The sequence below is a fragment of the Actinophytocola sediminis genome (genome assembly GCF_054779715.1).
This window is the reverse complement of record NZ_BAAGXS010000082.1, coordinates 114,404-156,088: the sequence shown is the minus strand read 5'-3', so window position 1 is coordinate 156,088 and position 41,685 is coordinate 114,404. Positions and strand designations below refer to the sequence as shown.

Here is a 41,685-nt window from a genome sequence, read left to right as displayed (position 1 = left end):
CGCGGAGCTGCCCGACCCGTCCCCGCCCCACGACGGCCCGCCGCCGCCCAACCGCTGGGCCGACCGCGACCCGGCCGCCGCCGCCCGGCTGGTCGCGGTGCGCGCGACGCTGACCACGATCGCCGAGGCCAACCGGCTGCCGATCGAGAACCTGCTCCAGCCCGACCTGGTGCGCCGCACCTGCTGGCGCCCACCGGACCAGCTGAGCGCGGACTCCGTCGCCGACGCGCTGCGCTCGGGTGGGGCCCGCGAGTGGCAGATCTCGCTCACCGCCGACGCGCTGTCCACCGCGCTCAACGGCACCGGCTGAGCGCTCACATGTCCGGTCGGGTCATGATCGGCACGTCGGGCTGGGTCTACCCGCCGTGGCGCGGCGAGTTCTACCCGCCGGGGCTGGCCCAGCGGCGCGAACTGGAGCACCTGTCCGGCCGACTCAACTCGGTGGAGCTCAACGGCAGCTTCTACTCGCTCCAGCGCCCGGCGAGCTACCAGTCCTGGCACGCGCAGACCCCGGACGGTTTCGTGTTCGCGGTCAAGGGCAGCCGCTTCATCACCCACCTCAAGCGGCTGCGCGACACCGAGGTCCCCCTGGCCAACTTCCTCGCCTCGGGCGTGCTTGCCCTTGGCGACAAGCTGGGCCCGATCCTCTGGCAACTCCCGCCGAACCTGCCGTATGACCCCGACGCCATCGCCGACTTCTGCGCCGCGCTCCCCCGCACCACCACCGAAGCCGCCGAACTGGCCACCCACCACGACGAACGCGTCGACGGCCGAGCCCTGACCACCGCGCCGGTACACGCCCCGCTGCGGCACGCGCTGGAAGTCCGCCACCCCAGCTTCACCGACCCGACGCTGCCCGACCTGCTGCGCGCCCACGACGTGGCCCTGGTCATCGCCGACGCCGCCGCCGACTGGCCAGCCCTCGACCACGTGACGAGCGACTTCGTCTACGCCCGGCTACACGGCAGCACCGAGCTGTACACCAGCGGCTACCCCGACCAGGACCTCGACGACTGGGCCACCCGCATCCGCACCTGGACCGCCGACGGCCTGGACGTCCACGTCTACTTCGACAACGACGCCAAGGTCCGCGCACCGGTCGACGCCGCGGCCCTCACCCAACGCCTCGACCTCCCGTGGCCGCCCTGACCCGTCGACGATCGGGTTGTCATGGGAGCGTGCCGAAGTCAGGCGGTGATGAGGTCGCGCGCCTTCATCACGACCGGCGAGGGCCCGCCGTCGTAGTCGTAGTTGCTCAGGATCACCGTCACCCACTCGCTGTCGGGATACAGCTGGAAGTCGGTCGACGTGCCGGGGGCGCCGCCACCGTGGCCCGTCACCCACTGGTTGTTGACCAGCAGCGTCATGGGGCCGTAGCACTGAAAACCGACGTGCGGAACCCCGGACGTCTGGCCAGGCGGCGCAAGTGGCACCTTGCCGCTCAACGTGATGCCGGTGAAGGCGCGGTTGAGCAGTTTCGAACCCCGCAGCGCATGGGCGAACCGCGCCATGTCGGCGCACGTCGTGAAGGCGTCGCCGGCGGGAGTGCCGACATACAGCCGTTGGTCGATGGTGTCGACACGTTCGCCGGATGGCTGTTTCGCGTAGGGGTGAGCGATGCGGGGGTCGGTGTGCCACTGTGGCCTGGTGTGGAAGTCCGTGGCGGTCATGCCGGCCGGACGAAGCACGTGCTCACGAACGTAGTCGTAGTAGGACTTTCCGGACACCTGCGCCACGATCACGCCGAGCACGTGATAGGCGGCGTTGCTGTACCGGGACCCGGCTCCTGGCACGAACTCCAGCGAGCTGCGCCGGATGTAGTCCGTCGTGCCGTTCATCACCTGGTCGACGTCGGTCCAGGTAAGCGCTTCCTCCATGTACCCGGGCATCGTGAAGGTGTCGCCGAGGCCGGATGTGTGGGTGAGGAGGTGGTGGACTGTCACGGTGTCGGCGATCTCGGCGGGGAAACCACTCACATACGTGCCCAGCGTGCTGGTGTACGCGATCTTGCCGGCCTGCACGAGTTGGGCGATGGCAACCGCCGTGAAGAGCTTGGTCACCGAGGCCATGGCGAACAGGGTGTCCGGGCCGTTGGGAGCGGCGTCGTTGGCCCGACCGTAGGACCTGGCCAGCACCGGGCGTCCGCGATGGACCAGCAGCAGACTGCCGGAGAACGCGTCCATGGCCGCCTGTTCCCTGACGAACTGGTCGAACGCGCGCACGTCAACGCGTGTCGGGGTGGCGTCGGCGGCGAAGGCACCGGGGGCTGCGCCGGCCACAGCACCGGTGGCGAGCACCGCGCCGGAGGTGCCGAGCAGGCCCAGCACGGATCGTCGTGTCGTGGTCATGGCCGAAGGTCTACCGATCATGGCCGATCGCGGACCGATGGCCGCCCCATACGTGATCCATATGTCGCGCGCAGGACACTGGCCGGGTGCGGGTGCTGCTGGTCGAGGACGAGCAACCGTTGGCCAAGTACGTCGCGGCCGGCCTGCGAAAGCACGGATTCGCCGTCGACGTCGCGTTCGACGGGCGCACCGCGCTGGACAAGTGCGCGGTCACGCCCTACGACGTCGTCGTCCTGGACCGCGATCTGCCCGTGGTGCACGGGGACACGGTGTGCCGCGAACTCACCCAGCACGGCGCGGCGCGGATCCTGATGCTCACCGCGTCCGGCACGGTCGAGGACCGGGTCGAGGGACTCACCCTGGGCGCTGACGACTACCTCGGCAAGCCGTTCGCGTTCTCCGAGCTTGTCGCCAGGGTGCGGGCGCTGTCCCGCCGCAGCGCACCCGCGACGCCGCCGGTCCTACGCGCCGGTGACGTGGTGCTCGACCCCGCGCGGCGCACCACGGAGCGCGCGGGCCGGCTCCTTCACCTGACGCCCAAGGAGTTCGGCGTGCTCGAGCGGCTGCTCGCCGCCGACGGCGCGGTGGTGAGCGCGGAAACGTTGCTGGACAAGGTGTGGGACGAGCACGCCGACCCGTTCACCAACGCGGTCCGGATCACCGTCGGCACGTTGCGGCGCAAGCTCGGCGCCCCGCCGCTCATCGAGACCGTGCCGAGTGCCGGCTACCGGACCGTCACATGACCGCCCGCGGCCGGCTCACGATCCTGTACGCCGCGCTGGTTCTCGCCGCCGGCATCCTCCTGACCGCGCTCACCTACCTGCTGATGCGCCGGACCGGCGGCCATCAGATATCGGTCATCACGCTCAACCCGCCGCCGGGGCTGGAGGAGACACCGCCATTGCCGCCATCGATCAAGGCGGTCACCCTCACCGACTTCATCACCCAGGCCGGGATCGCGCTCGTGGTGGTGACAGTGCTCGCCGCGGTCCTGGGGTGGCTGGTGGCCGGGCGGGTACTGCGGCCCATCCGCACGATCTCCGCCACCGCACAACGCCTCTCGGTGGAGAACCTGTCCGAGCGGGTGCCGGTCACCACGCCCGCCGATGAGCTCGCCACCCTGGCCAGCACCATCAACGGAATGCTGGACCGCATCCAGGAGGGCGTCACTGAACGCGACCGGGTGCTCGCGAGCCAGCGCATGTTCACCGCCAACGCCGCCCACGAGCTGCGCACCCCGCTGACCACCATGCGCACCGCCATCGACGTCACCCTCGACAGTCAACCTGGTACCGCGGAACTGCTGGCCATGACCGGCGACGTCCGGACCGCCGTCCAGCAGAGCCAACGCACCCTCGACGGGCTCCTGACACTGGCCCGCAGCCAGGCGGGCGCCGACCGCCGGCACCGCGTCGACCTCGCCGAGATCGTGGCGAACAGCCTCGACGGCGTGGACCTCACCGTGCGAGCCGACCTGCGACCCGCGCCGGTCAGCGGTGAACCGGTTCTGCTGGAACGTATGTGCGGCAACCTGGTCGACAACGCCGTGCGCCACAACCGTGCCGGCGGCCAGGTCGAGGTCGCTACCGGCGGCACGGACGGGCGGGTGTTCCTGCGCATCGGGAACAGCGGCGCGCCGATCGAGCCGGAGACCCTCGACCAGCTGCGGGAACCGTTCGTCCGCGGCGACGGCGCCCGGATCCACACTGACCGCGGCATCGGCCTTGGCCTGTCCATTGTGGACGCGATTGTCACCGCGCACCGAGGTGAGATCACCATCGCCGCTCGCCCGGCCGGCGGGCTGGACGTCGCCATCCACTTTCCGGCACCTTGAATGAGCTGAGCTACTCCAGAAACCTCAGCGGCGCGATGAAGGCGTCCTTCATCGCACTGAAAGTCGTCGCCGAGTCCGCTTCACGATCATGGGGGCGGGCGCCTCCTACTCACATGAACCCAGCCATCGCGATCATCATCGTTCTCGTCTGCGCCGAGTTGGCGGCGTTGGCGTTACGGCTGCGTTCGCGGAACCGGCGTGACCGGCAACGGCACGAACTCATGGCCAGGTTGGCATCCCGACGTCCGCACGACATGGTGGTAGAACTGGACGATCCCGGTGGGGACGGCACACGGTTGCGGTTGCGGATCGCCACCGATCAGCCCGGTCTGGAGCATCATGGTTGATCCCGAACCCGTCCGTCGTCGGCCCGTCCACGACGCGCCGGCCGGCCCGGCGCCTGCTCCGGTCTGGGCAGCGGAGTACGAGCGCTTCTACCGTGAGACGGTCAAGCGACTGGTCGGCTTCCTCGTACTACAAGGTGCGCAGGTGACCGACGCGGCCGATGTCGCCCAGGAAACGCTCTGCAAGGCCTTCCAAAGGTGGCCCAACCTCGACAACCCCAGAGCCTGGTCGTTCACGGTCGCCTCCCGCTCCCTGATCCGCAGGCTGGTCGACAACGAAGACCTCATTGATCCCACGGACCTGGCGGAGCCGACCCCGTCCACGCCGACGCCGCTGCTGCGCGCCAACCCGACCGACGCCTGGCACGTCCGCCATGACCTGATCACCGCGCTGTCCGAGCTTCCCTTTCGACAACGTCAGGTGATGGCCTGGCGCTTGTCCGGCTACACGCCCGAGGAGATCGCCACCGAACTCCAACTGACCAGCGACGCCGTCCGGAGCAGTCTCTACCTCGCGCGCCGCGCACTCGCCGCACGACTGCGAGGAGGTGCGGAGGCGACATGAACGACGACCCGACGCCCGACCCGCACACCGGCCTCGACCAGTGGCTGGACCACGGCATGAACGCGCTCAATGAGGCGCTGAACGACATGCTGGACACCGACGCCGGCCTCCGCGACGCTCAGTTGCCCGCGCGCCACCAGTCAGTGGAAACCACCCTGGACGCGATCCTGGACGTCGACGCCGGGCTGCACGCCATCCTGCCCCGCGTTCACCCTCATCCCACAGAAACCGCCGGCGACGACCGCCCGCTACGGGCCTACGCACGACGACTGGCAAACCTCCCGCTGCGGGAACGTCTCGAACTACGCCGCCAAATTCATCTCGACCACCTCCGCACCGTCCAACACATCGCCAACGCACGCCTCACCGCAGGCGCCCTCATTCGCGTGCTCGTCGATTTCAGCCCTGCCGGCACACCAAACGGCGCCCGCGACCTCGACCACGCCCGCTACCAGGCCCAAGCCCTCGCCCGCAGCCTCGACGCCGTCACCCGCGACCACGCCCGCCTCCCCAACCGCGTCCGCAACCACGCTCGCTTCCGCGACCGCGCCCTCGCCCTCGCCCTCGCTCTCGCCCACGCCCAAGACCGGGCCGAAGGCCTCGTCCTCGCCCTCAACCGCGCCGAATACCTCAACCACGAACTCGCCCTCAATCACGCCGAGGACCTCGACCACGAACTCAACCGCGCTGTCGCCCTTGCCCTCAACCGCGCCCTCAACCGCGCCCTCGACCGCGATCTCGACCGCGCCCTCTTCCTCGCCCGCGCCGAAGTCCTCGTCGAGGACATCGCGGCGGTGAACGCCGCAGTCACGGACTTCACCGCCGCAGACCTCACCGATGTCGACCTGCGAGGCATCAGCCTGCACGGCATCCAATGGTCCACCGAGACCACCCACTGGCCGCACAAGTGGCGGGACGCGATCCGGGAGGCCTCAGTACAGATCGATCCGAGGGGACGCCCCGACGTCTACGAGATCCGCGACGAGCCCCGGGTGCCGATCACGTTCGACGCCGAACACCGCTGACATCGCCGCAGACAGGAGTCCGAAACGCTTCAACCCCAACGAAGCGAACGGATCAGCCGGATCCCCGGCCGGACGTCACCCGGACGCCCGGCGCGGCGGCGACCAGACCCGCCACCGCCGCTTTGCTCACCGGCAGCACCGCCGAGGGCCACTTGCTGTCCCGCAACGCCCGCAGATCCCCTCGAACCTGCACGCAATCGCCATCTGAACCCGAGAAACTTGAACTACGCCACGTCATCGACTGCCTCCAGGAGTTTCCGCATTCCAGCAAAGCTTTCCGCGCGGGAAAGGGCAACCCTGTCAAGCAGCTCGAGCTTCTTCGTGTAGCGCTCCGCCTGCTCCTCAACGAGATAGACCCCTCCTCCCAGCACTTCGACGTTGACCACCGGAGTCGCGCTCGGGAATGTCATGTGCAGCCAACTGTGCGACAGCAAGCCGACCGGCAGGTGCTGACGCACGACCCGCACACTGACTCCCCGTTCCCGAGCCGCCACAAGGTGACTGAGCTGCTGACGATGAGCCGCTGGTCCACCGAACGGGACACGCAGGGCGGTCTCGCAGATATAGGCCGTGTAGTCGACCGTGCCGAGGATCTTCTGCCGGCACCGGCGCGCCTCCCAACGCAACCGCGAGTCCTCCTCCGGGATGCCGTCGGAACGCATGAGCGCCATCGCGTAGGCCTCGACCTGTAGAAGACCCGGGACGAGCGCAACTGACCAGTTGGTGAGGCTGTCGGCCTCCTTGGCATAACCGGCCAGCACGCCAACCTCCTCCGGCACACCCGGCAGCGGGCTATCCCACCAGCCAGAACAGTTCACGGACTTCGCGTCCTCGATGATCTCCAGGCGTTCGCTCGCCGACAGCCCGTAGGCGGTGACGATCGTCGCCACTTCCTCGGACAAGATGGGCCGCCGCCCGTTCTCGATCCGCGACATGGTGGCCAGCGACCACCCGAGCAACTCCGCCGCCTTCTCCAGGGAGTACGGGGTCCGGCCGGTACGGACCGCCCGCAGCCTCGCCCCGATCCTCCGGTCCCAGGGCTGCGGCCCACGACGTTCACCAACCACGGCTTCCTCCAACACAACTGGCACGAATGGAATGCGGCGGGGACCACACCGGCCATCATCCCGGTAGGCCCGCAGACCCACTCGCAGACCTTCTGAGCTGCGCTTTCGGTAATTTCTCGACATGTCATCGGGCGTTCAACGGCCGAACAGTGGCAGGCGGCGACCGCTCAACCGATTAGCATTCCCGCATGCCTTCACGACGCCCGCGGGTGGCCGGTCGCACACGGCATCCGGTCAAGATCGGAAAACAGTCCCCTTGGCGACGAATTTCCGTGTTCCTGCGTAAACCTTTGACGATCATTGGGACGCTAGCGCTCGCAGCGGCAACAGCGATAGTTGTCAACGTCGCGCCGCAATGGTTCAGCCAGGTCGCGAACACCGATGAGCAGATCGATGAGCTGCGCCGCGACGCGGAGATACGAACATCGGTCTCCAAGATCTGGCTCGGTGACGAGGGCCGAACCATGGCAACACCGCCAGACAGGTCTCCACGCGGTGATCTGTTACGCGCGTTGGGACAGCCGGGCGCCGCCGCCGACGAGCAGGTACTCAACGATATCGAGCAGCTCGGCGGAATCCGTGCGGAGAACCTCACCCTACGCATGGTTCTCGAAGGTCGACGTAACCAGGCGATTCGCATCACCAATATCGCACCACGGATCATCAAGCGCGCCGACCCGTTGGCCGGAACGCTTTTCTACATGCCCAGCCAGGGTGGCGACGAAAGCCTGCGCATGCTTGCCGACCTGGATGAGAGCCATCCCACGGCACGAGAGGCAACGCTGGACGACACCACCCTTGAATGGATAGCCGGAAGTCCGTACTTCGATGCGAACACGATCTCACTACAGTACGCCGAACAACACGTTGTTGTCCTTCGAAACAGGTCAAAGAACAATCATGTTCAGTTCGTGGTCGAAGTGACCTATCTGATCGGCGGCACGGAGAAAACGCTGACCATCGATGACGATGGAAAACCGTTCGAAGTTACCGCGATGCCCGCGGAACCAAACCCAGGACAGTACTTGTACGAGCAAATGTACATCCTGCAGGGTGATTTTTCCCTGTGCAGAGCAGTTGATGACGACCTGTTCTCGGAGGCAAACAACAGCCCCTGCTGACTTCGCTGCCCCCTCAGCGGGCGAGCGGCAGGTGCACGGTCACCGTCAGGCCGCCGCCGGGGACCGCCTCGGCGCTCACCATTCCCCGGTGTGCCAGTACGACCGCGCGCACGATCGACAGGCCGAGCCCGGTGCCGGAATGCGCGGTTCGGTCCACCCCGCCCCGCCGGAACGACTCGAACAGCTCGTCCACCCGCTCCGGATCGACCGCCGTCCCCGACGACGCGACCCGCAGGAACGCCCACTCCGGCCCGACTCCGGTCCACACCTCGATCCAGCCGCCGTCGACGTTGTGCCGCACCGCGTTCTCCAGCAGGTTCCCCGCCACCCGCTCCAGCAGCGCCGGGTCCCCGATCACCGGCGCCGGCAGGTCGTTGACCGTGGTCGACAGCCCTCGCCTGGCCGCGTCGGCATCGAGCGGCACCCACGCCGAGGCGACCACGTTCGCCAGGTCGACCGGCGCGATCACCGCCAGGCCCATGCCGTCGGTCCTGGCCAGCACCAGCAGCCCGTCCACCAGCTGTCCGGCCCGCAGCGTCGCGTCACGCACCACGCCGGCCATCCGGCGCAGTTCCTCGTCGTCGGCGTTCGGGTCGGACAGGGTCACGTCGAGTTCGGTACGAATAACCGAAAGGGGGGTTCGTAACTCGTGTGAGGCATTCGCGACGAACTGGCGTTGGGCGGCGAACGTGGCCTGCAGGCGGTCGAGCATCGCGTCGAAGGTGTCCGCCAGCTCGGCCACCTCGTCGCGCGGGCCGCGCAGCGCGATGCGCTCGCCGAGCGACTCGGCCGACAGCCTGCGGGCGGTGCCGGTGACATCGCGCAGCGGCTTGAGCATCCGGCCGGTGAACGTCCACGCCAGCAACGCGGTCGCCACGAGCACGCACACGAACGCCACCGCACCGGCCACCAGCACCCGGAACCTCGCGTAGTCGCGCAGCGCCTCGGCCAGCTTCTCCGCCTTCACCGGCACGCCGTCGACCATCACGGTCGTGCCCGGCGGCAACGACGGCACGGTGACCGCGCCACCGGCCAGCATCCACGCCAACCACAACAACAGCACGGCGACCACGGCGACCAGCGCGGTCGCGAGCAGCGTGATCCTGGTGCGCAGGCCAGGACCGCGCCTGGCCACCGTCACCCGGCGGCCGCGGCGGGCACCCGGTAGCCGGATCCCACGACCGTGTCGATGACCCCCGGCTCACCGAGCTTCTTGCGCAGCGTCATCACCGTCACCCGAACGGTGGTGGTGAACGGGTCGGCGTGCTCGTCCCAGACCCGCTCCAACAGCTCCTCGCTGCTCACCACGGACCCGGACGCCGCGAGCAGCACCTCCAGCACGCCGAACTCCTTGCGGGTCAGCTCGACCGGCGCGCCGGACCTGGTCACCGTGCGGCGCGCGGGGTCGAGCTCCAGGTCACCCGCGCGCAGCACCGGCGGCGTGACCGGGGTGGACCGCCTGGCCAGCGCCCGGACCCTGGCCACCAGCTCGTCGAACGCGAACGGTTTGGCCAGGTAGTCGTCGGCGCCGAGGGACAGGCCCTCGACCCGGTCGGCCACCGAGCCGGATGCGGTCAGCATGATCACCCTGGTCAGCTGACCGGACTCGACGATCTCGCGGCACAGCTCGTCGCCGGACATGCCGGGCAGGTCACGGTCGAGCACCACCACGTCGTACCGGGTGACGGTGGCCTTCTCGTGGCCCTCGTCACCGTCCAACGCGACGTCCACGGCCATGCCCTCACGACGCAGGCCCCGCGCGACCGCCTCAGCCAGGGGCTCTTCGTCCTCAACGATCAGAATCCGCACCGCACCAAGATGCCACGGCCCACGTTCAGCCGCCGTCAGCCGCCTGCGTGGCCGGCGCATTCCGAGCCGCGGTGAGGTCACCCAACAGGTCGACCGTCCATTCGGTGACGTTGCGCGCCACCTGTTGGGCGGTCAGGCCCAGCCGGACGAGCACCTCGGCGCGCGTCCCCTGACCGTGGAAGTCCTGCGGGATACCCAGGTCACGCAGCGGCACCTCCACGTCGGCGTCGCGCAGGGCCGCGGCCAGCGACCAGCCGAAGCCGCCGTGCCGGCCGCCGTCCTCGACGGTGACCACCAGGCGGTGCTCGGCGGCCAGCGCGATCAGCTCGTCGGGGACCGGGGTGACCCAGCGCGGGTCGACCACGGTGACCCCGATGCCCTGGTCGGCCAGCCGATCGGCGGCGGCCAGGCCCAGCTCGGCGAACGCGCCGACGGTGACCAGCAGCACGTGCTGGCTCTCCTCGTCGGCGGGCCGGCGCAGCACGTCGACCACGCCCCGGCGCTCCAGCGCGGCGATGTCGGCCCCGACGGCGGCCTTCGGGAAGCGCAGCACGGTCGGCCCGTCGTCGACCGCGACGGCCTCGCTCAGCTCCTCGGACAGCGTGCCGGCGTCGCGTGGCGCGGCGATCCGGATGCCCGGCACGGCGCCCAGGATCGACAGGTCCCACATGCCGTGGTGGCTCGCGCCGTCCGGTCCGGTGATGCCGGCGCGGTCGAGCACGACGGTGACCGGCAGGCGGTGCAGCGCGACGTCCATCAGCAGCTGGTCGAACGCGCGGTTGAGGAACGTGGAGTAGATCGCGACCACGGGGTGCAGCCCGGCCATCGCCATGCCGGCCGCGGAGGTGATCGCGTGCTGCTCGGCTATGCCGACGTCGAACCAGCGGTCCGGGTAGGCGGCGGCGAAGGGCTCAAGGCCGGCCGAGCGCAGCATCGCCGCGGTGATCGCCACGATGTCGGTGCGGTCCTCGCCGATGCGCACCATCTCCTTGCCGAACACCGAGGTCCAGCTGGCGCTCTTGGCGGTGGTCAGCTTGCCGGTGACCGGGTCGATCGGGTCGGTCTGGTGCATCTGGTCGACTTCGTCGTTCTCGGCCAGCGGGAAGCCGCGGCCCTTTCGGGTGACCGCGTGCAGGATGACCGGGCCGCCGAACTCCTTGGCCCGGCGCAGCGCGGCGTCCAGGGCGGCGAAGTCGTGCCCGTCGACCGGGCCGAGGTACTTCAGGCCGAGGTCCTCGAACATCATCTGCGGGCTGAGCGCGTCCTTGATGCCGCGCTTGGCGGCGTGCAGGGCGGCGTAGATCGGCTTGCCGACGACCGGGGTGCCCTGCAGGACCCGCTTGCCGCCCTCCAGGGCGCGCTCGTAGCCGGGGGTGAGGCGCAGCGAGGTGAGGTGCTCGGCCAGGCCGCCGATGGTCGGCGAGTAGGAGCGGCCGTTGTCGTTGACCACGATGACCATCGGCCGGTGCTTGCCGGCGGCGATGTTGTTGAGCGCCTCCCAGCACATGCCGCCGGTGAGCGCGCCGTCGCCGACGACCGCGATCACGTGCCGGCGCTCGCCGCGCAGGTCGTAGGCCTTGGCCAGGCCGTCGGCGTAGGACAGCGCGGTGGAGGCGTGGCTGTTCTCGACGAGGTCGTGCTCGCTCTCGGCCTGGCTCGGGTAGCCCGAAAGTCCACCCGCTTGGCGGAGGTTGTCGAACTCCTGCTGACGCCCAGTGACCACTTTGTGCACATAGGCCTGATGGCCGACGTCAAAGATCACCGAATCGTGTGGCGAGTCGAACACACGGTGGATCGCCATGGTCAACTCGACGACTCCGAGGTTCGGTCCGAGGTGACCGCCTGTAGCGGTGACCTTGTCGACCAGGAACTGGCGGATCTCGCTCGCGAGCTTCTTCAGATCCTCGGCGGACATCCGCTTGAGATCGGCGGGTCCGTGCAGGGACTGGAGCAGACTCCGCTGGTCGGTCACCGCTGGTCACCTCGAATTCTGGTTACGTTCGGCTGTCTGGCGGTTCCGGCCAGTCTACGAGCGTCGATTACGGCCGGTGCCGCCCCTAGACTCGCGCCCGTGCCCGTTGCCTTCGACACATCCGGTATGGAGCAGTACGACGAGCGGACGTGGTTCGATCCGCGCACCGGTGACCAGGTGAGTCTGACGTATATCGGGATGGTGCCCGACCTGCCGGCCGCGCTGGACGAGGTGCCGCTGCTGCGTCACCGGCTGGCGGTGGAGACCGCCGAGGTCGGTGCGCTCATCGAGGCGCACGTGGTGTCGGTCGACTCGGTGCCGACCCTGTTCCAGTTGCTCAAGGTGCCGATTCCCGACCAGGAGACCGGCCAGGCGTTCATCGCCGCGTTCACCGTGCCGAAGGCGACCTGCAGTGTGGTGCTGCGGATCCAGTGCGCCGAGGACGGCGGCCGGGCCGGGTCGCGGGAGGCAGCGGTGTTCGGGCAGGTCGGGACGGATGTCCGGCCGCATCCGTACGCGCCGGAGGTGAGCGGGCGGCTGCCGTGGCTGGTGGCCGACGACGCGCAGTGGGACGGGCAGTTCCCCGATCATCCGTTGAGCCGGGCGCGGGCGTGGGCCCACCGGATGATCGCGACGGCGCGGGTGGACCCGGAGTTCGCGCGGCTGCCACCGTTCCGGCCGGCGAAGCCGGGGGCGTCCGAGACGTTCCCGAGGCTGGTGCCGGTGCCGGGTGGGGGGTCGTCGTGGACGGCGCCGCCGGCCGAGCAGGCGCCCCGGCCGAGCCCTCGGCCGCGGCCGGCGGGGGAGCCGAGGTTGCGGGCGGTGCCGCCGTTGGACCCGCAGGTGGAGGAGCCGTTGGACGGGACGGCTGGTCCGCCACCGCCGATCTGGCGGGTGCCCTCGGCCGAGCCGGTGGAGGCGCCTGGCCGGCATCAGGCTTCGGCGGCGGACGGTCCCCCGGTGACGCGGGCCGAGCCGGTCGTCGGCGACCTGGGGGTGATCGGTGCGAGTCCGGAGCCCGCTGACGAGCAGCCCGCGGAGGCGACGGCGCCCGATCCGGCGCTCCCCCCGGACCTGCCGGCCGACCGCACAAGCCCCCCACCAACAGCCACCCCCACTGGCCCGTCACCCGCCCCCACCGCAGCGAAGGGCCCCTTGCCCGCGCCGAACGCAGCGAAGGGCTCCTTCGCTGCACCGGACGCAGTGAAGGGACCCTTCGCTGCGTTCGACGACTCCGAACCGGGGCGCCCGGAGTCGACCGGCGCGGTGCCGGAGCCCCAGTTCGTTACGCAGGCCGAGGTGCGGCCGGTGCCCCCGGAGATCGCGCAGGCCGAGCCCTATCTCCACCCCGCGGACCTGGCGCCCGCCTTCGCCCCGCCGACCGACCCCGGACCGATCCCGACGTACACCTGGTCGCCCACCGCGAGCCGTGAACCCGAATTCGGCGCACCGGCGCGCCCAGAGCCGCCGCTCACGGACCCGACCGACGTCCACACGACGAGCCCCGAGCCGGTTCCCGCCGCGCCAGTCGTCCCCGAACGACCCGCGCTCGCGGAAACCGACCCCGGCCCATTCGGCACCGGGCAAAGCACCGCGGACTCCGGGCCCGCGCTAGGGGAACGACCACTCCCCACATTCGCCGAGCCAGGTCCCACACCCACCGACCCACCCGACGCCCAACCGCTCCCCACCCACACCGGCCCGACCACCGCGAACCCCGAGCCGGTTCCCGCCACGCCAGCCACCCCCGAACGCCCCCCGCACACGTTCGCGGAAACCAACCCCGACCCATTCCGCACCGGGCCAAGCACCGCGGACACCGCGCCCGCGCAACCACTCGACCCCCAGCCATTCACCACACCCGCCGGGCCAGGCACTCCACCCGTCGAGCCCCCGCTCGCGGAACCGACCGCCCAACCACTCCCCACCTTCGCCGAGCCACCCTCGTTCGCGGAACCGTCCGACGCGGGACTCCCCTCCCACGCCGAACCGACCGACGCCCAACCGATCCCCGCCCACGCCGGACCGGCGGCGAACCCCGAACCACCGCTCACCCCGACACCAACCGAACCCCCCGTCGACGCGCGCCCGTTCACCACCCACAGCGCCGCCGATCTCGAACCCACGTTCGCCGCACCGACCGACGCCGGGCCCCCCACCGCGGATCGCGACCCGGCCGCCGAGCACGCCACGGCGACCCCCGAACCCACGTTCGCCGAACCGATCGACCCTCGGCCAACTCCCGCACCCGAACCGGCGACCGACCCGGCCAGCGCCTACCTCCAACCCGCGTTCGCCGAAACAGCCGCCGTCAACCGCCAGGAACCCCACCTCAACGGCGCCGAACTGGCGCCAGCGGCCCCACCCCTGCCACCCGGCATCGCGACCTTCCCCCTCCGCGGCCTCACCGACCAACCTCCCGCCACCGCGGCGCCAATCGCCGGGACACCGCCGGCCTCCCCCGGCGATGCCCTGCACACCGTGCTCGTCGGCCTGCCGGTCGGCGACTACCTGGCGCTCTGGCTGGGCAGCGAGATCACCTACTGGCGGCTGACCGAGCCGGACCTGGCCCGCGAGCGCCTCGGTGTCGGGCTCGGGTCCCGCTCCGAGATCGACAACCTGCGTTTCCGCGAGACGGCGATGCTCAGCCAGGACAGGCACACGCTCTTCCTGGCCGATCGCTTCCGCGACCGCGACGGCCAACTCGGCGGCACCACCACCAAACTCGTGCCGGCCACCGAGGAGGAGGCGTTCGCCGCCGTGCAGGACACCGACACCTCGGAGCTGTACCGGTGGCTCGGCGAGATCGTGCTGGCCGCCGCGGAACGCGACGAGTTCGTCGCGATCGAGACCGGCGGCTGGCACGTGCCCCGGCAGCCGATGGTGCAGTGCATGCTGCGCACCAACGACGGCGAGGAGTGGCACTCCGTTGTGGAAGCTTCACCCGTTCCAGTTGGCGCCCCCGTATGGCGTGACCAACAACCGGTCGATGGCGACACACAGTCACTGGTTTCGCCGGCGACCGAACAGACGTTGCGGGCCGCTGGGCTGCTGACCAGGTTCGCTGTGGCGACGTGGCCGTCGCATCCGCTGCGGCTGTGTCTGTCGTTCGGCCCGAACCCCACGCTCGGTGAGATTTCGACCCGGTAAAGTCAGCTCGCACAGGGTGAGCATTTGAGGGTGGGGGATCTTGCCGTGACCGAGCCGCAGCCGGTGATGGACCAGGCCGAGCAGGACCGGCTGGTCCGCCAGATCGGACGAGCACTACTGACCGTCGCCGGACAGGACTGGACCCAGCTACGCGCCGAGTATCGCGCGGCCGGCCGACACATCGAGGTCGACGTGTTCGTCAGTGGTCCGGACAACCAGCCGCGCCAGGTGCGCCCGCCGCAGGAGGTCGTCGACGGGCTCGGCAAGCTGCGCCAGGGCATGTACCGGCCAGGGCGCGGCACGTGGCTGTCCGCGCTCTACCAGCTGGACCCGCCGAGCACCTTCAACGCCGAGTTCGAACCCGACGAGGAGCCACGCTGGCGGCGCGTGCCACCGCCGATCGGGTTCGCGGACGAACTGCGCTTCTTCCCCCGGGAAGACGAGCACATCCCCGACTGGTTCCGGCAACGCGCCGGCCTCCCACCGGCCGAGGGCGAGCACCCAGCCGGACAGGCCGACCAGCGGTCCATGCCGACCCCGGCCAGTGGCCTCCGTCAGCCGGGGCACGCCACCCCACCTGGCGGCGTCCAACAACCCGGCAACCCCACCCCGGCGCACGGTTTTCCACCACCGGGCGGCGCCCAGTCCCCAGGCCACGCCAGCCCACCCGGCAGGACCCAACAACCAGGCCACGCCACCGGCCCAGGTGGCTTTCCACAACCGGGCCACGCCACCGGCCCGGGCGGCTTTCCACAACCGGCCAATGCCACGCCACCACGCGGCACCCAACAATCGGCATACCGCCACGGCGCCCCGCCGCCCCACCACAATGGCCGAACAACCTGAAATTGCCGGGAAATGGTTCGACCGCCCGGACGCCGTCGTGTCAGCGGGCTTCACCAGGGGGTTCGGTGCAGTGCACGCGTGGACTTCCCCAGGCATTGTTCGCGTCCTGACCCGCGCGGGTGTCGAACAGGGTTAGTCGGACGACCCCGGTGATGTCGAGATCGATGTGGACCGGGGCGTCGGTGATGGTCGCCTCGACAGCATGGATCTCGATGTCCTCGGCCTTGATGATGAACCGGCCGATACCAGCCGTGTGAGACGAGGCCGCGTCCTTGCCCACCCAGACCGACAGGCGGGTGCAGTGACCGCCGACAAGCCAGGTGCGGTTGTTGTCGGGGCTACTGGCGGAGGAGCTGTACGAGCCGCGGATGCTGTCGGGGAAGGGTTTCGCCCCGGTCCCGATGTTGATGGTGTTCACCGAGTCGTGGCCGTTGCCGAACGCGACGGACCGGTAGGCGGTCAGCTCGAACCAGCCCTCGGTGGTCCGGGGCGCCGGCTGGGGCTGGGTAGTGCCGCGCTCAGTGGTCGTGGGTGCCGCAGTGGTCTGATCGTCCTTGACGATCGTCGGTTCCGCGGCCTGAACCGGGGTGGTCTCGGACGGTGCCGACGTGGTGAAGTCGACTCCGCCGTCTCCGGTGCTGCCGGCGGCGCCTGCCTCGTTCGTGCTGAATATTCGACTGAAGAATCCGATGGTCCCGTCCACGTTGGCGAAGAAAGTCAGCAAGGTAGCCGCGACGGCAACTAATGCGATGTACCACTTCTTGTTCTTCTTACCACCCGTGGGCTCTGTCATGGGTGACAGTATCGATGCCACCCCTGGCATCCCGGTCGTCGGCCCCTGAAATCAATTTGATGAATTGCCGGTTGGAAAGTAAATTACGCCACGTCCGTTTTGTGAGCAGACACCGCTGCGGTCGTCAGCAATGCCACGCACTCCACGTGGTGGGTCATCGGGAAGGCGTCGAAAGCGCGCAATTCCACCAACTCGTACCCGAGTCCCGCGAACGTCGCCACGTCCCTGGCCAACGCCGCCGGATCGCACGCCACGTAGACCACCCGCCGCGCGCCACTGGCCGCGATGGCGCCCACCACGTCCCGCCCCGCGCCCTTCCTCGGCGGGTCGAGCACCACCACCGCGGGCGCCGGCGCCTCCCGCACCACGTCCGCCACCCGGCCGGCCACCACCTCGACCTGCGGCAGGTCCGCCAGGTTCGACGACGCCAGGTCCACCGCCTCGTCGACCGACTCGACCGCGATCACCCGGCCCCGCGCCCCCACCTGCGCCGCCAACACCGACGCGAACAACCCCACCCCGCTGTACAGGTCCCACGCGACCTCCCCCGGCGCCGCGTCCGACCAGGACTCGACGAGCTCCGCGTACATGTCCGCCGCGTCCGGGTGGGTCTGCCAGAAGCCGTCGGGCGCCACCTGCCATTGGCGGCGGGCGGCGAACTCGACCGGCTCGCCGCCGACCACCGGTTGGCCGTCCTCCACCACGTGCGTGTGCGCGGTCGCGTCGACGGCCACCGTCAGGGACGTGTTCGGCTTCCAGGTGCGGGCCACCACCTCGTCGACCGTCCCTGGCGCGGCTATGCGGCACTCGGTCACCGGGACGACCCGGTGACTTCGGTGGGCCAGGAAACCTGGCCGGCCGCGGCGGTCGACGGTCATCCGGCCGCGGGTTCGCCAGCCGAGCAGGCCGCCGGGCAGTTCCTCCACGGTCACCGGGACGGTGAGGCCCGCCAGGCGGGACAGTTGCTCGGACACGACGAACGCCTTCATGGCGCGTTGTTCGGGTCCGGACACGTGTTGCCAGTCACAGCCGCCGCACTGGCCGGGGCCGGAGAACGGGCAGGGGGCCGGGACCCGGCCCGGCGCCGGTTCCAGGACCGACACCGCGTCGGCGCGGCAGAACGAGCCGCCTCGGTCCTCGGTCACCAACGCGACCACGCGCTCGCCGGGCAACGTGTGGCGGACGAACACGACTCGACCGTCGTGGCGGGCGACGCAGTGGCCGCCGTGTGCCACCGCGCCGATTGTGGCCTCGAAACGGCGGCCGACCCAGGATGTCACCGTTTTGTGTCCTTTTCGGACAGTCCACGACGGATCGCGCCGGGGGCGACTCCGTCGCGGTCGCGTACTCGTTGCGCGGACGCCAGTTGCCAGGGCACGCTGGTCACCATCACCCCTGGCTGGAACAGCAGTCTTCCCTTGAGGCGCAACGCGCTCTGGTTGTGCAACAACTGCTCCCACCATCGACCAACCACGTACTCCGGAATATAGACCGTGACCACGTGGCGTGGGTTGTCGCCGCGCACCCGCCGCACATAGTCCAGTACCGGCTTGGTGATCTCCCGGTACGGCGACTCGATCACCTTGAGCGGCACCGAGAAATCCTCCTTCCCCCACTGGGACACCAGTTTCCTGGTGTCCGTGTCGTCAACGTTGACCGTGACCGCCTCCAGGACATCCGGTCGGGTGGCCCGCGCGTAGGCCAACGCCCGTCTGGTCGGCAGGTGCAGTTTGGACACCAGCACGATCACGTGGTTGCGCGACGGCAACGTCGTCTCCCGGTTCAACTCGGCCTCGCTCAGTTCGGCGGCCACCCGGTCGTAGTGCCGCCGGATCGCGGTCATCACCAGGTAGATCACCCCCATCGCGGCGATCGCGATCCACGCGCCCTTGACGAACTTGGTGATCAGCACGATCACCAGCACCGCGGCGGTCATGAACAGGCCGAACGAGTTGATCAGCTGCTTGTGCCGCATCTGTTTGCGCGCCGCCTGATCGGTCTCGTCGCGCAACAACCGGTTCCAGTGCCGGATCATGCCGCTCTGGCTCAGCACGAACGACACGAACACGCCGACGATGTAGAGCTGGATCAGCCTGGTCACCTCGGCGTCGAACGCGATCACCAGCACGACCGCGAACGCGGCCAGGCCGACGATGCCGTTGGAGAACGCCAGCCGATCACCCCGGGTGTGCAGTTGGCGCGGCAGATATCTGTCCTGCGCCAGAATCGAGCCCAGCACGGGGAAACCGTTGAACGCCGTGTTCGCGGCCAACACCAGGATCAGGCCGGTGAAGAAGATCACGTACCAGATCGCCGGGTCGAACCCGCTGAACACCGCGTTGGCCAACTGGGCCACCAACGTCTTCTGGTCGTAGTCCGCCGGCGCGTCGACCAACTGGTGTGCCGGGTCCTCGGCCAGCTTCGCACCGGTCACCCCGGCCAACATGACCAGCCCGGTGAACATCACGACCGACAGCACACCCATCATCAGCAACGTGGTGGCCGCGTTGCGGGACTTGGGTTTGCGGAACGCGGGCACGCCGTTGCTGATCGCCTCCACCCCGGTCAGCGCGGCGCTGCCGGAGGAGAACGCGCGCAACACCAGGAACACCAGCGCGAAGCCGGTGAGGTGGTCGCCCTCCTCCAACAGCTGGAAGTCCGCGCTCTCCGCCCGCACCTCGTCGCCAAGCAGGTACACCCTGGTCGCGCCCCAGATCACCATCGCCACGATGCCGGCGACGAACGCGTAGGTCGGGATCGCGAACAGGGTCCCCGACTCGCGCAGCCCGCGCAGGTTCATCGCGGTCAGGATCACGATCGCGCCGACCGCGAACTCCACCTTGTGGGTCGCCACGAACGGCAGCACCGAGCCGATGTTGGCCGCCGCCGACGAGATCGACACGGCCACGGTGAGCACGTAGTCGACCAGCAACGCGCTGGCCACCACCAGGCCCCAGCGCGGACCGTGGTTGACCGTGACCACCTCGTAGTCCCCGCCACCGGACGGGTAGGCATGCACGTTCTGCCGGTAGGAGGCCACCACGGTGACCATCACCAGCACCACCACCAGGCCGATCCACGGGGTGAACGCGTAGGCCGACACCCCGGCGATCGACAACGTCAGCAGGATCTCCTCCGGCGCGTACGCCACGGAGGACATCGGGTCGGAGGCGAACACCGGCAGCGCGACGCGCTTGGGCAACAATGTCTGCGACAGCCGGTCCGTGCGGAACGGCCGACCAACCAGTAGGCGTTTCGCCACCGATGCGAGCTTGGGCACGGGGGTGAAGCGTATGCGGTCAGGTCACCGGTTCGGCGTAGCCACGGGTAGGTTCTAGCCGGGTTCCGTCGACGGTGGGTCACGAGAGAAGGAGAGGCCTGGTCGTGCACGTGGTGATCATGGGCTGCGGGCGGGTCGGCTCGTCCCTCGCGGCCGCGGTCGAGCGGCTCGGCAACTCGGTGGCCGTGGTGGACAAGGACCAGCACGCCTTCCGGCGGCTGAGCACCGACTTCCACGGCCAGCAGGTCGTCGGCGGCGGCTTCGACCGCCGGGTGCTGATCAAGGCCGGCATCGAGCGGGCGGGCGCGTTCGCCGCGGTGTCCAGCGGGGACAACTCCAACATCATCTCCGCCAGGGTGGCCAGAGAGACCTTCGGCGTAGAGCACGTGGTCGCCAGGATCTACGACGCCAAGCGGGCCGAGGTCTACGAGCGGCTGGGCATCCCGACGGTCGCCACCGTGCCCTGGACCACCGACCGGCTGATGCGCACCCTGCTGCCCGACGGCGTCGCCTCCGCGTGGCGCGATCCCACCGGCAAGGTGGCCATCGTGCAGCTCCCGGTGCACGAGGGCTGGGTCGGCCACACGGTCGCCGCCCTCGAGGTGGCCACCGGCGCCCGGGTCGCGTTCATCATGCGCTTCGGCACCGGCGTGCTGCCCAACCCCAGGTCCGTCGTGCAGGCCGACGACCAGGTCTACGTCGCCGCCCTGTCCGGCACGATCAGCGACGCCAACGCCGCTGCCGGCCAACCGCCCGAGGAGGCGTCCTGATGCGGGTCGCGATCGCGGGAGCCGGCGCCGTCGGCCGGTCCATCGCCGCCGAACTGGTGGCCGGCGAGCACCAGGTGATGCTCATCGAACGGCTGGAGTCCCAGTTCGAGCCGCACACCGTCGAGCAGGCCGAGTGGGTGCTGGCCGACGCGTGTGAGCTGGCCTCGCTCGAGGACGCCGGCATGCAGCTGTGCGACGTGGTCATCGCGGCCACCGGCGACGACAAGGTCAACCTGGTGGTCGCGCTGCTGGCCAAGACGGTGTTCGCGGTGCGCCGGGTGGTGGCCAGGGTCAACGACCCGGCCAACGAGTGGCTGTTCAACGAGGCGTGGGGCGTGGACGTCGCGGTGTCCACGCCGAGGATGCTCGCCGCGATGGTCGAGGAGGCCGTGTCGGTCGGCGACCTGGTGCGCTTGCTGACCCTGCGGCAGGGCCAGGCCAACCTGGTCGAGCTGACCCTGCCGGAGGACACGCCGCTGGCCGGGCGCCCGGTCCGCGACGTGCACCTGCCCCGGGACGCCGCGCTGGTGACGATCCTGCGCGGCGGCCGGGTGATCGTGCCCCAGCCGGACGACCCCCTCGAGGCCGGCGACGAACTGCTGTTCGTGGCGTCGGCCAACGTGGAGGACGAGATCCGCGAGGCGCTCGGCTACTAAGCTACTGGGGCGGGAACCCCGGCGGCATGGTCATCGGGCGGCCGGCGCTCATGCCACCGTCGATCAGGACCGACGTGCCGGACAGGTAGCTGAACTCCGGGGAGGCCAGCGACACCACCGCGCTCGCCAGCTCCTCGGCCTCGCCCATGCGGGGCAGGCCGTAGACGTTCAGCGGGCCCCACGCCTCCTTGAACTGCGCCCACAGGTCGTCCGGGATGCCCGGCGGGCGGACCAGCCGGGTGTCGACCGTGCCGGGGTCGACCGAGAGGACCCGGATGCCCTTGGTGCCGTAGTCCAGCGCGGCCGCCTTGACCATGCCCTGCACCGCGCCCTTGCTCGCGGAGTAGACGGCGTGGCCGGCGCGGGTGTGCCAGGCCTGCGAGGACGCGGTGCAGATGATCACGCCGCCGCCCGCCCGGATCAGGTGCGGGACCTGGTACTTGATCGAGAGGAACACCCCGCGCGCGTTCGTCCGGTGCACGTCCTCCCACTCGTCGAGGGAGCTCTCGTGCAGCGGCTTGCCGAGGTGGATCCCGGCGTTGTTGAAGCCGATGTCCAGCCGGCCGTAGCGGCCGGCGACCCCGTCCATGAACGCCTGCACCTGCTCGGGCACCCGCACGTCGGCGCGCAGGTAGACCGCGTCGCCGCCGGCGCGGCGGATCTCCCGCTCGACCTCGCGGCCAAGCTCCTCCCTACGCCCGCAGAAGCCGACCTTCGCGCCCTCCCTGGCGAACGCGATCGCGGTGGCCCGCCCGATCCCCGACGTCCCGCCGGTGACCGCGACGACCTTCCCCCGGTAGCGGCCGGCGCCCCGGCCGGGTGCCGCCGCCGCGGCCGCGGTGCCGGGTGCCGCCGTGGCCGCGAGTGCCGCCAGGCCGGCAGCTGCCCCACCGATCACGGCCCGCCGGCCAACTTGGTCGCCCATGAGTAATCCTCCAAATGGATAGTCCTGCTATCTGCAAACAGACAGTAGAGCTATCTATCTGAGATCATTCTCAGCATGCGTGTCGCGGAGTTGAGCAGCCGAACGGGAGTTCCCATCCCGACGATCAAGTACTACCTACGGGAAGGCCTGCTCCCCGCCGGCGTGCTGACCAGCCCCAACCAGGCCCACTACGACGAGACGCACGTGCGCAGGCTGCGGCTGGTGCGGGCGTTGGTCGAGGTGGGCGGGCTGTCCATCGAGGCGACCCGCACGGTGCTGGCCAAGATCAGAGGCGCCGACGGCCCGCTGAACTCGATCGGCAAGGCGCAGTTCGCCATCGGCGCCCGGGTGGTGCCGCACGAGGACGCGGCCCACGCCGACGCCCTGCGCCGGGTGGACGAGCTGATCGAGCGGCGCGGCTGGCGGGTCCGCGCGTCCAACCCGGCCAGGGCGACCATGGCCGAGGCGCTGGCCTACCTGACCCGCCTCGGCCACCAGGACGCGCTGCCGCTGGTGGAGCGCTACGCGGACGCGGCGCAGGCGCTGGCCGAGCCCGAGGTCGCGCTGGTCACCGGCCGGCGCAACGTGGACGGCATGGCCGAGACCGCGGTCGTGCTGACCGTGCTCGGCGACGCGCTGCTCAGCGCGCTGCGCCGGATGGCCCAGGAGTCGGACGCCACGGACAGGCTCAGCTGACCTCCGGCGCCTCGCGGCCGCTGTACTTGGCCCGTAACTCGGCCTCCTCGTCGCGCTCCCGCGCGGCCTTGGCCGCCGCGGCGGCCTCGAGGTCCTTCTGCCGGTGTCCGGCGGCGCGCACCGCCCACACGGTCACCACCAGTGCCACCGCGGTCAGCGGGTAGCCCATGGCGAGCCGGGCGAAGCCGAGCCAGCCGGTCTGGTCCTCGTCGTAGAGCCACCGCTGCACGATGAACCGCGCGCCGAACACGACCACCCAGGTGAGGGTGGCGATGCTGTAGGCGCGCAGGGCCTTGCGGTCGGTGCGCCAGGCCATGCCGTGCCCGTTGAGGAAGGCCCAGATGACGCCGACCAGCGGCCAGCGCAGCAGGATCGACACCAGGAACACACTGCCGTACACCAGGCTGGCCCAGATGCCGAACAGGAAGAAGCCCTTGGCCGAGCCGGTGCGGTAGGCGATGAACGCGGCGATGGCGACGCCGAAGAAACCCGAGATCGCCGGCTGCAACGGCTCGCGGCGCACCAGCCGGAGCACGGTGATCGCCACCGCGCTGCCCAGCGCGCTCCAGATCGCCGGCGTGAGGCTGAACAGGGAGTTGATCAGGATGAAGACCAGCACCGGGACCGTGGAGTAGACCAGGCCGCTGATGCCGCCCATCTGCTCGAGCATGGTCGGCTGTTTCTCGGTGGTGGTGGAACTGTTCTCAGACTCGGTCATGTAGCCGTCTGCAACTCGTAGTAGGGGTTGTAGAGCACCTTCTGCCCATCCCGCAGCGCGATCCGGCCCTGTGCCTTGATCGTCCGGCCGGGCTCGATGCCCGGAATACGCCGTCGACCGAGCCAGACTAGTGTCACACCCTCCGTTCCGTCGAACAGCTCCGCCTCGAGTGTCGCCACCGCGTCGCGCGGGCTCAACTCAACAGTACGCAGCCGTCCCAGGACGGTGACCTCGTCGCCCGACCCGCAGTCGCACGCCTTGCGCGCGCCGAGCGCCTCGACGTTCTCCGACAGGTTCTCGGCGTCGAGCTCGTCGATATCGCTGGTCAAACGTTTGACCAGGCGGCGTAGCGGACCGCGACCGGCTCCGTTGCCCATACTGACGCTCCAGGTGACTGGGGCCGGCCCCGACTGTCTCCGACCCGTACAAAACCAGCGTAACCACGCACAGCAGCGCTGGGTGGAGGATCTGGCACGTGAATGTCTCGGTATGCCCGTTCGCCGCGGACAGGGCTCCACGGACCGCGATTATGCTGCCCGGCACCGGATCTGACGATGTCTTCGTCCGATCTGTGTTCGAGATCCCCCTGGCCGCGGTCGGCGTGGCGATCCGCGCGCCCGCCCCGGTGCCCGGCGACGAGCTCGCCGACGCCCATCTGGCCGCGCTCGACGAGGCGGCGCGCGACGAACCGGTGCTGGTCGGGGGCATCTCCTTCGGCGCGCACCTGGCCGCGGAGTGGGCGGTGGGCAACCCCGACCGGTGCGCGGGCCTGGTGCTCGCGCTGCCGGCCTGGCACGGCCTGCCGGGGGACGCGCCCGCGGCGACCTCCGCGCTCGCGTCCTCGGCGCAGGTGCGGCGGCTGGGCACCCCTGGCGCGCTCGACGACGTGGCCGCCTCGGCGCCGCCCTGGGTCGCCGAGGAGCTCGGCCGGGCGTGGCCGCGCTACGGCGACGGGCTGGCCGGCTCGCTCGAACTGGCCGCCGGCCGGGCGGCTCCGACGCTGGCTCAGCTGGCGACCCTGCCGGTGCCGGCCGGGATCGCGGCGTGCGTCGACGACCCGATCCACCCGGTCGCCGCCGCGCACGCGTGGGCAGGCGCGCTGCCCAGGGCCGCCGTGCGCACCACCCGGCTGGCGGTCGTCGGCCTCGACCAGCAGGCGCTCGGCCGGGCCGCGGTCCTCGCCTGGGTCGAGGCAGGCGGCCTGGTCACCTGATGCCCTGAATGAGGCATTCGGGACGTTGAGCGTCGCCAATGCCCCATTCAGGGCATGGCTAGGCGCGTTCGGCCACGACGAGTGCGCCGCCGAGGCCGATCATCGTCAGGCCGCTGGCCAGCCGCTCCCGGACCCGCCAGCGCGGGTCGCCCATGAGCCTGGCCGACAGCGCGCCGGCGAACAACGCCACCACCAGGTCGACGAACGCGGTCATGGCCACCACGATCAGCCCGAGCACCACGAACACCAGCGGCGCGGGCGCGGCCTCCTGGTGCACGAAGTGCGGCAGGAAGGCGAGGAAGAACAGCGCGGTCTTCGGGTTGAGCGCCTCCACGACGATGCCCTGCCGCAGCGCGCCCCGGCGACCGCCGCCGGACTCGACCGACACCGGCGGCTCGTCGCGGTCGAGCAGCGCGCGCACGCCCAGATAGACCAGATACGCCGCGCCGGCGAGCTTGACCACGGTGAAGGCCGTCGCCGAGGCCGCCAGGATCGCGGACAGCCCGAACGCCGCGGCCAGCACGTGCGCCAGCGCGCCGATGCTGTTGCCGATCACCGACCGCACCCCGTCGGCCCGGCCGCCGCGCAGGCTGCGGGCCAGTACATAGAGCACACCCGGCCCCGGCAGGACGGCGAGCAGGGCCGCCGCGCCGAGGAACACGAGCCATTCGGCGGCAGTCGGCATGGGTCAGCTCGTCGGCTGGTTCTGGTTGCGGATGTGCGCGGCGACCGCGGGCGGCAGTTGCAACGGCAGCGGCATGCCGACCGGCATCGGGATGGTGCCGCGCACCACGACCGTGCCGCGGACCAGCTCGTACAGCGCGGCGGCGGCGTTCTCCACCCGCTCGGCCGGTGACGAGGCCACCGCCCGCAGCATCCACCTCGGGCCGTCCACCCCGAGGAACCGCAGCACCTCGCCGGGGAAGTGCACCACCAGCTCCTGGCCCCACGAACCGGCGAGACTGCGCACGTCCGCGCCCTTGTCCCGCATGTCCTTGGCCAGGTCGCCGCACCACTCCTCGCGCCACAGCGCGTTGGAGCGCGGCGCGGCGAACACGCTGACGGTGATCACGCACAGCTCGGGGATGATGAGGTAGACCTCGCTGGCGGTGCCATCGGGGTTCATCTTCACCTTGAGCTCCGACGAGCCCGTCGACACCGGCACCCGCAGCGCGCCCAGGTCCAGGCGCGGCACGCCGTCACGGGGAGCGTCCTCGACGTCGTAGGGGCCGGCGTCGTCGAACAGGTCGCCGCCGACCTCGCCGTCCTCGGGGATCTCGTCGTCGTAGGCCTCGCCGCGATCGTCGTCGTACTCGTCGTCAAGCTCGGGTGTCTCGTCGTCGAGGTCCCGCTTGCGCCGTCCGAACAGTCCCAATTGACCTACTCCTCCGCCGCAGCGGTCCTGGACCCGGTCAGCACCGAGTGTCCACCGGTCGACCCGTAACCTCCGGCGCCTCTGCTCGACTCGCCCAACTCGTCCACCTCGCGGAACACCGCGTGTTCGACGCGCTGGACCACGAGCTGGGCGATCCGGTCCCCCCGCCGCAGTTCGACGGGTGTCCGCGGATCGTGGTTGATCAGGCAGATCCGGATCTCGCCACGGTAACCGGAATCAATGGTGCCCGGCGTGTTGATCACGCTCAGCCCCACCCTGGCGGCGAGCCCGGACCGCGGATGTACGAACCCCGCGTGGCCGTCGGGCAACGCGACCGCGATACCGGTGCCGACGGTCACCCGTTCCCCGGGCGCGATGGTCACGTCCGAGGTGGTCACCAGGTCGGCACCCGCGTCTCCTGGTCGCGCGTAGGACGGGATGGGCACACCCGGGTCGAGCCGGGTCAGCAGGACCTCCACGCTGGGCACGAGCGGCGAGACTACCCTGGCGATGTGAGCGACACTTCCCCCGGTGCGGACCCTGGCGCGAACGTCGACACCGGTATCGACACCGGTCCGGCCCAGTCCCCATCGGCGCCGACGTACGCCGAACGGCTGTACGTGACGTGGTACTGGTGGCTGCCGCCGTTGCTCGCCGCCGGGCTGCTCGCCGCGGAGGTCCACCTGGGGTACCCGGGTGTGCGGGCCTGGCTGCCGTATGTGGTGCTGCTGCCGATCACCGCGCTGCTGATCCACCGCGTCGGCCGGACCAGGGTCGCGGTCGCCGACGGCGAGCTGTGGGTGGGCGAGGCGCATCTGCCCCTGGAACACGTTGGCGAGATCCAGGTGGTGGACGCCAAGACCAAACGCAAGGTTCTCGGCCCGCACCTGGACCCCGCCGCCTATGTGCTGCACCGGGGCTGGGTCGGTCCGGTGGTTCGGTTGCGGCAGACCGACCCGGACGACCCGACCCCGTACTGGGTTTTCAGCACGCGGCACCCCGACCGGCTGGTCGAGGCACTGCGCGAGCGCTGAACGTCCTCAGGCGCAGTCGCGGCAGATGTACTGCCCCTTGCTCTCCTCGGCCAGCCTGCTGCGGTGATGCACCAGGAAGCACTTGGAGCAGGTGAACTCGTCTGCCTGCTTGGGCACGACGCGAACGGTCAGGTCCTCGCCCGACAGGCCGGACAGGTCCGCACCCGGCAGTTCGAAACTCTCCGCGGTCTCCGACTCGTCCACGTCGACGACCCCGGACTGGTTCTCGTTGCGACGCGCCTTGAGCTCTTCGAGCGAGTCCTCGGCGAGATCGTCCGCTTCGCTGCGGCGTGGCGCATCGTAATCGGTGGCCATGGTCTAGCACCCCCACTTCAGGATGTGTTCGTGCCGCTGGTCAACGTTCAGGCGCCCCAGTTTGTGCCCGCCCACAAAGTGACGGAGGTCTCGCGCGACGTGCCAGGCTTTGCGGCGGCCATCGGAATCGATTCGCATGGCACGTTCGGCGACTGGAGCGCGCAGAGGGTAGCCCATCGGCGGACCCTCATCCAGCACGTCACTCTAATGGGTGTGTCCCGGTGAGCTGTGGGTTCGCCGGAGGTTCGCTGTGGGTTCACGATCTGACCATCCGAGACCGGATCTTGCCGAACGCGGCCGCCCATGGTGCGATGCAGACGGTTGTCGGGGTGACGCAACGCACTCACCCGATCGCGACACGCGATGTTCGTCCGACGCTCGTCCGGTGGTCGTCGGCTGGTCGTCGGATGGTCATCGATCCGTGCTCGGTCATGAATCAATCCCGAAACGATGCCGACTTCAGCGCGAGCCCCGTCCCGCCGATGTACAGGGAAACGCCTAGGCTGATCAGCGACGCGACACTGGAGTGTCGTCGGTCCTTCAATCCGAGGAGGCGGGACGGGTGGCGTCCGGGAACGTGTGGCCAGAAGACGGTCCGCAGCGCTATCGCAAGCGGCGTCCGCTGCCCGCGTTCATCCTGATCCTGGTGCTGTTCGCGGCGGCGACGATCGTCTGGCTGAACGTGATGACCGACGAGGCGGCCACGGCCAACCAGACCCACTGCGACCCGCCTGGCCCCCGGCCGACCGCCGTGTCGCCGGAGCCGGTGCAGACCACGCTCGGCCAGTCGCTGGCCTTCGACTCGCTCGACCGCACCGTGCCGTCGCCGCCCGCCCAGGTACTGGTCAGGGTGGTGAACGCCAGCTCGCAGAAGGGCGCGGCCAGCATCGTCACCGAGAACCTGCGCCAGCTCGGCTTCACCCAGGTGACCGAGCCGGCCAACGACCCGCTCTACGGCGACACCATGACCTGCCGCAGCCAGATCCGCTTCGGCCCGCAGGGCACGTCCGCGGCGCGCACGCTGAGCCTGCTCGACCCGTGCGCCGAGCTGGTGCGCGACGAACGCAAGGACGCGACCGTCGACCTGGCCATCGGCGGCGACTTCGACACCCTCCGGCCCAACTCCCACGCCCGCACGACGCTCGAACAGCTGACCCAGTGGGCCGAGGAGCACCCGGAGACCAGGGGCGGGCTGCAGGCCAACGGCCCGCAGCCCGACATCGCGCCCGAGCTGCTCGAAGGCGCCCGCCAGGCCCGCTGCTAGCCACCCGCCCTGAATGCCCCATTCGGGACGTTGAGCGTCGCCAATGCCTCATTCAGGGCATCGCGGCCCGGGCGGGGAGCTAGAGGTCGGTGAGGCCGGTCTCGCGCAGGGCGGTCCAGAGGTCGTCGGCGATGCCGGGGGCGGCGGCGAAGGTCAGGTCGCCATCGGTCGCCGGCAGCCGCACCACCGCGCCCGCCTCGGCGGCGATCAGCGCGCCGCCGGCCCAGTCCCACCGGTTCAGGCCGTGCTCGGCGAACCCGTCGAGCCAGCCGGCCGCCACCGCGCACAGGTCGAGCGAGGCCGCGCCGAACCGCCGGATGTCGCCGACCCTGGCCAGCAGCCCGGCCACCGCCGTCGCCTGCCTGGCCCGCAGCTCGGCGCGGTAGGCGAAGCCGGTGCCGACCACCGACACCTCGAGACGCCGCGCGGCCGACGCCCGCAGTGGCCGGCCGTCGAGGAACGCGCCGCCGCCGCGGACCGCGGTCCACACCCGGCCCGATGCCGGTTCGACCACCGCCGCGGCCACCGACTCGCCGTCGACCTGGGCCGCGAGCGACACCGCGTACCACGGCAGGCCGTAGAGGTAGTTCACCGTGCCGTCGATCGGGTCGACCACCCAGCACACGCCGTCGCCCGGCGCGCCCGCCCCGCCGGTCTCCTCGCCGAGCACGTACTCGCCGGGACGCCGTTGCGCCAGCCTGGTGCGCACCAGCCGCTCGACCGCGAGGTCGGCCGCGGTGACCACGTCGGTCTCGCTGGACTTCGTGCTGACGTCCTCGATCGCGCCGGTCCTGGCGGTCCTGGCCAGCTCAGCGGCCTCCGTCGCGACCGAGGTCGCGATCTCGAGTAGGTCACCCTCCACAACACCCATAGGACCTATCGGACCACACCCGGCTAACCTCCGTGGAAAGGTGAGCTGAATCGAGTACGAAGGGATCCGTGGGGATGGGCGCAACCCTCGGCTTCGGCGTGGACATCGGTGGATCGGGCATCAAGGGAGGCATGGTCGACCTGGATGCCGGAAAGCTGCACGGCGAACGCATCCGGATCCCCACCCCCGACCCGTCGAAACCGGACGCCGTCGCGGACGTGGTCAAGCAGATCGTGGACGAGTTCGGCTGGACGGAGAAGGTCGGCATCACGCTGCCGGCGGTCATCAAGCGCGGCATCGCGCACACCGCGGCCAACATCGACAAGGCGTGGCTGGGCACCGACGCCGGGGCGCTGTTCGCCGAACGGCTCAAGCTCGAGCCCGAGAACGTGGTCGTGCTCAACGACGCGGACGCGGCCGGGATCGCGGAGATCTCCTACGGTGAGCCGCTGGACCGGGAGGGCGTGGTCGTCCTGCTGACCTTCGGCACCGGCATCGGCAGCGCGCTGTTCCGGGACGGCCGGCTGGTGCCCAACACCGAGTTCGGCCACGTCGAGGTCGACGGGCACGACGCGGAGACCAGGGCGGCGGCCTCGGTCAAGGAGGAGAACGACCTGTCGTGGGCCGAGTGGGCCAAGCGGGTCACCCGCTACATACGCAGTCTCGAGGACCTCATCTGGCCCGACCTGATCATCGTCGGCGGCGGGGTCAGCAAGAAGGCGGACAAGTGGTTGCCGCTGCTCGAGGTGCGCACGAACGTGGTGGCCGCCGAGCTGCGCAACGACGCGGGAATCGTCGGCGCCGCCGTGGCCGCCCGTCAGGGCCACCACGGCTGAGCGATACCTGATCCCCAGGTCGAGCCACGCTGGGCGATCTTCGCCGGGGGTGCACCCGATGCGGAGTATCGTCGTTACAATGGAACAGTGCCCGCGGCTCCCAGCGGCCCGGGACTTCCCCCGAATCCGGACGACCAGGGCTCCCCATCTGGTTTTCCGTGATAGACCGCAGCAGCGAAAGGGCGTACGTGGCAGCCGCACGAACCGCAACCCGACGCTCCACCGCCTCGGCGAGCGCCGCCAAGTCGGCGGACGCTCAGCCGGACACCGAACCGACTGAGAAGCCTGCCTTGAAGACCGCGACGAAGAAGCCGGCCGCCAAGACCACCACCAGGGCGCCCCGCAAGACCGCGAAGCCCGCAGCTGGTGCGAAGAAGACCAAGGCCGACGCCACCAAGAAGGGCGACGCGCCGGGCGGCGAGCCCGACGGCGAGGAGCCGGACCTCGAGTCCCCCGATCTGGAGGATCTGGAGGACGTCGAGATCGACGTCGTCGACGAGGCGGTCACCGAGGAGGAGCCCGCCGAGGAGAAGACGCCGAGCAAGGACGCCACCAAGGACGGCGACTTCGTCTGGGACGAAGAGGAGTCCGAGGCGCTGCGCCAGGCGCGCAAGGACGCCGAGCTGACGGCTTCCGCCGACTCCGTCCGTGCCTACCTCAAGCAGATCGGCAAGGTCGCGCTGCTCAACGCCGAGGAGGAGGTCGAGCTCGCCAAGCGGATCGAGGCCGGCCTCTACGCGGCGGAGCGGGTGCGCAAGGCCGAGGAGGAGTCCTCGGAGAAGCTCGTCCCGCAGATGCGCCGCGACCTGCGCTGGATCGTGCGCGACGGCGAGCGGGCCAAGAACCACCTGCTCGAGGCGAACCTGCGGCTCGTGGTGTCGCTGGCCAAGCGCTACACCGGCCGCGGCATGGCCTTCCTCGACCTGATCCAGGAGGGCAACCTGGGTCTGATCCGCGCGGTCGAGAAGTTCGACTACACCAAGGGCTACAAGTTCTCCACCTACGCCACGTGGTGGATTCGCCAGGCGATCACCCGCGCGATGGCCGACCAGGCCCGCACCATCCGGATCCCGGTCCACATGGTCGAGGTGATCAACAAGCTCGGTCGCATCCAGCGCGAGCTGCTCCAGGATCTCGGCCGTGAGCCGACGCCGGAGGAGCTGGCGAAGGAAATGGACATCACCCCGGAGAAGGTGCTGGAGATCCAGCAGTACGCCCGGGAGCCCATCTCGCTCGACCAGACCATCGGCGACGAGGGCGACAGCCAGCTCGGCGACTTCATCGAGGACTCCGAGGCGGTCGTCGCGGTCGACGCGGTGAGCTTCACGCTCCTGCAGGACCAGCTCCAGTCGGTGCTCGCGACGCTGTCCGAGCGGGAGGCGGGCGTGGTGCGGCTGCGCTTCGGCCTCACCGACGGCCAGCCGCGCACGCTGGACGAGATCGGCCAGGTCTACGGCGTCACGCGCGAGCGCATTCGCCAGATCGAGTCCAAGACGATGTCCAAGCTGCGCCACCCGTCTCGCTCGCAGGTGCTTCGCGACTACCTGGAGTAGGTCGCGCGCCGCGATCAAGACCGGATCGAGAACCAGCACAGACACCCGCCAGCCCCGGTTGGCGGGTGTCCTGCTGTTCAGCGACGGGAACGCAGTGTCAGGCCGACCACGACCGCGAGGATGCCCAACGCCTCCGGCACGGTCGGCACCTGCCGGAGCACGACCAGGCCGACCGCCGTCGCGGTGACTGGCAGTAGCGCGAGCAGCAACGCGAAGGCCGCCTGCCCGAGCCGGCGCAGCACGATCTGGTCCAGCGCGTAGGGCACGACCGTGGCCGCGACGCCGACCCCGATGCCGAGCAGCAGCAGCCGGGGCGAGGTCCACACCGGGCCGGTGCCCAACGCCAGCGGCGAGAGCACCACGGTGGCCACCGCGAAGCCGACGGCCATCCCGTCCACGCCGAGCCCGCCGTCGGCGACCCGCTTGCCGAGCACGATGTAGCCGGCCCACAGCGCCGCCGCGGCCAGCGCGAACAGCACCCCGAGCGTGCTGGCCGCCCAGCGGACGTCCGCGATCAGGAACACCCCGCAGGCCACCAGCAGCAACGCCGCGACATCGCGCCTGGTCCGCGAGCCGAACGCGGCCACGAGCACCGGGCCGACGAACTCGAGGGCCACCGCGGTGCCCAGCGGCAGCCGGGCGATGGCCTCGTAGAAGGCCACGTTCATCAGCGCGGTGACCACGCCGTAACCCGAGGCGAGCCAGAAGACCCGGCCGCGCCAGGCCAACCGGCCCGGCCGGCGCCAGGCCAGCAGCACCAGCGCGGCGCCCAGGGTGCGCAGCCACGCCACGCCGGCCGGGTCGAGGTCGGCGAACAGCCACACCGCCACCGCAGCGCCGAGGTACATCGACAGGCCGCCGGTGACGAACAGTAGCGGCGCCGGCACCATCGGCCGACGGGTCGCTCCGACAGGCGTGTTCACCTCACCGATCCTGCATCGCGGGACGACCGATACGACAAGCGGGTTAAATCTCGCGTTGAGCGAACTCTCAACGGGCCCGGGAACACTGACGGGAGCTGAAACGTCTGGAAGAGTAGAAGGCAGCGAACACCTCACGGTGATCGCAGCCGGAGACGGCATCGGGACGACCGGTGCCGGGACGGAGGGAGACCGACCATGAACACCACACTCGCCCGCCCCGACCTGACCGCTGCCGACCGCTGCGACCGTTGCGGCGCCGCTGCCCAGGTAAGGGCCATTCTTCCCTCCGGAGGCGAACTGCTCTTCTGCGGGCACCACGCCCGCAAGCACGAGGAACGTCTGCGTGAGCTGGCCGCGAACATCCAGCAGGGCCAGGGCTGACAAGTACACACGCGGTCGGCGGGCGGGACTCCGGGTAACCGGGGTACCGCCCGCCGACTAATACATGACGGTTATCACACGTTGTCGAGTACCGGCTCGAACGCCAGCTCCGCGGCACCGAGCAGGGTCACCTCGGCACCGAGCGTGGAGGCCACGATCCGGGTGCCACCGGCCGCCCTGGACACCAGGCTGCGCTCACGGACCGCGGTCGCCACGTCCGCGATCAGTGAACCGGGCAGCGCGGTGAACAGGTCCCCCAGGACCACCAGCTCCGGGCCGAGCACGTTCACCACGTTCACCAGCCCCAGCGTGAGCCATTCGGTGAACTCCCCCAGCCGGGAGCGCACCAGCGCGGGATCGGCGGCCACCGCCCGCAGCTCGGCCACCACCGCGCCCCTCGGTGCGCCTTCCCGCAGGCCAAGAGCCCGGCACAGCGCCCGCTCGCCGACCTCGGTCTCCCAGCAGCCCCGGCTCCCGCAGTAGCAGGACCGGCCGCCGGGGTGGATCACCATGTGGCCGAGCTCCCCGAGGTAGCCGGCCGTGCCGCGCAGTGCCGAGCCGTCGGAGATCACCCCGCCGCCGACGCCGACGTCCGCGGTGACGTACACCGCGTCCGAGCTGCCCCGCGCGATCCCGCGCAGGTGCTCGGCCAGCGCGCCGAGCTCGGCGTCGTTGCCGACCCGGATCGGCATGTCGAACACCGCGGCTAACCGCTCGCCCAACGGCACGTCGGTCCAGTGCAGGTTCGGCGCCTCGTGCACCATGCCGTCGGCGCGGCGGACCACGCCGGGCACCGAGATGCCGGCGGCCACCATCCGCACGCCGAGGTCGGCCGCCAGCACGATGGCCGAGTCGACCACGTGGGTGATCACCTCGGCCGGCTCCCTGGTGCGTACCCGCAGGTTCCAGCTGTTGCGGCCGAGGATCTCGCCGCCGAGGCCGACCAGCGCGATGGCCACCTGCTCGACCCGGACGTCGACCGCGAGCACCACCGCGGCGTGTGCCTGGGGCAGCACCAGCAGCGACGGCCGGCCGGCGCCGGAGCGCTGCCGGGGTACCCGCTCCTCGACCACCCCGGACTCGGCGAGCCCGTCGACCAGCGCCTTGATCGTGCTGCGGTTGAGGCCGAGCTCGGCGGCCAGCGACGCCCTGGTGCACGGTCCGTCGATGTGCAGCCGCCGGATCAGGACCGTGCGGTTGTGCCGGCGCACCTCGTCGGGCCGCGCGCCCAGGTTGGGCGCGCCCGCAGACGTGCTCGTCAAACCCCTCGCTCCTGTCTGGTCAACAGCCCTGCTCAGCGGGTCGCGACAGCGGCCCTTCGCCGAGAAAGCGCGTCGACCGTGGCGGCGAGCAACAGCACCAGACCGGTGACGATGTTGACCACCGCCGCCGGCTGCCGCAGCAGCCCGAGGCCGTTCTCCACGGCGGCGAGCACGAGCCCGCCGATGACCGCGTGGGCGACCTTGCCCCGCCCGCCGAACAGCGATGTCCCGCCGATGACCGCGGCGCCGACGGCGAACAACAGGGTGTTCAGCCCGCCTGCCTGTGGGTCGACCGAGCCCGCCTTCGACGAGTACACGATCGCACCGATCGCGGCCGCGCCGGCGGAGACCACGAAAACACTCGCTCGGATCTTGCTCACATTGATGCCGGCTCGGCGCGCGGCCTCGGCGTTGCCGCCGACGGCGTAGATGTGCCGGCCGTAGCGGGTGCGGTTGAGCACGTAGGTGCCGATCACCAGCAACACGAGGATGATCGGCACCACGTAGGGCACGCCCTGGATGGTGACCAGGTCCGGGTTGGGCGAGCGGTTGACGGTCAGCGCCCAGGTCGACAGCACGGCGATCACCGCGACGCCGCCCACCTTGAACAGCGCGATCGGTGTCGGGGTGGTGACCAGCCCCTTGCGCAGCCGGCTGAAGTGCTCGCCGAGCACCACCAGCGCGTAGCCGCCGGCGGCGACCACGCACAGCAGCCAGGAGCCGAAGACCGACAGGTTGCCGTTGGCCACGTTGAACAGCACCGGCGAGTTGCGGATGCCGAGCACGCCACCCTCGCCGATGAACTGCAGGATCACGCCCTGCCAGGTGATGAACAGCGCGAGAGTCACCACGAAGGACGGCACGCCGACCTTGGCGACCATGAAGCCGGTGATGCAGCCGATGGCCGCGCCGACGCAGACCGCGAGCAGCATCTCCAGCCACGCGTTGGGCTCGACGCCGAGCACCGACATCAGCACCGCGATCATGCTGAGCACCGCGCCCGCCCAGATCCGCATCATCAGCGCGAGGGCCGTGGCCAGCAGCATGCCGATGACGAACACGTAGAACACCGAGGAGCCCATGCCGCCGAGCAGGTTGCCGCCGCGCACGTAGTGCATCGCCATCACCGCGGCGCACACGCCGGACAGCGTGCCGGCCGACAGGTCGATCTCGCCAAGCAACAGGACGTAGACCAGACCCATCGCGATGATCATCTTGCCGGCGCCCTGCGCGATCAGGTTCGCCGTGTTGTTGAGGGTCAGGAAGTTGTCCGACAACGTGGCGAACACGATCACCAGGACGGCGAGGCCGAGCAGCGCCGGCAGCGAGCCGAGCTCACCGCCGCGCAGTCTGGCGAAGTAGTCCCGGATCGCCTCGCCGGTTGACTGGGAGGTGGTGTCGATGCCGAAGTCGGAGATCGCGCCGCTGGTGCCCGCGTTCTCGGTCCTGGCCGGGGAGTCGGTCATGAAATAGGTCCTCGGTAGCTCAGAGGGTGACTTGCTCGGGCCGGGCAAGGCCGAGGTCGCCGGAGCGACCCGCGGTGATCAGCTCGACGACCTGGCTGTGCGTGGTCTCCTTGGACGGCAGGTCGGCCACCAGCCGACCGAGGTACAGCGTGGAGATGCGGTCGGCGACCTCGAAGACGTCGGCCATGTTGTGGCTGATCAGCACGACCCCGAGGCCCTGCTCGGCCAGCCGGCGAACCAGGTCGAGCACCTGGCGGGTCTGCGCGACGCCCAGCGCGGCGGTCGGCTCGTCGAGCAGCACGACCTTGCTCTCCCAGAGCACGGCCTTGGCGATGGCCACGGTCTGGCGCTGGCCGCCGGACAGCGCGGCGACCGGCGTGCGCACCGACTTGACCGTGCGTACGGCCAGCGACGCGAGCGTCTCGCGGGCGGCGCGTTCCATGCTCGACTCGTCCATCAGCCAGCGCGAGCCGCGCTCCCGGCCGAGGAACATGTTCTGCACGACGTCGAGGTTGTCCGACAGCGCGAGGTCCTGGTAGACGACCTCGATGCCGAGGTCGGCGGCCTCTTTCGGGCTGTGGATGGTGACCGGCTCGCCGCGGAAGCGGACCTCGCCGGAGTCCATGGGGTAGATCCCGGAGACGCACTTGACCAGCGTGGACTTGCCGGCGCCGTTGTCGCCGACGAGCGCGGTGACCTCGCCGGCCCGCACGGTGAAGTCCACGTCGTGCAGCACGTGCATCGGGCCGAAGCTCTTGTTGATCCCGATCAGCTCGAGAAGGGGCTCAGTCATGGTTCCTCCAAACCCCGGGGGAGGTCCGCGCCGGGGGCGCGGACCTCCGCCCAGGGACAACCGGTCAGGAGATGCCGAGCTCGGTGCACGCCGCGGCGAGGTCGCCGGTGCACACGTCGGACGCCGGCACGTAGCCCTCGTCGATGACCCGCTTGACCTCGGCCCGGGTGATCAGGAACGGCTCCAGCAGCACGGACTTGACCTCACGCTTGCCGGTCGGGTCGTTGCTGGTCTGGGTGGCGATCTTGTCGGCCGCAGCGGTGTCGCCATCGGCCAGCGCGGCGGCCAGCTTCGCGGTCGCCTCCGCCTCCTGCTTGATCGGCTTGAACACCGTCATGTACTGGTCGCCGGCGAGGATCGCCTTGAGACCGTCGGCGGTGGCGTCCTGGCCGGTGACCGGGACCTTGCCGTTGAGACCGTTCTTCTTGAGGATCGTGATGACCGCGCCCGCCAGGCCGTCGTTGGCCGCGACCACGCCGTCGACCTTGTTGCCGTTGCCGGTCAGGATCTGCTCGAAGGTGCTGCCGCCCTTCTGGTTGTCCCAGTTGTCGATCGGCTGGGACTGCACCAGCTTGAGCTTGCCGGACTCGTACTCCGGGTCAAGGATGTTGCGCTGGCCCTCGTGGAACAGGGTGGCGTTGTTGTCCGTCGGCGCGCCCTCGATCTCGATGACCTGGGCGCCGTCCGGCGTGTCCTTGAGCGCGTCGACCAGGCCCTGGCCCTGCAGCTCGCCGACCTTCACGTTGTCGAAGGACACGTAGTACTCGGAGCTGCCGCCGAGGTTGAGCCGGTCGTAGTCGATGGTGGGGATGCCCTGGTCGTTGGCCTTCTGCGCGACCGTGCCACCCAGCTCGCTGTTGATCGAGGCGATGATCAGGACCTTGACCCCGCTGTTGATCATGCCGTCGGCCAGCGTGCTGAACTTCTGCACGTCACCCTGGGCGTTCTCGATCTGCGGGTCGAGTCCTTCCGCCTCCAGCGCGGCCTGGAGCATGGGCTTGTCGAAGCCCTCCCAGCGAGCCGAGGACGCGGTCTCGGGCAGGATCACCCCGACCGGGATGCCGCCCGAGGACTCGTTCTCCGTGCCGCTCTCGTCGCCGCCGGCCGGCGGCGCTTCCTCGTTGGCGCCACACGCCGAGAGGGCAAGGGTCAGACCCATCCCCGCGGCGAGCAGAGCAAGCCTTGTACTGCGCATTAACGGTCCCTTCACGGTCCCACGGCAAATGTTGCGGTGCACAACATATGCCGCCGAAGACGGTGAGGGAACCCGTGAACGGGCAATTTGCGACACGCCTACGACACAGTTTGGCAACGAACCGGTAATCCGCCGCTCATCCAGCGGCGGGTGTCACCAGGAACGCAGGGTAGCGATCCGCTCCTCCAGCTGCTCGACCGACGCCATCGCCGTCGGCGGACCGGCACACACCCGGCGCAGCTCACTGTGGATCATGCCGTGCGGTTTTCCTGTCCGGTGGTGGTACATCGCCACCAGGGTGTTGAGCTCCTTGCGCAACGTGGTCAGCCGCTCGACCACGGTCTGCGGCCGGGGCGGCGCCGGCTCGGCCGCCTGGTCCTTGGCCTGGCGGGAGCGCGCGCCGACCTGGTCGGCCTGCCGCTGGCGCAGCAGCGCCCGCACCTGGTCCGGTTCGAGCAGCCCTGGCAGGCCGAGGTACTCCTGCTCCTCGGCCGAGCCGGCGAAGGCCGCCGTGCCGAACGAGGAGCCGTCGTAGATGACCTGGTCGAGCTCGGCCGACGCGCCAAGCGAGGTGAACGCCTTCTCCTCCTCGCCCGGCTCGTCCTTGGTCCGGTTGGCGTCGGCGAGCAGCTCGTCGTCCCAGCCGTCCTTCTCCCGGTGGGGCTTGCCGAGCACGTGGTCGCGCTGCGCCTCGAGCTGGCTGGCCAGGTCGAGCAGCACCGGCACGCTCGGCACGAACACGCTCGCGGTCTCCCCCACCTTGCGGGCACGCACGAACCGGCCGACCGCCTGGGCGAAGAACAGCGGGGTGGACGCGCTGGTCGCGTAGACGCCGACGGCCAGCCGGGGCACGTCGACCCCCTCGGAGACCATCCGCACCGCGACCAGCCACCGGTCCTCGGACTCGGCGAACTCGGCGATGCGCCCGGAGGCCTTCGGGTCGTCGGACAGCACCAGGACCGGCGCCTGGCCGGTGGTGCGCTCCAGCAGGACGGCGTAGGCCCTGGCCGACTCGTGGTCGGAGGCGATCACCAGGCCGGCGGCGTCGGGCACCACCTGGCGCAGCTGCTGCAGGCGTACGTCGGCCGCGCCGAGCACCGCCGGGATCCACTCGCCCTGCGGGTCCAGCGCGGTCCGCCAGGCCCTGGCGGTCTGCTCGGCGGTCATCGGCTCGCCAAGGCGGGCGGTGAACTCCTCGCCCGCGCTGGTCCGCCAGCTCGCCTCGCCCGAGTAGGCCAGGAAGATCACCGGCCGGACGACGCCGTCGGCCAGCGCGTCGGCGTAGCCGTAGGTGTGGTCGGCCTTGCTGCGCAGGAAGCCGGCCTCGTCCGGCTCGTAGCTGATGAACGGGATCTGGGAGTCGTCGCTGCGGAACGGGGTGCCGGTGAGCGACAGCCGGCGCACCGCCGGGGTGAACGCCTCGCGGATCGCGTCGCCCCAGGACTTCGCGTCGCCGCCGTGGTGGATCTCGTCCAGGATGACCAGCGTCTTGCGGTTCTCGGTGCGCACCCGATGCAGCATCGGATGCGCGGCGACCTGCGCGTAGGTGACGGCCACGCCGCGGTAGTCGCTGGAGGTGGCGCCGGCCCCGTTGCGGAAGTTGGGGTCGATCGGGATGCCGGCCCCGGCGGCCGCGGCCGCCCACTGGTGCTTGAGGTGTTCGGTCGGGGTCACGATCGTGACCTGTTCGACGATCCGGTCGGCCAGCAGCTCGGCGGCCACCCGCAGGCCGAACACGGTCTTCCCGGCGCCGGGCGTGGCCACGGCCAGGAAGTCCTTGGGCTTGATGGCGAGATACCTGGTGATCGCCCTGCGCTGCCAGGCACGCAACGGCCTGGTGGCCGGTCGGTTCTCGGTCCCCTGCACGATCGGCTCGGCGGTCACCGGCTGGTCGCTCCTTCCCCCTGCACACGGCACTGCTGGCACAACTGTCCGGGAAACTCCGGGCAAACCAAAGCCCTCAAGCGAGGAGTCCTGCTCCGTTGAGGGCGGCCACGAGCCTACCCTCGGCCGGGGCGGGTCGACGTGGCGCGCCACGCGACACGTCCATCACGATCTTCGGACGCGTCGCGCCGATCACCATCCGATGGACCATGCTTGAGGCCGAGATGAGCCCGCAACCACAACAGCCGACCCGCAACGCGGCGCAGCGCACCGGCGCCATGCTGCGACGCGGGCCGTTGCGGCTGCTGCGGCGCACCTGGGTCAAGGCCTGGGGCGGCAACCTGTTCTCCGAGGCGGCCGAGGCGGCGTTCTGGCAGATCCTGTCGCTGCCCCCGCTGCTGCTCGGGCTGCTCGGCAGCCTCGGGTACGTGGCCAGCTGGTTCGGTGAAGAGGTCATCCAGTCGGTGCACGACGCGATCATCGAGTGGTCGCGCACCGCGTTCAGCCCCAACGTCGTGGACGGGATCATCCAGCCGACCGTCGACGACATCCTCGAGCACGGCCGCGGCGAGATCCTGACCGTCGGCTTCCTGATCTCACTGTGGGCCGGCTCGTCGGCGATGTCGTCGTTCGTGGACGCGATCACCGTGGCGCACGACCAGTACGGCGTGCGCAACGAGGTGTGGCAGCGGATCTTCGCGCTGCTGCTGTACCTGGCCTCGCTCGGGCTGCTGGTGGTCGGCCTGCCGATCCTGGCGATCGGCCCGGACACCCTGCCCAAGCTGTTCCCCGCTGCCTGGCAGCAGGAGATCGGGTACTGGGTCGACACGTTCTACTACCCCGCCCTCGGCGTGCTCATCGTCCTGGCCCTGGCCACCCTCTACAAGGTCGCGCTGCCCCGCAAACTGCCATGGCACCGGGGCCTGCCGGGCGCGATGCTGGCGATGCTGGTGTTCCTGCTGTCGAGCATCGCGTTACGGCTCTACATCGGGTGGATCACCACCACCGGCTACACCTACGGCGCGCTGGCCACCCCGATCGCCTTCCTGCTGTTCACGTTCTTCATCGGCCTGGCCATCGTCACCGGCGCCTACTTCAACGCCGCCATCCAGGAGATGTGGCCGGCCAGGATGACCCGCCGCCAACGCCGCCGGTGGCGCCGCCTGGAGATGGACCGCCTCCGCGACACCCCACCACCCCCCAGCCAACCCCGCGAGGCCAACCCCCCGACCACGCGAGTCCACCGCGCCGAACCCGCGAGTCCAACGCTCCCGACCCGCGAGTCCAACGCTCGTGACTAGTCGCGCAGGTTCTCGTAGATGCGCTTGCACTCCGGACAGACCGGCGAACCCGGCTTGGGTGAGCGGGTGACCGGGAAGACCTCACCGCACAGGGCGACCA

General features: G+C 70.2%; 43 protein-coding genes and 1 pseudogene (1 of these 44 running past the window's edge). 20 read left to right on the top strand and 24 right to left on the bottom strand.

Going from position 1 to position 41,685, the window contains the following annotated elements:
- Both ACYVIP_RS38845 and ACYVIP_RS38840 read left to right on the top strand, forming a co-directional pair.
- A pseudogene (locus ACYVIP_RS38845) lies at positions 1-310 on the top strand (ribonuclease D); the annotation flags it as partial.
- A gap of 23 nt (positions 311-333) precedes the next feature.
- Positions 334-1,149, top strand: coding sequence for a DUF72 domain-containing protein (locus ACYVIP_RS38840; protein ID WP_460405803.1), 816 nt, complete (start codon positions 334-336; stop codon positions 1,147-1,149).
- Positions 1,150-1,187: 38 nt separating this feature from the next.
- On the opposite strand, the gene ACYVIP_RS38835 is transcribed toward ACYVIP_RS38840, so the two are convergent.
- The gene (locus tag ACYVIP_RS38835; protein WP_460405801.1) at positions 1,188-2,348 is read right to left on the bottom strand and encodes a serine hydrolase domain-containing protein; all 1,161 of its coding nucleotides are present in this window, start codon (positions 2,346-2,348) and stop codon (positions 1,188-1,190) included.
- Positions 2,349-2,434: 86 nt separating this feature from the next.
- On the opposite strand from ACYVIP_RS38835, the gene ACYVIP_RS38830 reads away from it, so the two are divergent.
- Genes ACYVIP_RS38830 through ACYVIP_RS38810 form a run of 5 tightly spaced genes read left to right on the top strand, consistent with a single transcriptional unit; the run spans position 2,435 to position 6,116 of the window.
- Positions 2,435-3,091 carry a response regulator transcription factor gene (locus tag ACYVIP_RS38830; RefSeq protein WP_460405799.1) on the top strand — a complete coding sequence of 219 codons (657 nt, stop codon included), beginning with the start codon at positions 2,435-2,437 and terminating at the stop codon, positions 3,089-3,091.
- On the top strand, positions 3,088-4,182 hold the full coding sequence (locus ACYVIP_RS38825) for a sensor histidine kinase (RefSeq protein WP_460405797.1): 1,095 nt from the start codon (positions 3,088-3,090) through the stop codon (positions 4,180-4,182). Before ACYVIP_RS38830 ends, ACYVIP_RS38825 begins: the two co-directional genes overlap by 4 nt.
- Positions 4,179-4,529, top strand: a complete 351-nt coding sequence (locus tag ACYVIP_RS38820) for a hypothetical protein (protein WP_460405795.1) — start codon at positions 4,179-4,181, stop codon at positions 4,527-4,529. Before ACYVIP_RS38825 ends, ACYVIP_RS38820 begins: the two co-directional genes overlap by 4 nt.
- The gene (locus tag ACYVIP_RS38815) at positions 4,522-5,091 is read left to right on the top strand and encodes an RNA polymerase sigma factor (RefSeq protein WP_460405793.1); all 570 of its coding nucleotides are present in this window, start codon (positions 4,522-4,524) and stop codon (positions 5,089-5,091) included. Before ACYVIP_RS38820 ends, ACYVIP_RS38815 begins: the two co-directional genes overlap by 8 nt.
- Positions 5,088-6,116: a hypothetical protein gene (locus tag ACYVIP_RS38810; protein WP_460405791.1), complete on the top strand. Its 1,029-nt coding sequence runs from the start codon at positions 5,088-5,090 to the stop codon at positions 6,114-6,116. Before ACYVIP_RS38815 ends, ACYVIP_RS38810 begins: the two co-directional genes overlap by 4 nt.
- Before the next feature lie 52 nt (positions 6,117-6,168).
- Here the strand turns inward: ACYVIP_RS38810 and ACYVIP_RS38805 are convergent, their stop codons facing one another.
- Together ACYVIP_RS38805 and ACYVIP_RS38800 are read right to left on the bottom strand one after the other, a co-directional pair.
- The gene (locus ACYVIP_RS38805) at positions 6,169-6,309 is read right to left on the bottom strand and encodes a hypothetical protein (RefSeq protein ID WP_460405789.1); all 141 of its coding nucleotides are present in this window, start codon (positions 6,307-6,309) and stop codon (positions 6,169-6,171) included.
- A 31-nt stretch (positions 6,310-6,340) separates the two neighbouring features.
- Complete coding sequence (locus ACYVIP_RS38800) at positions 6,341-7,306, bottom strand: helix-turn-helix domain-containing protein (RefSeq protein ID WP_460405787.1); 966 nt, start codon at positions 7,304-7,306, stop codon at positions 6,341-6,343.
- A 65-nt stretch (positions 7,307-7,371) separates the two neighbouring features.
- On the opposite strand from ACYVIP_RS38800, the gene ACYVIP_RS38795 reads away from it, so the two are divergent.
- Complete coding sequence (locus tag ACYVIP_RS38795; RefSeq protein ID WP_460405785.1) at positions 7,372-8,304, top strand: hypothetical protein; 933 nt, start codon at positions 7,372-7,374, stop codon at positions 8,302-8,304.
- 13 nt (positions 8,305-8,317) lie between these two features.
- Here ACYVIP_RS38795 and ACYVIP_RS38790 read toward each other — a convergent pair whose 3' ends face one another.
- From ACYVIP_RS38790 to dxs, 3 genes are read right to left on the bottom strand one after another with little or no spacing between them, the layout of a single operon-like run.
- The gene (locus tag ACYVIP_RS38790; RefSeq protein WP_460405783.1) at positions 8,318-9,445 is read right to left on the bottom strand and encodes a sensor histidine kinase; all 1,128 of its coding nucleotides are present in this window, start codon (positions 9,443-9,445) and stop codon (positions 8,318-8,320) included.
- Positions 9,442-10,113 (bottom strand): response regulator transcription factor, encoded by a 672-nt coding sequence (locus ACYVIP_RS38785; RefSeq protein WP_460405781.1) that lies wholly within the window; start codon positions 10,111-10,113, stop codon positions 9,442-9,444. The genes ACYVIP_RS38790 and ACYVIP_RS38785 overlap by 4 nt, the downstream gene beginning before the upstream one ends.
- A 25-nt stretch (positions 10,114-10,138) precedes the next feature.
- Positions 10,139-12,085, bottom strand: a complete 1,947-nt coding sequence (gene dxs, locus ACYVIP_RS38780) for a 1-deoxy-D-xylulose-5-phosphate synthase (protein ID WP_460405779.1) — start codon at positions 12,083-12,085, stop codon at positions 10,139-10,141.
- 99 nt (positions 12,086-12,184) lie between these two features.
- Here dxs and ACYVIP_RS38775 point away from each other — a divergent pair, with 99 nt between their 5' ends.
- Both ACYVIP_RS38775 and ACYVIP_RS38770 read left to right on the top strand, forming a co-directional pair.
- On the top strand, positions 12,185-15,235 hold the full coding sequence (locus tag ACYVIP_RS38775; RefSeq protein ID WP_460405777.1) for a hypothetical protein: 3,051 nt from the start codon (positions 12,185-12,187) through the stop codon (positions 15,233-15,235).
- A 45-nt stretch (positions 15,236-15,280) separates the two neighbouring features.
- Positions 15,281-16,081 carry a hypothetical protein gene (locus ACYVIP_RS38770; protein ID WP_460405775.1) on the top strand — a complete coding sequence of 267 codons (801 nt, stop codon included), beginning with the start codon at positions 15,281-15,283 and terminating at the stop codon, positions 16,079-16,081.
- Positions 16,082-16,121: 40 nt separating this feature from the next.
- On the opposite strand, the gene ACYVIP_RS38765 is transcribed toward ACYVIP_RS38770, so the two are convergent.
- The 3 genes from ACYVIP_RS38765 to ACYVIP_RS38755 all read right to left on the bottom strand — a co-directional run bounded on the left by ACYVIP_RS38765 (position 16,122) and on the right by ACYVIP_RS38755 (position 20,154).
- The gene (locus ACYVIP_RS38765; protein WP_460405773.1) at positions 16,122-16,874 is read right to left on the bottom strand and encodes an NPCBM/NEW2 domain-containing protein; all 753 of its coding nucleotides are present in this window, start codon (positions 16,872-16,874) and stop codon (positions 16,122-16,124) included.
- 83 nt (positions 16,875-16,957) lie between these two features.
- Positions 16,958-18,154 carry a class I SAM-dependent RNA methyltransferase gene (locus tag ACYVIP_RS38760; RefSeq protein WP_460405771.1) on the bottom strand — a complete coding sequence of 399 codons (1,197 nt, stop codon included), beginning with the start codon at positions 18,152-18,154 and terminating at the stop codon, positions 16,958-16,960.
- Positions 18,151-20,154, bottom strand: coding sequence for an APC family permease (locus tag ACYVIP_RS38755; RefSeq protein WP_460405769.1), 2,004 nt, complete (start codon positions 20,152-20,154; stop codon positions 18,151-18,153). Before ACYVIP_RS38755 ends, ACYVIP_RS38760 begins: the two co-directional genes overlap by 4 nt.
- A 104-nt stretch (positions 20,155-20,258) precedes the next feature.
- Here ACYVIP_RS38755 and ACYVIP_RS38750 point away from each other — a divergent pair, with 104 nt between their 5' ends.
- Entirely contained in the window at positions 20,259-20,924 is a 666-nt protein-coding gene (locus ACYVIP_RS38750) for a potassium channel family protein (protein WP_460405767.1), read from the top strand.
- The gene (locus ACYVIP_RS38745) at positions 20,924-21,580 is read left to right on the top strand and encodes a potassium channel family protein (protein WP_460405765.1); all 657 of its coding nucleotides are present in this window, start codon (positions 20,924-20,926) and stop codon (positions 21,578-21,580) included. Before ACYVIP_RS38750 ends, ACYVIP_RS38745 begins: the two co-directional genes overlap by 1 nt.
- Before the next feature lies 1 nt (position 21,581).
- Here ACYVIP_RS38745 and ACYVIP_RS38740 read toward each other — a convergent pair whose 3' ends face one another.
- Positions 21,582-22,505 (bottom strand): SDR family NAD(P)-dependent oxidoreductase, encoded by a 924-nt coding sequence (locus ACYVIP_RS38740; RefSeq protein ID WP_460405763.1) that lies wholly within the window; start codon positions 22,503-22,505, stop codon positions 21,582-21,584.
- A gap of 75 nt (positions 22,506-22,580) precedes the next feature.
- Here ACYVIP_RS38740 and ACYVIP_RS38735 point away from each other — a divergent pair, with 75 nt between their 5' ends.
- Positions 22,581-23,201, top strand: coding sequence for a MerR family transcriptional regulator (locus tag ACYVIP_RS38735; RefSeq protein ID WP_460405761.1), 621 nt, complete (start codon positions 22,581-22,583; stop codon positions 23,199-23,201).
- Here the strand turns inward: ACYVIP_RS38735 and ACYVIP_RS38730 are convergent.
- Positions 23,194-23,919, bottom strand: a complete 726-nt coding sequence (locus ACYVIP_RS38730; protein ID WP_460405759.1) for a DUF3159 domain-containing protein — start codon at positions 23,917-23,919, stop codon at positions 23,194-23,196. The genes ACYVIP_RS38735 and ACYVIP_RS38730 overlap by 8 nt on opposite strands.
- The gene (locus ACYVIP_RS38725) at positions 23,916-24,296 is read right to left on the bottom strand and encodes an OB-fold nucleic acid binding domain-containing protein (RefSeq protein ID WP_460405757.1); all 381 of its coding nucleotides are present in this window, start codon (positions 24,294-24,296) and stop codon (positions 23,916-23,918) included. The genes ACYVIP_RS38730 and ACYVIP_RS38725 overlap by 4 nt, the downstream gene beginning before the upstream one ends.
- A 194-nt stretch (positions 24,297-24,490) precedes the next feature.
- On the opposite strand from ACYVIP_RS38725, the gene ACYVIP_RS38720 reads away from it, so the two are divergent.
- Positions 24,491-25,132, top strand: coding sequence for an alpha/beta fold hydrolase (locus ACYVIP_RS38720; RefSeq protein WP_460405755.1), 642 nt, complete (start codon positions 24,491-24,493; stop codon positions 25,130-25,132).
- Between the two features lie 58 nt (positions 25,133-25,190).
- Here ACYVIP_RS38720 and ACYVIP_RS38715 read toward each other — a convergent pair whose 3' ends face one another.
- From ACYVIP_RS38715 to dut, 3 genes are read right to left on the bottom strand one after another with little or no spacing between them, the layout of a single operon-like run.
- Positions 25,191-25,817, bottom strand: a complete 627-nt coding sequence (locus ACYVIP_RS38715; RefSeq protein WP_460405753.1) for a LysE family translocator — start codon at positions 25,815-25,817, stop codon at positions 25,191-25,193.
- Between the two features lie 3 nt (positions 25,818-25,820).
- Complete coding sequence (locus tag ACYVIP_RS38710; RefSeq protein WP_460405751.1) at positions 25,821-26,507, bottom strand: DUF3710 domain-containing protein; 687 nt, start codon at positions 26,505-26,507, stop codon at positions 25,821-25,823.
- Positions 26,508-26,512: 5 nt separating this feature from the next.
- Positions 26,513-26,995 (bottom strand): dUTP diphosphatase, encoded by a 483-nt coding sequence (dut, locus tag ACYVIP_RS38705; RefSeq protein ID WP_460405749.1) that lies wholly within the window; start codon positions 26,993-26,995, stop codon positions 26,513-26,515.
- 75 nt (positions 26,996-27,070) lie between these two features.
- Between dut and ACYVIP_RS38700 the strand changes: the two genes are divergently transcribed.
- Positions 27,071-27,541: a DUF3093 domain-containing protein gene (locus tag ACYVIP_RS38700; protein ID WP_460405819.1), complete on the top strand. Its 471-nt coding sequence runs from the start codon at positions 27,071-27,073 to the stop codon at positions 27,539-27,541.
- 6 nt (positions 27,542-27,547) lie between these two features.
- On the opposite strand, the gene ACYVIP_RS38695 is transcribed toward ACYVIP_RS38700, so the two are convergent.
- A complete protein-coding gene (locus tag ACYVIP_RS38695) occupies positions 27,548-27,856 on the bottom strand; it encodes a DUF4193 domain-containing protein (protein ID WP_431435652.1) in 309 nt (102 codons plus the stop codon).
- A 562-nt stretch (positions 27,857-28,418) separates the two neighbouring features.
- Here ACYVIP_RS38695 and cei point away from each other — a divergent pair.
- Positions 28,419-29,120 carry an envelope integrity protein Cei gene (gene cei / locus ACYVIP_RS38690; protein ID WP_460405747.1) on the top strand — a complete coding sequence of 234 codons (702 nt, stop codon included), beginning with the start codon at positions 28,419-28,421 and terminating at the stop codon, positions 29,118-29,120.
- A gap of 79 nt (positions 29,121-29,199) precedes the next feature.
- On the opposite strand, the gene ACYVIP_RS38685 is transcribed toward cei, so the two are convergent.
- On the bottom strand, positions 29,200-29,991 hold the full coding sequence (locus ACYVIP_RS38685; protein ID WP_460405745.1) for an inositol monophosphatase family protein: 792 nt from the start codon (positions 29,989-29,991) through the stop codon (positions 29,200-29,202).
- A 74-nt stretch (positions 29,992-30,065) separates the two neighbouring features.
- Between ACYVIP_RS38685 and ppgK the strand changes: the two genes are divergently transcribed.
- Both ppgK and ACYVIP_RS38675 read left to right on the top strand, forming a co-directional pair.
- Complete coding sequence (gene ppgK / locus ACYVIP_RS38680) at positions 30,066-30,827, top strand: polyphosphate--glucose phosphotransferase (protein ID WP_460405743.1); 762 nt, start codon at positions 30,066-30,068, stop codon at positions 30,825-30,827.
- A gap of 188 nt (positions 30,828-31,015) precedes the next feature.
- The gene (locus tag ACYVIP_RS38675) at positions 31,016-32,380 is read left to right on the top strand and encodes an RNA polymerase sigma factor (RefSeq protein ID WP_460405741.1); all 1,365 of its coding nucleotides are present in this window, start codon (positions 31,016-31,018) and stop codon (positions 32,378-32,380) included.
- A 77-nt stretch (positions 32,381-32,457) separates the two neighbouring features.
- Here ACYVIP_RS38675 and ACYVIP_RS38670 read toward each other — a convergent pair whose 3' ends face one another.
- Positions 32,458-33,228 (bottom strand): EamA family transporter, encoded by a 771-nt coding sequence (locus ACYVIP_RS38670; protein WP_460405817.1) that lies wholly within the window; start codon positions 33,226-33,228, stop codon positions 32,458-32,460.
- Between the two features lie 270 nt (positions 33,229-33,498).
- Here ACYVIP_RS38670 and ACYVIP_RS38665 point away from each other — a divergent pair, with 270 nt between their 5' ends.
- Complete coding sequence (locus tag ACYVIP_RS38665; protein WP_460405739.1) at positions 33,499-33,684, top strand: DUF7455 domain-containing protein; 186 nt, start codon at positions 33,499-33,501, stop codon at positions 33,682-33,684.
- Between the two features lie 74 nt (positions 33,685-33,758).
- Here the strand turns inward: ACYVIP_RS38665 and ACYVIP_RS38660 are convergent, their stop codons facing one another.
- The 5 genes from ACYVIP_RS38660 to ACYVIP_RS38640 all read right to left on the bottom strand — a co-directional run bounded on the left by ACYVIP_RS38660 (position 33,759) and on the right by ACYVIP_RS38640 (position 40,284).
- Complete coding sequence (locus ACYVIP_RS38660; protein WP_460405737.1) at positions 33,759-34,946, bottom strand: ROK family protein; 1,188 nt, start codon at positions 34,944-34,946, stop codon at positions 33,759-33,761.
- Between the two features lie 32 nt (positions 34,947-34,978).
- Positions 34,979-36,412 (bottom strand): sugar ABC transporter permease, encoded by a 1,434-nt coding sequence (locus tag ACYVIP_RS38655; protein WP_460405735.1) that lies wholly within the window; start codon positions 36,410-36,412, stop codon positions 34,979-34,981.
- Between the two features lie 19 nt (positions 36,413-36,431).
- Positions 36,432-37,205, bottom strand: a complete 774-nt coding sequence (locus ACYVIP_RS38650; protein WP_460405733.1) for an ATP-binding cassette domain-containing protein — start codon at positions 37,203-37,205, stop codon at positions 36,432-36,434.
- 64 nt (positions 37,206-37,269) lie between these two features.
- On the bottom strand, positions 37,270-38,400 hold the full coding sequence (locus ACYVIP_RS38645; protein ID WP_460405731.1) for a sugar ABC transporter substrate-binding protein: 1,131 nt from the start codon (positions 38,398-38,400) through the stop codon (positions 37,270-37,272).
- Between the two features lie 153 nt (positions 38,401-38,553).
- Complete coding sequence (locus tag ACYVIP_RS38640; protein ID WP_460405729.1) at positions 38,554-40,284, bottom strand: DEAD/DEAH box helicase; 1,731 nt, start codon at positions 40,282-40,284, stop codon at positions 38,554-38,556.
- Between the two features lie 224 nt (positions 40,285-40,508).
- Here ACYVIP_RS38640 and ACYVIP_RS38635 point away from each other — a divergent pair, with 224 nt between their 5' ends.
- Positions 40,509-41,585: a YihY/virulence factor BrkB family protein gene (locus ACYVIP_RS38635; protein WP_460405815.1), complete on the top strand. Its 1,077-nt coding sequence runs from the start codon at positions 40,509-40,511 to the stop codon at positions 41,583-41,585.
- Here ACYVIP_RS38635 and ACYVIP_RS38630 read toward each other — a convergent pair.
- A protein-coding gene (locus tag ACYVIP_RS38630) for a DUF3039 domain-containing protein (protein ID WP_460405727.1) crosses the window boundary here: on the bottom strand, positions 41,582-41,685 show its 3' end. It continues 133 nt past the right edge of the window; the window shows 104 of its 237 coding nt (coding positions 134-237); its start codon lies off the right edge, out of view; the stop codon is at positions 41,582-41,584. The two genes, ACYVIP_RS38635 and ACYVIP_RS38630, sit on opposite strands and share 4 nt — an antisense overlap.

Bases quoted from the DNA above. Each gene is read 5' to 3' on its own strand.
- ACYVIP_RS38840 (WP_460405803.1), top strand. From the start codon at position 334: ATGATCGGCACGTCGGGCTGGGTCTACCCGCCGTGGCGCGGCGAGTTC.
- ACYVIP_RS38835 (WP_460405801.1), bottom strand. From the start codon at position 2,348: ATGACCACGACACGACGATCCGTGCTGGGCCTGCTCGGCACCTCCGGC.
- ACYVIP_RS38825 (WP_460405797.1), top strand. From the start codon at position 3,088: ATGACCGCCCGCGGCCGGCTCACGATCCTGTACGCCGCGCTGGTTCTC.
- ACYVIP_RS38815 (WP_460405793.1), top strand. From the start codon at position 4,522: ATGGTTGATCCCGAACCCGTCCGTCGTCGGCCCGTCCACGACGCGCCG.
- ACYVIP_RS38810 (WP_460405791.1), top strand. From the start codon at position 5,088: ATGAACGACGACCCGACGCCCGACCCGCACACCGGCCTCGACCAGTGG.
- ACYVIP_RS38800 (WP_460405787.1), bottom strand. From the start codon at position 7,306: ATGTCGAGAAATTACCGAAAGCGCAGCTCAGAAGGTCTGCGAGTGGGT.
- ACYVIP_RS38795 (WP_460405785.1), top strand. From the start codon at position 7,372: ATGCCTTCACGACGCCCGCGGGTGGCCGGTCGCACACGGCATCCGGTC.
- ACYVIP_RS38765 (WP_460405773.1), bottom strand. From the start codon at position 16,874: ATGACAGAGCCCACGGGTGGTAAGAAGAACAAGAAGTGGTACATCGCA.
- ACYVIP_RS38745 (WP_460405765.1), top strand. From the start codon at position 20,924: ATGCGGGTCGCGATCGCGGGAGCCGGCGCCGTCGGCCGGTCCATCGCC.
- ACYVIP_RS38740 (WP_460405763.1), bottom strand. From the start codon at position 22,505: ATGGGCGACCAAGTTGGCCGGCGGGCCGTGATCGGTGGGGCAGCTGCC.
- ACYVIP_RS38735 (WP_460405761.1), top strand. From the start codon at position 22,581: ATGCGTGTCGCGGAGTTGAGCAGCCGAACGGGAGTTCCCATCCCGACG.
- ACYVIP_RS38730 (WP_460405759.1), bottom strand. From the start codon at position 23,919: ATGACCGAGTCTGAGAACAGTTCCACCACCACCGAGAAACAGCCGACC.
- ACYVIP_RS38725 (WP_460405757.1), bottom strand. From the start codon at position 24,296: ATGGGCAACGGAGCCGGTCGCGGTCCGCTACGCCGCCTGGTCAAACGT.
- ACYVIP_RS38715 (WP_460405753.1), bottom strand. From the start codon at position 25,817: ATGCCGACTGCCGCCGAATGGCTCGTGTTCCTCGGCGCGGCGGCCCTG.
- ACYVIP_RS38695 (WP_431435652.1), bottom strand. From the start codon at position 27,856: ATGGCCACCGATTACGATGCGCCACGCCGCAGCGAAGCGGACGATCTC.
- ACYVIP_RS38685 (WP_460405745.1), bottom strand. From the start codon at position 29,991: ATGGGTGTTGTGGAGGGTGACCTACTCGAGATCGCGACCTCGGTCGCG.
- ppgK (WP_460405743.1), top strand. From the start codon at position 30,066: ATGGGCGCAACCCTCGGCTTCGGCGTGGACATCGGTGGATCGGGCATC.
- ACYVIP_RS38670 (WP_460405817.1), bottom strand. From the start codon at position 33,228: ATGTACCTCGGCGCTGCGGTGGCGGTGTGGCTGTTCGCCGACCTCGAC.
- ACYVIP_RS38665 (WP_460405739.1), top strand. From the start codon at position 33,499: ATGAACACCACACTCGCCCGCCCCGACCTGACCGCTGCCGACCGCTGC.
- ACYVIP_RS38655 (WP_460405735.1), bottom strand. From the start codon at position 36,412: ATGACCGACTCCCCGGCCAGGACCGAGAACGCGGGCACCAGCGGCGCG.
- ACYVIP_RS38650 (WP_460405733.1), bottom strand. From the start codon at position 37,205: ATGACTGAGCCCCTTCTCGAGCTGATCGGGATCAACAAGAGCTTCGGC.
- ACYVIP_RS38645 (WP_460405731.1), bottom strand. From the start codon at position 38,400: ATGCGCAGTACAAGGCTTGCTCTGCTCGCCGCGGGGATGGGTCTGACC.
- ACYVIP_RS38635 (WP_460405815.1), top strand. From the start codon at position 40,509: ATGAGCCCGCAACCACAACAGCCGACCCGCAACGCGGCGCAGCGCACC.